The following is a 57,671-nucleotide window of genomic DNA, read 5'->3' on the forward strand; positions in this document are numbered from 1 at the left end:
TGCTCGCTTCTCTTTTTAAGAGTATCTAGTTAGACGTTCAGCTCACCTTATTGCGCGACTTATCCTTTTAAGAATCGTTGTTCATCAAACACCGTTTTGTTCTTCAGCATGAAATAGACGCAGCGGCCAAGCTTATGTGCCAGTGCAGACAACGCTTTTGCTTTACTCATTCGTTTTTGTAATCGATTAAGGTAGTTACGTGCTTTGTCATTACCACGTAGGTAAAGCACCGCTGCTTCGGAGAATGCCCATTTCAAATGAGCATTACCGATTTTATTGCCATTTGTGCCGTAGGTTTTACCGGCTGACTCCGCTTTGCATTTGACCAATCGAGAGTATGACGCAAACTTTTGTACTGATTCAAATCGACTGATATCACCGATTTCATAGAGGATTGTCAGCGATAAAATCTTACCAATGCCAGGTACTGTTTTAAGTAGTTCTAAATAGACGGGGTTATGGTTTTTGGCTTGTTTTTCGATGAACCATTCAACCTGTGCGAGTTCCTTTGCATAACAATCAAGTAGTGCCATGTCTAAATCAATGTTGCGCTGCACGATAGGGTCTTGATATTGCTCGCGTAGTTTTTGTCTTGCTGAAATATTTTTTAGATTTAACTCAGTGGCAGGTAAGTTGTATTGGCTATTAGTGTTAACCACATGACCTTTGAGCATAGCGCCGTGACGGACAATCTTCATTCTACGACGTAGTAGGTCACGTGCTGCGCGCATTTCACTTGGATAATCATAAGCTATTGGAAAGTTACCACCACGCAGTAGTGTGGCAATTTTAAAGGAATCGATTTTATCATTTTTGGTTTTACCACCGTGAATCGCCTTCATATAAAGCGCATGACCTAAGATAAAATCAATCCCAAGTTCAGCACACCAGTCAGACACCCAATACCAGCAATGCATGCACTCAACCCCGACAATCACATTGCCGATATAGGGTTCTAGAATGAGTAATAAGTCATCTTTATCAGCACCAATCTTTTTATGGATGACAACTTCCCCTTTAGAATCAATGATACAAACGTAAAGTAAACGTGCATGTAAATCGATACCACAGTAGTATGGATGTGAGTTATTATAAAATCTCATTGAGCTTTCTCCTGTTGGTTTAGTCACCTTAAGCATACCGCTGATGCGGCTTGCTAGGGAGGGGGCTCAATGAGTATCAAGGGCAAGCAACGGACTCGTCAAACTGTCACTTTTTGTGCAAAGGGCCGCACAAAAACCGCCAGTTCAACTCACCGCTGTTGCCGGCGTTGAACTAAGCCGCTGCGCGGAGCCAAATGCTGACTCAATCGAGTGTATTAACCTCATCGAATCAGTTAGACTTAAAAAAGATGTGATGGAACACCATAATGACAAGGGAATTTCAATGAAATACGTACAAACCAAGCCATATTACTCGTTCAAAACTGCTCTACAGCTCAGAGCCAGCATCAAAAAAAGCAAATTCCTATAGCATAAAGCGTACCAATTAACCTGGACTCGGCAACGGCCAAGTCCAACAAGCGATTTATGCTTTGCAAACAGCGCAACGCATAAATACTAAAACATTATATGCAGGTGCTATGAATAAAGTTGAAGCAATCTCCAAAATAAAGTTATCCCTATTAAATGGTGCTCAAGTTATTGCTCCTAAAACTGTAGATAGTGATAAATTTATTGAAGAGCAAGCGGTTAAGTTGCTAAGTAATGTAATTGAGCCTGTGATTGTTAAAATTACTAGTGCATGCTTTCCAGAATACGATTACGAAAAGTATTTATCTTCTGAGGTTTGGGCAATCGCACATGATCGTGATAGCTGGTTACTTACGTTAGCAGATGAAAATGAATTTGCACTTGGCTTCGGTGATTCGACTAATGAAATAATGATGCATGGTTTTTCGTCATCCAATGCTTTGGGTGAATGGTGTACGTAAGCATATAACTAATAAGGATAGGCCGCGCGAAGCCGCGTCCTTATCCCAAGTGTTGAACAAGCCCGAACACCTGAGAGTGACTCTTTATTATGTAATTAACAGCTCGAGAAAACGCGCTGTTTGATGTGATAGTTATCGTGCTAATTTTCTGTAGTCAGCAAGCTCCCTTAGCCCCTCTGCTAATTTTTTAACGCCATACTTTCAGTATCTTAAATTAACTCCTTTGGAATTAGCATGGCCACCCAGGATTAGTGGCTAAAGGAATTAGCATGACCACCCAGGATTAGTGGCTAAATAATAAGCAATGAACTACGCTTTATTTGCCCTTTAAAAATGGTAATTGAAGATGGCCAGACCAAGACAAACTATCGTTAGCTTAGATGACACACCTTATTATCACTGTTGCTCGCGTGTGGTACGCAAGGCTTTTCTTTGCGGGATTGATAATTCGACAGGCGAAAACTTTGAACATCGTCGAGATTGGGTGGATTCTCGAATTCTTGAACTGGCTACCATCTTTGCTATTGATATCTGTGCTTATGCGGTGATGAGTAACCATTTACATGTAGTGATAAAAGTTGATGCTGACAAAGCTAAGCACTGGTCAGATAAAGAGGTGCTGTTACAGTGGCATAAAGGTTTTAAAGGCACCTTACTGACGCAAAAGTTTGTTAAGGGGGAAGACTTAAACGAATTTGAACTCAACACTGTGAATGATTGCATTACCCAATACCGACAGCGCTTGGTTGATATTAGTTGGTTTATGCGCTCCTTGAGTGAGCCGAATGGCCAATAAAGAAGATAAGTGCACTGGCAGATTCTGGGAAGGGCGGTTTAAATCCCAAGCATTATTAGACGAAGCTGCAGTGCTAAGTTGTATGGCTTATGTTGACTTGAATCCTATCCGCGCCAAGATGGCTGTAACTCCTGAAACTTCAGATTACACCAGTATTCAACGGCGAATAACCTCAGCGATAAAAGGTGAGCAACCAACAGCGTTATTGGCTTTTGTTGGTAATGAGCGTCAGGATATGCCTAATGGACTGATGTTCAGCGTTAAAGACTATATTGTGCTGGTGGAAGATACTGGGCGAATTATTCGAGAAGATAAACACGGTGCAATTAGCTCAACTAGCCAAGATATTCTCAATAGACTAAATATTCCTGCTGACAACTGGCTAAAAATCGCTACTGAGTTTGGTTCATTATTCAAAGGTGCAGTAGGGTCTTTACCTGCATTAACGGAATATTGCGAACATCTAGAGCGAAAGCGAAGACAAGGTGCATCAAACTGTCAACGCTGGTTGTGTGCTTAAGGCTTAACTTCAAAACTAGAACTAACACTAAAAAAATAACCTGATTGCCAGCTTGATATCAATCAAGCGACTAGTGCTGTGTTGGATTTGCCGCATTGTTCACTATTTTCCATTTAGCGCTCAGTTTGTTGATAATTCCCATTCAATTTATACATTTGAATCGTGCAGAATATTATCGCTATCAAACCTAAAAGCAGTTATGTTAATTATCATAAAAATGGGTGACATGATTAATCTGGGTGGCATGATTAATCGTGATTAATCTGATTAATCTCAATTAAATTTGGCTGCGAGATTTATTTTACAGTCTCGTTATATGCAAAGGGGCTTATGCGCGGTAACCTAATCAAATCACTTATCATTGGTTCAATTCTCGGGATTGTAATTGGAGTATCTAAAATAGATTCATCAAACATCGGACTTATGATTTCGTTGTGTTCATGCATCGTTTTAGGTTTAGTGACGGTAATGACTATCGACAACAAGCCTCATTTATATACACTGCCAGCTATATTCGTTTCAAGTTTATTCTTATGTGCATTTTATGGTTTTAAGTATGGGCTTGTTTATACCGCTGGGGTAGCAGGCATTTACGGTATATTCTCAGTGCAATTATTTCAGGCTATTTTTATTGCATCTGATAATGTAAGGTATTTAGTCGAAAAACTCTTTAAAAAGAAGTAGTTTTCATATAACAAACGCCTAAACTCCGACAATGATTAGTTGCCATGGTATTGGCAAAACAACGCAAAAAACCACGCCAACACATTGCGTGTTAGGCTGGCGTTAGTGTTACTTAAGATTGAGTTTTCAAATTTAAGATGAATGAAGAGAACGAAAATTACTTTATAGCAAAGTATGTGGCTGGTGCTTGTGATACTGATGATTTGGTCAATTATGCAAATTATAAGTTAAACAGTGGCATCTATTCTGACGGGTTACTGGGTATCATTGATGCAGAACCTAAATGTTGGGATATCGTTTCACCTCTTTTTGAAAAACTGATTGCTCAACTTCCTTCATTTGATGATTCAATTCATTTAATAATCAAACATCACTTAAAGTTAATTGCTAGTGAAAAAATCGACCCATTCATTCAATTTAGGCAGCTGCTCAATGATATTGATAATTTTGATCTACATGAAAATGTGACTAAATATGTTGGTGATAATGTAGGCATCGAGCATCTATATGGGTTGTATTACGCTAGAGATGATTTGGAAGTAAATGACAATTATGGTGTTGTTGAAATAGGAGCCCTAATGCAAGAAGAATCTATCAAGTGGCTATCGGAACATTAACAAACGACTAAACCCCGAAAAATTAACATAGCCATATATGGACCTTCCGGTGATTGGCGGCTGGGCCAATTCTTTTATGAATAGAAAGAGGGAACAACCGTTGGTTTCCTCTTGGTCTGGTGTGGGCGAAGCGCCATGACGTTAGTGGCCGCAGGCCATAAGTACATAAGTACAAATCAAAATAACCACCTGGATCCCGGTTCAAAAGCATTACCGGGACGACGAGAAGATTGTTAATGATTAATCTTGTTGTAATCCCGTCGATACATGTAATGTTTGTTGATTGTCGATAATGATGGCTTCGTATTCTGGTAATTGATTAATCAGCGCCATGCCTTGTTGTAATCCCATGACAAAGATGGCGGTGGACAGGGCATCCACAAAAGTTGGATTTTTACCGATAATCGACACGCTGACAACATTGCGTGCTGAGTCGCCAGTTTTGGGATTAATAATGTGATGATAGCGCACGCCGTCTTCGATAAAGTAGCGTTCGTAATCGCCCGAGGTTGAAATTGACTCATTACTAAGTGGTAATTGCACCGCGGTTTTGTCGTCTGCCCTAGGGTGTTTTATACCAACAAACCAAGGGCGTCCGATGCGATCGCCGAGTAATGTGGTGTCGCCGCCAGCGCTGATAAGAGCATGTTCTATGCCTGAATCTTTCAATATAGCAATGCAATTTTTAACCGCATGCCCTTTGGCTATGCCGCCTAAATCAATTTTGACATCAGCATTAGCAAAACGAACTGAAGAGGTGGACTTATCGAGTATTACTGCTTGGTAGTTTATTGCTTTTAATGCGGTGTTAATGGCTGCTTGGTCGGGCTTTTGATGCTTACGATAATCGTATTGGTAACCTACTGAGGCGTAGGTGATATCAAACATGCCATTGGTTAATTTGGCAATGTCTTGCGCGTCGGCGAGTAAATCAAATAGCTCTGGGCTGATGGTCACGGGTTTTTTGGCTGCATCGCGGTTAATGATACTGAGTTCGCTAGTGGCGATATAAGGACTCATTGTTTGATCAATGCGCTGCATTTCTCGCTCTACCGCGGCAATTAAGCCATCTGCCGTTGATGCTTCGGCATTGTCAGGTAGCCAAAACTCAACATGTGCCAGCGTTCCCATGACATCAAAACTCTTTTGGTGCCATTGAGCAAACGCAGCATTTGAACTGAGTACCGATAACAATAATATAATGACTAGGCTGACTGTGCGCATGAATGTATAAGCTTTCTATGTTGTGGTGATAGCGGTGATTGTTGATGAATTAGTGCCAATCATCAACAGTAAAAGCGAAAATAACTTTTTTGATGCTGAAAATGCTTATTTGCATCACTCGCTACATGGGTAATATTTGACAAAATTCTCGCGGCATCGAGCTTATTGAGGTAGTTTAGCCGTATTATCGTTTAACAGAGTGTTATGTGTTTTTTATGTCGGTCATGTCTTCAATAACTCAACTCACTAATCATTCAGCTACTCGACCAGACACTCGGTCAACCACTCGATCAACTGGGCTTTCTCAGCCTTATGTTTATTTTGTGCCACTTAATGGGGCGTTATCACCTGCTGATTATGAAGCGGGTTTAGCCTTAGGTTGGTTAAGTGATGATGAACTGGCCAAGGTTGGTCGTTATAAAAGCGTGTCGGCGCGTCATAATGCGTTGCAAGTTCGTATTGCGCTTCGGGCTGTATTATCGCTGCACAGTGCATTAAAGCCTCAACAATGGCGTTTTATTTACGGCGCTAAAGGTAAGCCTGCACTGACACAAGATTTGTTGGCGCAAACTGGGCTGCATTTCAATTTAAGCCACAGTGGTCAATGGCTAATGATTGGAGTATTGATAGCACCCAATGCTGAAGAAAAAAATGAGCCAACGATTGATGGAGCGATTAACGAGTGGGTATACAATCCTGAGCAAGATATTTGCTTTGGTGTCGATATTGAACGACAGCGAAGCAGTACCGACATAGTGCCCATTTTGAATCACTATTTTACTCAAACAGAAACCAACACCTTATTGCAATTGCCCGAGGCATTACAACGACAACGATTTTTTGATTTATGGGCTGTAAAAGAATCCTACATAAAAGCACGCGGACTGGGATTAGCGTTATCACTCAAGTCATTTAGTGTTGATTTTAGCCAGGCAGAGCAATGCAATACCCCGTTGCAACGGGCTGATAATCACAGTCAGTCAATTGAGTTACTTAAGCCGGTAAAACTGAATTTTACCGATAGCAAACAGCCTGTCGCAACCGATTTTAGTTGGCAAACGGTGATGGGAAGACTCGATAATGAATACCGTTTTGCGGTGACTTTGGGGTTGGCTAACTCAGCTGTTTCTAACGTGGTAATTGAGCCTTACTCCATTTACAACACCTTATCGTGTGCCCAATTAAGCTTTGATGATTTGTTGGGTTGATGGAACCGTTGATGACTTAGCCGAAGCAATGCTTCGGCTAAGACTAAAGCCAAGATAAAGACCAAGACCAAGAAGATTGTACGATTTGGTAATTATTTTAACGGTACAATTTCAAATTTGTCATTGAATTGTACTAAGGTCGAGGCAATTTTCCCAAAGGCTTGTTTGTCGCCAGTCATACTGGCATCACCTTGTTCAATTAATTGCGTTAACGTGGTTTGACCTAATAAAATACTGACAACATCCGCTTTGGCAATGGTTAACGTTGCATCAGCTTTTTGAAGTTTATTAACAACAATATTGTTCAAATTACCATGACTAAGCTCTACAAATATGGTGCTTTCAACTTCCGTCTTATCGGCTTTAGTCACCACATTTAAACTAATATCGCCCAGTTTATCTGCGGCAATGCTATCTATTTTTACGGCTAAAAAGTCAAATAAAGTCGGCATATCCATTTCGCTCAATACATCTGCAGAGGCTGATTTAGGTGTGCCTGGCTGAATTCCTATTCTTAACTCTTGAGTACCGGTTAAATAGATGTTTCTCCAACCAGCCCCTTCAGCTTGATAACCTAGTTGCTCGTAGGTGTCGGCTAGTAGATCTCGAGCACTTTGGTTACTTGGATCTGCCATAACCACTTTGTTAAGCGCTGTAGCTACAAAACGGTATTCACCTTGGCTAAAGTCTGCTTTGGCCTTTGCGACAACGTTGTTGGCGCCGCCCATGTACTCGACAAATTTTGTCGCTTCTTGTTGCGTTGGCAATGGGTTTAAGTTAGCTGGGTTCATGTCAAAGTAGCCTAAATACATGTTATAAACAGCTTTAGCATTATGACTGTAAGTGCCATGATAACCATTGGTGTACCATTGATCTTTTACTTGCTGTGGAATGGTGTCCATAATGGCGTCACCAATATCTTGTAATACTACGCCTTGATTAGCTAATCGCAGTGATTGGTTATGAACTAAACCATAATTGTCGCGTTGCATTTTAAGGTATTGATTTACTTCATTGTTACCCCATACTGGTGCTGAATGCGATGCGAATAGCACTTCAACATCTTGACCAAATGAATTGATCATCTGGTTAATGTCTTTTGACCATTTTAATGCATCGCGTACTTTTGCGCCGCGTAAAGTATAGATATTGTGCATACCATCGTAGGTTAATTCCCCGCTCCATAAGGCTTTCATTGAAGGAATATAAGTGACCATTTCGCTGGCAGCTTCTGTTCCTGAGGCATCCATAAACACCATTTCAAGTCCATCGACAGTTAAGGTTTCCCATTTATCTTTTTGATTAAGTTCGTAGTCGGGTTTTACGTAGGTAATTTCACCTTTGGATAAACCTTTAGCAAGCGCAGCGTCAACAATACCATGATCATGTTTGCCCAAAGTTGCTCCATATTGGTAGCTGGCTCGACGGCTCATAGCGTTGCCTGCGAGTACGTTTTCGGCAACCACTTCGGTTGTAATATTGTTTGACCCGTACACTTTTACATCAGGATATAGCTCTTGAATCCCCCTGGCTCCGCCAAAGTGGTCAGCATGGCTATGTGAATAAATCATTGCAACAATCGGTAATGTATTCCCTTCAGGAAGGTGTTCAAAAGCAAATTTGATAGATTGCTGCGCCGCTTCTTTGGTTAATAACACATCATAAACAATCCAACCTGTTTTACCGCGAATTAAGGTCATATTTGACAAGTCAGTACCACGAATTTGATATATGCCATCGGTGACTTTATATAATCCGTTCGAGACCATATTAAGCTGTGCTTGGCGGTATAGCGACGGGTTAACTGAATCAGGATATTTATCACTGATAAAGCTAAATTCTGCACGCAGAATATCTGCGGTGGCTTGATCAAACTCGGCAATTCTATTTTGGTTGAAACGGGTGAACGCATTTTTGTCATTAAAGTTAAGCGTTTTGGCTACCTCGGTATTGTGGGCTGCCGTTGCTGGAGTCGCTTCTTTTCCCTGGTAATCGACACTTAAGTGGTCGTGTTCATGCTGAGCGGCTAAAGCATTGAGTGACAGGGTCGAAATCATTGATAGTGCGATGATAGATTTTTTCATGGTAAGTCCTCATATAGTTAAAGATAAATGTTTTAACGTTGATAAAACTATCTTAGTGGTTAAATACCAAAAAATAACTATAGTGAAATGGTGATAAAACATTTTTCCTATGAATGTATTTGGCCTAAAAAGGAATGAGTATGAGCGATGCGTTTGCCAATAAATTGCCAGCATTGGATTTAAATTTACTGCGAGTTTTTTGTACTGTATGCCAGCAATCATCAATCACCCGCGCAGCAGAACAGTTAGGGTTGACGCAGTCGTCTGTGAGCAATGCGATTAGCCGTCTTAAAAACACACTGGGTTGTGAATTATTTATTCGTGTTGGTCGTGGTATTGAACCTACAGCAACAGGGTTACATATATTTAATACTGTTCAGCCAATGCTAGATACCATTGAACAAACTTTGATGGGAGTTAAAGCGTTCGATCCCAGTACCTCTAGAAGAGTTTTTACCATTTATGCCAATGAAGCTGTTATCGATTTATTACAACCGCAATTAGATAGAGCATTAGCTAATTTGTCTGTCAGGGTGGTGCTACGTAATTCACCAGTATTAGAGGCGGAACAGTTTCAAGACTTACAAATGCAAAAAGTAGATTTGGTAGTGGATATTATGCCGCCAAAACTAAAAATGTTTAGTTTTAAAAAGGTCGCCCAAGAGCGGATTATTTGTGTGGTACGTCAACATCATCCAGTGATAAAAAACCATGTCAGCAGCGATGATTTTTTTGCCGCCGAGCACGTTATGTATCGTCTACATCGCGATAATATGCGTGTTGCAGATATCATTTCTAATGATCCATTACCGCAGCGCACTTTATACAGTGAGCAGTCGTCTATTTTGAGTATGTTGTCGTTAATCAGTAAGTCGAATGCCATAGGCATAGCGCCTTATACTTTTACCCAAAGCTATGCGCAACTGTTTAAACTAACCTTGCTTGAATTACCTTTTAAGACTCGGCCAATAAATTTATACAGCATTTGGCCGACAAAACATGCATTAGATAAGTCATGTATTTGGTTAAGGGAAATAATTGAAAAACTGATGCATGATGCATATGGCTCTTCATAATGCAGACAGCATTAATCAAAAAGCCAATCTTAGAGAGATTGGCTTTTTGTTAATATCGCTATATGTGATGGCGATTATTGTCTCGCGAGGCGATTTGATTCCGGTGGGTTTTCAAAGTCGCTGCGGTACGGGTTGATGTCTAAGCCACCACGACGCGTATAACGTGCGTAAACGGTTAACTTAGTGCACTGGCAGTATTTTTTTAAGTCGACAAAAATACGCTCAACGCACTGTTCGTGAAACTCGTTATGCTGGCGGAATGAGATTAAATAGCGCAGCAGTTTTTCACGATCAATTTTAGGGCCTTGATAACGGATCATCACGCTGCCCCAGTCTGGCTGAGAGGTGATTAAACAATTAGACTTCAATAAATTTGAATTCAGTGTTTCAGCCACGTTTTTGTCAGGATCTGTACCACCGATTAAATGATCGGGATTAAATGCGTATTCGTCGACTTCAATATCCAAGTCATCAATACAAGTACCCGGTAAATCAATAATACGTTCAAGATTAAAATGCTTTGGTTCGATGACTTTGACGGTCAAGTCACCTTGGGCACAAGCGATTAAATCGCGGCTTAACGTTTCTTGTACGGCTTCGACACTGTCAAACTTAGTTTGGTTAAAACTATTTAAGTACAGTTTAAAAGATTTAGATTCAATCAAATTGACACTGTTGATATCTAACTGAACTTCCAAAATGGCAACAACAGGCTTGCCTTTAGCATTAAGCCAAGACAATTCATATCCGGTCCAAATATCGGTACCGTGAAAAGGGAGTTGACCACTTAATTCAATAGCATCTCGGTTAAGTTTACGTGGAACCCCTTGCAGCAGTGACGCGTCATACTCAGCTTGATAAGCAGTTGCTTGGCCTAATGTTAGGCCTTTTAATGCTGCTGCATCACTATAAGGGTCGTGATTGTGTGTCATCTAATCGGTTTCCGTGTCAAAATATGGTTTTATTATAAACTACGAGTGGCTTAAGTGTCTTGTTCATCTGCATTAGATTGCTTTATAAAAAACTATCTTAAATCTTATCAAGATACGCTATCTGAATTTCCGCGCTATTATCCTTTGGGCGAAGACTCAATATGTATTCAAGGCACCTTTAATGCGGACACTGATGATACTGTGTTCTGGCAGCCCATTAAACGTGACAATGTTGCTGACTTTAGTAACGTGGAGCATGCATTAAATATTCAATTACACCAAGATATTCATGCATTTTATGGCCAGTATTTTTCCGCGCCATTACCGTTTACTGCATCATTTGGCGACGGTGAATTACTCCAAGCATGGAATCAAGATGACTTCGAAAATTTGCAACAAAATGTAATTGGTCATTTGATCATGAAGAAAAAGCTCAAACAACCAGCAACTTGGTTTATCGGTGTGCTAGGTGATGACGACGAAATGCTAACGGTAAACAATGATGATGGCAGCGTGTGGATTGAAATTCCAGGTGAAAAACAGCGCACTAAATTAGCCGAATCATTAACGGCGTTTTTAGAGCAAATATCGCCGATGATCAAACCGCCATCAAAACCCGTCGAGGAATTACCTCATACGGTAGATCATCCAGGAATTTGGCAACGCATTAAAACCATGTGGGATTATTTGTTACGCAAAAAGTAACCGCATCAAGCATTGAAGTGCCATTTTATGGTGCTTTAATGCGTTCATTGCATGCAAACACGAGCATTCAAACACGAACATTCAAACACTCATCTTCCTCCTTTACGCTTCGCTTAGGTTATTTTCTCCACACTTTAGTGTCTGAGTTATTTTGTCTATGCACGCTTGTTTATCAACAATCCACAATCCGTAGCTTATGGGCAATACTTCAACGCCAGCCCGTTTAAATAATTTGTAGGTTGTTAGCTCAAAAAAGTTAGCCCAAGGCCCAGGAAAACCAATAAGATCAACAGCAAGGTATTTGTCTGCATAACGACACAATAGGTCTATTTCGGTACCGGCAATGGTATACCCAGGCCAAGTATCAATATTGTACTGTGTTAACGCCTCAATAAGCTCTTGCTGAAATGTGTCTATCTCTGAGGTCACGCTGTGTTTGGCATTAAAGGTTGTTATAGAAGTAACATATTGGCGTAACAGGTTGTGTTCTGGTAATAACGAGTCGTCCATAGACAAATATATCAACTGCTTTTGACGTGCCCTGGTAATGGTGACGTTAAACACATCCGCTTTATTTAAATAAGCAGCCGCACGTTTACTGTCGTTATCAATCGCAAACGAAATCAGCATGATATCCCGCTCTTCGCCTTGAAACCCAAACGGCGTGGCTACACGTATGCTGTGTTTAATGACATCTGTTTGAGGGATCTTCTGCTCAATCAATGTGGCAATATATTCAGCCTGCGCGCTAAAAGGCGAGATAACTCCAATACTATGAGTGATGCCAGTTTGGGTATCTTGTATTATTTGATGTTGGATCTCTGCTAATAAACTCTGTGCTTCTTGTGGGTTAACGCCCGATGTATCACGAGTACCGGCGATACGATGAAGGTGCAAATGGCCTGAACTGGTGCAGGGTCGGTGTTGCATGATTTTTAATTTAGATTGATAAAAAGACTGGTTACTAAAATGAATCAGCTCAGGCTTACTTCTAAAGTGTTCATCTAAAAAGGCCAACTCTTGCCCGCTAGCTAATGTTTTTAACGCTAAATCTAAGATGGAGTTATCTCGATAACTGATGGCTCCTGGGCTGTTTTCGGGCACATTATTTTTGGCAAGCAATTGAGTTTGTTTGCTTCTGGCTAAAAAGGAATAATGTTTTAATTGCTTCGTGTCGCCAACAATCAATACACGTTTTGCACGGTATAGCGCAGGTAAGCAACTGCTAATGTTACATTGTGTTGCCTCGTCAATAATCACTAAATCAAACATTTCACGATTAAGTGGCAATACCCTGTGTAGGCTGTTTAAGCTTGCTAGCCAGATGGGAAATGCGGCAAATAATGTGGCGTATTCTATTTTTTCAAATAGCGCGAGTTGTTTACTGGACGTTCTACTGCGAATCGCTTGGTTAAAAGCCTGTAGCGATTTACGGTGCTGATTAACTAATGTGTTTAAGTTATTCTTTTTTAGTGCATTAAGATATTCAGCTGCCAGTGTTTCCCGCGTAACAGTGTGTTTATTAATGGTGTTTAACGCATCCCATTGATGATGCCATTGGTTTATTGACCCTTGGGTAAAAAACAAATAAACCCGTTTTAGCCATGTTGATTGTTGTGCTTGAAGTTTATGTAGGTGCAAACCACGGCGAATAGACCTGCGACTGAACGCCAGGAAACGTTTTTCCAGTTTTATCAGTAATCGTTGCAGCTTATTCAGTTCGTCTTCACATGCTTGTGGGTTTTGGCTTAAGTCATCGCTAAAGTATCCTGCGAGTAAGTCGGCGGTATAGTCTTTTAATTGTTTTAAAAATGCTTTTTGTCCTGCGCGAATAGACACGTCGCCCAAGTTAAAATTACTCGCCAATTTATCTGCAATCACATCAAGGGCTACGTCATTATTTGCCACAATAAGCACCGACTCACCGCGCGCCATATGTTCGGCAGCAACAGCAGCAATGGTGTAGCTCTTGCCCGTTCCTGGCGGACCAGATACGCAGCCTAAATCGGCATTGGCAGAGATATGAATAACTTTCTTTTGTGGCGTCGATAATAACCCCGGTAAAAAGTCATATTTAAGTGTTGGGGCTCTGAGTCTTACAGCACGTTTTTCAAACGTTTGGTTAAACAGTTTACAAATAGGAGCTGATTGTTCGTTAGCGCTAATGATACTTTCTAATTCGTGAAGTACACCGCGACTGCTCGATGACCTCTCGACAAAAAGTAGCATCGAAATAGGTAATAAGCGGGGTGTTTCTTGGGTTAATGCTTTTTTAATATCTTGGTGCCCAGCAAGCTTGGGATATTGCAATAACTCTAGTGAGTTTATGTCAATTTGATTACTGCTAAAGTATGAGGTCCAAAAAGATGGTGAATGTATATCTTCATTGATGAGATCTTCTGAAAGCTCATTATCTTCTGGTAGCAATTGTTGCAGCAGGGCTTCATTGATTTCAGTGTCTTCTGTTTGGGCTGAAAAATAGAAATTATTGTTTTGTTGTTCAATGGTGGCTTCATTAAACAGCAGCGGTGAGACAACCGTTTTGAGCTCACCTTTTATAGTGACTTTACCGACAAATAGATATCGTGCGTACAGCAGTATTCTTTCCCTTTGGTACATTGCCACTCGCTTAATCATTGGCTCAGCAAATTCTTGCGGGATAGGCAAACGAGGTAAAAAACCAGTGCCTAGTTCATCTAGCCCTTCAAGAATGAGACGATCTTCTTGTTTAAACTTGTTCACATTCCAAAGATTGATGGAGGCGCTATCTTCCTTATAACAATCTTTGTAGTAGGAAATAATCTGCTGATAACTCAATGGCACAATTCCATTTATTGATGATCCCAAGACAAATTAGACACAATACGGCAAGGCTCGCAGCGAAAGTGAAACATGTCTAAAAGTGGCTCATCTAGCTTCCAACCTTTAGATCCACAGCGTGGGCAGGGGCGAGCTAGCTCTGCTTGCAATGATTCGCCGCCCACACGGTATAAGTAATAATAGGTGGGGATATTAGTTAAATATTCTATCCGGCCACGTAAATCCCAACCGCGTCTAAATAAGTCACTGTCCGCTCGAGTGATCTCATCCAAAGCTGCAAACTCTGCTTTAGTGGCTGCGGCCATTTGCAGTTCATCGCATGCTTGCCACTCTGTTTGCCATTTTATGATGCGTTTGTGATCGCCATTAAAAGTAGCAGGCAGCTGATAAAGAGGTATTGGTAACAGGTTATCGCCATTACGCAGTGGCGAACACATATGCACATAACTGGTATACAGCAGTTGCCATGAAGGCGTATCGGTATTGCTGGCTTCGGAGTTAATGTCTTGGCCGATGAATTTCTCTCTAGGAGCCAATAGCTTAGCTGCAGTTAGGCCTGCTAAGGCCACTTTTACCCATGGGCTACTGTGGCGGTTAGCTAAGCTGGTTTTTTCAGGTAACAGCAAACGAACTCTAAATTCACCGTCATTAAAGGCGACCGCAAATTCACGTCCTAAAATTTGTCCATTAGCTCGTAAGGCTTCAAGAAAAGCGTTAATGGCTTTCTCTACCGTCTCAATAGTCGTATCGGCAAAACATTCAAAGCGTAGTTCGGTGACAAACATCTATTGGTCAGCCTTATTATTGATTATGTTGCTTTGAGCCATATTATTTTGTAATTGGTTTTCTAACTCAGTAACTCGTTGGGTTAGCTGACTAATATGTTGTTGTAGGGTCATAACCTGTTGAATCACTTGAGTAAGATCGGGTTGATCATGTGATGGGACATCGGCTATTGATGGAATGTCTGCTAATTCCGGTAAATGTTGCCACTCAGATTTAGGCAGCGCCTTAAATTGTTGTAAACCTTGGATAAGGGTAGGCATCGGAATGCTATTGCCTAAACGACTTTTTATCAGCGCCAAGCTGGGCGTATGCCCATTGTTAGCAATTGATTTTGCTGCGGCAAGTACTTGTTCAATTGGACTCATTGTTGGTTTAATTCCTTAATTCCATATAGTGAGATTAACTAATTTCTTGTTGAGTTAAAACATAAAGCTATATAAATCAGTATATTATTTTATGGCACGATTTTGGCTTAAAGGATCTGTAAATACAATGCGGATTTTATTTTAACAAAAAGGATGCAACATGAAATTAAAACTTATCGCAGCGGCATTAATTGGCGCTACATCACTAGGATTAAGTGGTTGTGTTATTAGTGTCGGAGACCATGAATCGGGTAAAAGTGCTGATTATTGGCAAGTGCAACAAGATAAAAATCGTGATCTGTTGAGCAAATTGTCTATGGGAATGAGCAGTGATCAAGTCACAACCTTAATGGGAACGGCTGATTTTAGTGAAGCTTATACCAAGTCGGCTCAAAATAATGCAGAGCAATCCATCAAAGTGTTGTTTTATCGTACCCAATGGGCAGAAGGCGATGGTAAAACAACCAAAGATGAATGCACGCCAATTGTGTTCAAAGATGACGTTTTAGTGGGCTGGGGTGATACCGCCTACAGACAGCACTAATTGCCGAGTGAGGTTATCCGACATTAAGTGTTAATTACAATTTAGCTCGCATCATCACGTCCAATTGGTCAATCACTTCTGACCATTGGGCGTCTTGTAATAATGCCTCTTTTAAAAATGCTTTTTGACCTGAATTCCAGCAATCGGCATCAGTAATTAATGTGTGTTTATCCAGTTTGTTTTGGATAACAAAGTCGTCGATTCCCTCTTGATCGTGAGGCAAACCTAATTGCTTAAATAAGTGACTTAAATCATTTGATGTAGTGTCCATTTGGCGCATTCCTTATGATGGTTAGATAAACAATTTTAGTATCCGTCTTGATGAGATAAATTGCAAACAACTGACACTCACAATCGCTAACAGGCAAAATGGGTAAACAAAACTTGTACAATGTTTCAAACTTGTTAAGTTAAGTTTAGCGAGTTAACCAACAAGGAATAATAATGGACAATAACACCTTGGAAACTTTACGTGCAGTATATTTGACGGCAGAAGACTTACGAGTCGCAGCTTCTATTCTTTATAACGCTTATCATGATGATCCCTATTTTATCGAGGTACTTGGGCAAGATGACAATCAACAATACGAACAGAAACTTCGCGCGGCGATTCGTGAAGAGTTAAATGAACTGTGGCAACAAGAACAACCTTTAATTGGCTTATTTGACGGTGACCGTTTAATTGGAGTTGCCTGTGTGATTACGCAACAAGTACCTTTGGGTGAGGGGCGTTATTGGCATTGGCGTTTTAAAATGATGTTGGGTACAGGATGGAAATCAACTCAAGGGTTAATGCAAAAAGAGACCTGCATTTTAGAACATCTTCCTTCGCAAAAATGCGGGGTTTTGCAATTTATTGCCTTATCCCCCAATGAGCAGCAAAAAGGTTATGGTGCCAAGTTAATTCAAGCGGTATTGAGTTGGTGTGATGAGCAACCTGGGCTTGATGGCATTGGGGTATTTGTGAGTAACTCTTCGCACCATCAAGCATTCGTGAAACAAGAATTTGTCAGCATTGCCACTGTGAGTATTGGCAATATTGAAGGTGAAATATTGTTTTACAGTAAGGCATAGTGTCTAAAATGAAAATAATCTAATACTAACAGAGCATACCATTAGCGAGTTGTTAATAAGGAGTGAGTAATGGAACCTAAGCGTTATTCTTCATTTGCAGAGTTTTATCCATTTTATCTGTCGCAACATCAAGATCCCGTTTGTCGAAGACTGCATTACATTGGCAGTAGCATTATTTTAGTGATCATTATTAACACTTTGATTAACCAACATTGGTGGCAGTTATTGTGGTTGCCGGTAGTCGGTTATGGTTTTGCATGGTTAGGGCATTTTATATTTGAAAAAAATCGCCCCGCAACATTCACTTATCCGCTATACAGCTTATGGGCAGATTGGGTCATGTTTGGTCAAATGATAAGGCGTTTATGGCGCAAATAACCCTGGAAGTATTAACTTGCTCACGCTTTTGTAAGCAATATCCTACAAGTGTGTAAGGGATCTTATCTAAAGTTGTCAGTGTTTAACGTTATAAATTATTGTTAATCTTTTAAAATCAGGTAATTACATTTTTCTAACGATTTACTGACATGTGGGATGTGTATTTAAATGGAGTTGAGTGACTTTTATCGGCGTTTATTTTGGCTAGAATGTAGTTATCGAAAGCGGGTCATCAGTTGGTTTTCTTAGGATGAGAAATAAGACTAATGATGCTTAAGAATATTAAGGATGATACTAGGACACGCTCACGGATTAGGGCATAAGCTCGGCAAATGGATAGCCGAATCAAGGATGGGTGAAGACAGTAAATAGTCGACACAAGGAAAAAAAGGATAGGGCTGCAGGATGCAGCTGGGATAATTCAACGGATTGAATAGATTTACCGCTCAGTCAACGGATAGGCTGTTCAACGGAATGAAACTCATGCGTTTGTTTGTGTTACACAAATAGACAAGGAAATGAGAACAGGGAAAAGGACTGCAGGAAGCATGTTTACATGGATGGTGCAGGGAGCAAATTTCAGCCGGATTGCTGACAAAAGTGTTAACGGGCACAACCTTATAACTTAAGGTTGTGCCTTTTTGCTTTCTGGCGGAAATTATCCAGCCTTAGAATAATGTATTGGTTACGATGATGTATGCTTCGTTACCCTTAAAGCACAGTGCTTAAAGTTATGCAGATGCCAATTTATGATCATTTTTCTGTTTAGTTAGCATTAATGGTGAATATATATAGACCGTTTAAATCTTTGCAAACCTAGCCTTTATTATCTACATTTCATAATCAATCCAAAAGTATACAAAAATAAATTCCCCTATATTATTGTTTGTAAAGTAATAATTGTTAAATCTAATGATGTTCTTTCGGATATTCTTTTAGATGTTCTTATATTGCTAAGGATGTAACTACTCTATGAACAGTGAAATTGATATTAATCGGTTAATTGTTCGGTAAATAGTGAGTAAATTGTGTGACAATAGCCTCATTTTTTTCAGTCTTAACACTGCTCTGATGTATGCTTTGTATTTCGTTCTGCATGTTGTTGCTTAATGGTTTATTCATCTGTGCGAGTCGCTTGAAGAGGGATTTATTTGATGTGGTTACAACGAGAGATGACACTTAACTCTAAAAGACGAGGATTTCATTTAATTACTGATGAAGTGATAGCACGGCTGCCAGAGCTAGGAGGTATCAATGTTGGCTTATTGCATGTGTTTATTCAGCATACTTCAGCATCGCTGGCGATAAACGAAAATGCTGATCCTACTGTTCGTGGCGATTTGGAACGGCATTTTAATGTACTCGCACCAGAAGGTGCGCCATACTTCCAGCATACTTATGAAGGTGCCGATGATATGCCTGCGCATATCAAGTCGACCCTGATTGGTTCTAGTCAGTCAATTCCGATTACCCATGGGCGTTTGAACTTGGGTATTTGGCAAGGTTTATATTTATGTGAGCATCGGGACCATGCTTCGGCGCGCACAATTATTATCACCTTGCAGGGTGAATGATTTAAAAAGGTTAAATTGCAATACTAAGGTAACAAAATTGCCTATTTTACATTCATTTCTCACGTTAATAATTGACTTTGCTTGTGTCAGTAAATGTAAAGATGCTAAATTCAAGCAGATAAATGAGATGTGTAAAATATGCAATGTTACTGGTGTTTTTTTACGATAAGATTTTACATATAAATGTTTTATATATAAAAACGGCCCTAAAATTCAAAAATGAATTACGCATAATAATAGGTGGGTTTACGTGATATCTGTATATTTGGTTGACGACCATGAACTCGTGAGAACGGGTATTCGTCGCATTTTGGAAGATGAACGCGGTATTAAAGTCATCGGTGAAGCACCTGATGGAGAAACAGCCGTACAGTGGTCTCGACAAAATGAAGCGGATGTCATTTTAATGGACATGAATATGCCTGGTATGGGGGGATTAGAAGCCACCCGTAAGATTTTACGCTATCAGCCAGACGCTAAAATTATTGTGTTAACCGTACAAACAGAAGACCCTTTTCCGACCAAAGTGATGCAGGCTGGTGCTTCTGGCTACTTGACTAAAGGTTCCACATCGCCAGAAGTATTGCGTGCCATTACTCAAGTGGCTCGTGGTCAACGTTATCTGTCACCAGAAATTGCCCAGCAAATGGCACTAAGCCAATTCAACCACTCTGACGAGAATCCATTTAGCAGTTTGTCTGAGCGAGAATTGCAAATTATGATGATGATAACCAATGGTGAAAAGGTTAATGATATTTCTGAAAAATTAAATTTAAGCCCTAAAACTGTCAATAGCTATCGTTATCGACTATTTGCCAAACTGGGGATCGGCGGTGACGTTGAGTTGACCCGTTTAGCTATCCGTTACAAAATGCTCGATACAGGTTCATTCTAGTCAGGAATAATGTATTCCTCGCAACGCATTAAGTAGCTTTAATCATGCCAAGTGGTTTTAACGCCAAATCTTTTTTAAAACATGTCACCTCAGCGCCTGGTGTTTATCGAATGTACGATAAACACCAACAGGTTATTTATGTTGGTAAAGCCAAAGATCTCAAAAAACGCTTAAGCTCGTATTTTAGAGTCAATATCGCCAATGTTAAAACTCAGGCGCTGGTTTCGCATATCGATCATATTGACGTGACCGTTACGCACAGCGAAACAGATGCGCTATTGCTCGAAAACGATTACATCAAACAGTACATGCCCAAATACAACGTGCTGCTGCGTGATGATAAATCTTATCCGTATATTCTGTTGAGCGGCCATAAGCACCCTCGACTTGCTTATCATCGTGGTCCAAAACGTGAAAAAGGTCATTATTTTGGCCCATACCCTAATGGTGGTGCAGTCCGTGAGAGTTTGCATTTAATGCAAAAGCTGTTTCCAATCCGCCAATGCGATGACTTATATTATAAATCCAGATCTCGGCCTTGTTTACAGTATCAATTAGATCGTTGTAGTGCGCCTTGTGTGGGGATTGTCAGTGATGAGGAATACAGCGAACAGGTCAAATTAGCCGGTTTATTTTTACGCGGCAAAGACAAACAAGTCATATCACAGCTGGTGGCCAAAATGGAGACCGCTGCAATTGATATGGAATACGAGCGTGCGGCACAGTATCGTGACCAAATTACCGCATTAAGGCGCGTGGCAGAACAGCAAGAAGTGTCAAATCATAAAGGCGATATGGATGTCATCGGCGTCGATTACGCCTCTGGTATTGCCTGTTTTCATCTATTGTTTATTCGCGATGGTAAAATTTTTGGTAGTCGCAGCTATTATCCTTCAGTACCCGCAGAAACTGAAATTGAAGAAGTGTTGTCATCATTCTTGGGCCAGTTTTACCTTAATGCCGATATTCAGCGCACCATTCCAAAAGAAGTCATTCTCAGCCATCACTTTGACGGTATAAAAGAATTAGAAGCGTCGATAGAACACGCATTAGATAAAAAGTTTGAGTTAAAAACGCAAGTAAGAGGCGACAGAGCTAATTTTTTACGTCTTGCCATGACTAACGCCAGTAATGCCGTCGCGACCAGACTGTCACATAAGAATACTGTTGAACAACGTTTTCAATTACTTGAAGAAGCACTTGAACTTAATGAACCGATTAAGCGGATGGAATGTTTTGATATCAGTCACACTATGGGCGAAAGCACTGTGGCATCGTGTGTGGTGTTTAATCGAGAAGGGCCGCATAAAGCCGATTATCGCCGTTACAATATTACCGGTATTACCGGTGGTGATGATTATGCCGCGATGGAACAGGCAATAAGCCGTCGATTTGATAAAATCGACAACAATGGCAAAGTGCCTGATTTAGTCTTCATTGATGGTGGTATTGGCCAGTTAAGAGTGGCGCAAACGATTGTCGATGAAAAGTGTGTCAATATTGATAATCCACCATTACTCATTTGCGTGACTAAAGGTGAGGGTCGCAAAGCAGGCCTTGAAACCTTTATTGTTGGTGGCAGTGAACAAGCTTTCGATATTCCCAGTGATTCGCCTGCATTTCACTTAATGTTGCACATTCGCGATGAGTCACATCGCTTTGCGATTACCGGACACCGTAATAAACGTCAGAAAACTCGCAATACTTCTACCTTAGAATCCATCGTAGGTGTGGGCCCTAAAAGGCGTAAAGCTTTGTTGCAACATTTAGGCGGAATTCAAGAAGTGAAGGGCGCTAGCGTGGCTGAATTGACAAAAGTACCCGGAATTAGCTTAGAAATGGCACAAACAATTCATGATGCATTGCGAGGGGGCTAAAATTAAGGCAAGATTGGCGCTGCTTCTGACAAATTGGTCTTTTTATGCCGTTTAACTTACCTATTGCACTGACATTATTCCGTATTGCTTTGTTACCCGTATTTATAGCGGTATTTTATTTACCATATCCATGGGCACCATTTGTTTCGGCATTTATTTTTTGGTTGGCAGCTTTGACCGATTGGTTAGACGGTTATGCTGCGCGTAAACTTGGTCAACTAACCCGATTTGGCGCTTTTTTGGATCCAGTTGCAGATAAAGTCATGGTGTCGACTGCATTAGTGCTGTTGGTTCAACAAAATGACAATGTGTACTTAACCTTAGCAGCGTTATTTATGATTGGTCGCGAAATTGTTATTTCAGCCTTGCGTGAATGGATGGCCGAAATAGGCAAACGTGGCGTAGTTGCCGTGTCTTGGATTGGTAAATATAAAACTGCCACGCAAATGATCGCGATTATTGGATTGATTTGGAAACCCACACCTTGGCTAACTGATGTCGCTTACGGCTTGTTTTATATTGCAGCTGCACTGACGTTCTGGTCGATGATGAGTTACATTTCAGCAGCTTGGAAAGATTTAACGGCAGAATAGCGTAATAATAGTTCAATAAGATTATTTAGTGCGCAAACAGTCAAAATTGCGTAAATCAATAATTGACACACGAGGTTAATTCGGTAGAATGCCTCCCCGTAGACAAGTGATGAGTCAACAACAAGCCTTAGGGTTTTATGTTAACCAACACAATTAATGCGACATTAGTTTAGTTTGATAGGTTGAAAGACGATACCTTTCTTGCTGATATAATAAAGCATTAAAATGATTGAATACGCGACATTAGCTCAGTTGGATAGGTTGAAAGACGATACCTTTCTCGCAGATTTAATAAAGCGTTGAAACGATTGAATAAGCGACATTAGCTCAGTTGGATAGGTTGAAAGACGATACCTTTCTCGCAGATTTAATAAAGCGTTGAAACGATTGAATAAGCGACATTAGCTCAGTTGGTAGAGCGATACCTTGCCAAGGTATAGGTCATCGGTTCGAACCCGATATGTCGCTCCAATTTCTTATCTTATCCGATGGATTCGAATTTGGTTAAAGATGGCGCGATGGCAGAATGGCTATGCTACGGATTGCAAATCCGTCTATCTCGGTTCGACTCCGGGTCGCGCCTCCACAAAATTGCGTTTAATGGTTACGTTAAGTAACGGTTAAAACAACACTTTGCCCGAGTGGTGGAATCGGTAGACACAAGGGATTTAAAATCCCTCGCTGAATAAGCGTGCCGGTTCAAGTCCGGCCTCGGGTACCATTATTTACATACGTAAGTATGGTGTAAAAAAGCCTCAACATTAGTTGGGGCTTTTTTATATCTGAAATTTAATGATAAAGAATAAAGATGAAATCCCTGACGCTGTTGTTGAACATCAGACGTGGCATTTTTGTGGATATGGCCTACGGCCATGAGTACAAAAGTACAAAGAAAACACCTGGATCCCGGCTTAAAAACACTGCCGGGATGACGAGAAGGTAGCTAACAAGCTATAAACATCGAAGTTATTGATGAGTCTGTGCTCTACAACGCCAACAGCTGCGGTAAATATTCGCTGTCTAAAGCTGCAATTTCGACTTGTTCTGTGAGCACATCATGCAATATTTGATGACTGGTCAACGGGTTGGCGAGTACCACGCGAAATACAGTCGTTTGTTGGCGTAAGTATTTTGCTGGCTTAATACGTGTGCGTGACACAAACGATTTGCCTTGTTCGCGTTGATGCTTTTGAATAAATTGCGTCAGTCCATCGAGTAGTTCATTGATTGATGCAACTAAAACGCTATCTTGGTTGGCTAGAGCTGTAGTAAGTATGGCTTGCACCGTTTTTGGTACATAACGATAGGTCAGCAAACATAACTCAGGCTCAGTGACTAACTCAAAATCAGGGTTTTGGTCGATGATTGAGGCAAAATAACGGGCTTTTTCTAGGCTGTTATTAATGAGGATTTCATAGCCATCACGGCCAATAATTTGAAGACAAGCATGCACGAGCATTGCCATTCCAGGTCGCGAACCTTCCAGCGTTTGACTGCCTAGGTCTTTTGAACCTACCCGGAGAATATATTCAGCATGATGCACTATGGCTTGCGCCAGTTCAGGGTCTTTAAATAGCACCATACCGGCGCCCATTGGAACATACATTTGCTTATGGGCATCGATAGTAACGGAGTCAGCTAACTCGATGCCTTTTAGTAAATGGCTATATTTTTTGGACAATAAACTTGCGCCGCCCCATGCCGCATCTACATGGAAATGACAATTTAGCTCGCTGGCTAACACTGCTAATTCAGTTAAGGGATCCACATTGCCTGTTTCAGTTGTACCCGCGATACCAACAATGGCCATGACTTTTATATTTTGTTGTGCCAGCTTTTCTGCTGCATCACGCATGGCAGCAACATCGACTTTATGATGCTCATCTGTTGGGATGCTAATGATGTTATCTCGGCCAATACCCAACAAGTCGGCGGTTTTGCCCAAAGAGTAATGACCGCGATCGGACACTAAAATAGCAAGGTCATCATAGCCATAAAAACGCAATGCTTTCGTCATTCCTTCGCGGCTGACGCCTTTAAAATCGTCGCGTGGTTGTAACAGCCGGTTTCGAGCAATCCACAGTGCGGTGATATTGGCAACGGTGCCGCCTGAGCAAAATGCCCCAAGTGAATGGTTAGCACTGTGCATCCATTGGTGATAGAAATTATCAGATTGCTGATACACCAAATGATGCATCATGCCTAACACTTGGCGCTCTAATGGGGTAAAGGCTTTCGATGTTTCAATTTTGACTAAATTTTGATTTAGACCCACCATCATTTTTGACAGTGGTAACACGAAATAAGGCAATGCCGAAGTCATGTGTCCAATAAAGCTGGGTGCTGAAGTATGGACTGAATGAGCGACTAGGTTTTGCATGATTTCGTCGGCATAATCAGAAACGAACTTGGGATCGGTCGGAATCTGATAGGCGCTAAAGTCAGTTTCTATTTCTGACAGCGGTTTTTCCAGTGCGGCGATGCTGTTACCTAAAAAACCTGCGAGGTCTTGAGATAGCTTTTGCTCAATAATGCTCAACGTCGAGGTTGAATCTTCAGGGGCGGTAAAAATTCGCAGTAAGCTGTCTTCTGAAGCGTTTGCTTGACGGGTGATTTTCGAGGTCATTTTGCTTGCCGTAATGATGAAAACTTCATCCTGATAGCATTGACGGGTGCTTTACGATTAACGCTACACCTTCAGGATGAAATGAGGGTGCTAACTTTACTGTATGGCTGGTTTCGCTTCAAGTATTTATCGTGTTATTACTGCGGATTAGCTGCGTTAATTCAGAATATGAATGATGTTGATATGAATAATCCAGCACAAATGCGGTAAGGCATTTGTGCTGGATTAGATTACTTGTCTGCAAATGAAAGTGACATCATTGCCGCAATGTTGCGCGCGGTATTGGTTAGATTAACCTGGGCTTCAGACAATACTTGCTCTAAGGGCTGCAACGCAGGAATGATAGGGAAAATAGCATGCATGCCTTCGGCTAGAATAGCATCTGCATTCTCACCAAGGCATCCTGAAATACCGATAACCGGAATATTAAGTTGTTTGGCGACATTCAATACTCCCATAGGGGTTTTACCAAACACGGTTTGACCGTCTATTCGACCTTCACCGGTAATAACCAGATCAGCATTGAGACAATGTTGTGCCAACTTAACGCTTTTAGTGACAATATCGACCCCAGGTTTTAAGGTTGCATTTAACATTGTCATTACGCCAAATCCCATACCGCCAGCAGCCCCAGCACCAGGGTGTAATTGCCAGTGTCCATCAATTGACTGGTTAAGGTGTTGGTTAATGATATGAGCAAAATGCCCCAAAGCGAGGTCAAGTTGCTCAACCATCTCGGTTGTAGCCCCTTTTTGTGGACCAAAAATAGCACTGGCGCCTCGTGGCCCGCATAATGGATTATCGACATCGCACGCAACTTCAATTACGCACTCCTTAATGGCTGGATGGCATGATTGTATGTCGATGTAATGTAATTCGGCGAGGGCAGCTCCACCAAAAGGTAATGGAGTATTGCTTATATCACTGAGTTGGACTCCTAAGGCCTGCATCATGCCTGCGCCTGCATCGTTAGTTGCACTGCCACCTAGGCCTAAAATGATGTGTCTTATGCCTCTGTCTAATGCGTCGGCAATCAACTCACCAGTACCAAAACTGGTGGTTAATAATGGATTACGTTGAGTGGATGGCACCAGATGTAAACCTGATGCGGCAGCCATTTCGATTATTGCAGTTTGGTTTCCATCCTCATCAAGTTGTCCTAGCACGCCATAAAATGCGTTAACAGGTAAACCTAAAGGCCCTGTGACAGTGAGATTAATAATCTGTCCTTGGGTGGCATCGACCATAGCTTGTACTGTACCTTCACCGCCGTCGGCCATTGGCACCTTACAATATTGCGCGTTTGGGAATACCTGTTTAAATCCATTCTCAATGGCATTAGCCACTTCTAGGGCGCTTAGGCTTTCTTTAAATGAATCGGGTGCAATAACAATTTTCATATAAGACTCTGATTAATAATTTACAGTAAAAATAAGCTTAGTAGATAAACGGTAATCATCGCCGTGATTCCCTGGATTAAGGTGGCCATTGTTTGGGCCCGATACGCTTGTTTGACACTCATGCGGCTAAATTGAGTCACCACCCAGAAGAAGCTATCGTTTGCATGTGAGACGGTCATCGCACCCGCACCAATTGCCATTACGGTTAACACTCGGCCCATTTCTGAGGCTAAACCAATATCGCCTAGTAATGGTGCCACTAATGCTGAGGTAGCGACTAATGCCACCGTAGATGAACCTTGTGCTGATTTGAGTGCCGCGGCCACGATAAACGGCATAAAAATACCCACACCTAAAGCGGACAAGCTGCTACCCAGAAATGCACCAATCTCAGTGGCTTTTAATACCGCGCCAAATGCACCGCCAGCACCGGTGATCAATAAAATTGGCGCTGATACCACTAAACCTTGGCTGATACGATCGCTAAACTCTTTGATTTTTTGGTTGCTTTTTAACAGCGATAACGACAGAAATAGGCCGATCATTAAGGCGTTAACAGGTTGGCCCAAGAACACTAATAAATCGAATAAGCCTTGTTCACCTAATGGTTTTGAAGGGAAGTTAGCCACCGAGCCTAAGCAGATTAAAATGATAGGTACAAAAATAGGCGCAAATGCTTTGGTAGGGCTAGGTAATTCGCCATAGGTTTTCTTTAGATCATCAAAATCTTCTTGCTGCAGATTCAGTTCTTCGGCGCCTTCGCCGTCTGGCTGCTCATTGGCAAAACGATTGGCCCACAACATACCGGCAAAAGCGGCAATGGCAGCAACAAACACACCGACAGCTATCACGAGTCCAAGTTGTGATTCAAGACCAAGATTACCCGCTGCAGCTATAGGACCTGGGGTTGGCGGCACAAAGGTATGAGTAGCGTATAACCCTGTTGCCAGCGCAACGCTCATGGCAACTTGAGACACTTTCATCCGGTTTGCCATTGACTGTTTTAATGAATTTAAAATCACAAAACCTGAATCACAAAAAACAGGGATCGACACTAAGTAGCCAATCATTGACATAGTTAACGTTGGGAATCGTTGGCCAAACAGTTTAATGACCACATCTGCCATAGTTATGGCTGCACCACTTTTTTCGAGAATGGTGCCAATAATCGTACCGAGCACAATGACTAAGCCGATGTAACCTAAAATACCACCGAAACCGCCAGTGATGGTTTTGGCAATTTCATTGCTGGGTAAACCATAGGCAAATGCGGTGAGAAATGAGGCTAAAATGAGGGTTAAAAAAGGGTGCAGTTTAAATTTAGAGGTGGCGATGACGATAAAGGCTATCACGCCGATTAAGATCAATATTAGTCCCATAGAGTACTCGTTATTTATTATTGTAGGGGGTGGTTTAGTATTCATCATAGTAAACCATTACCTATAAATTGCTTTGTGCGCTTGCACTAATAAATCTACGAGTTAATACTATTTTTGTGCTGACGCACAATTAAGTGCTAGGTTGGTGGATTAACTGACCTAAATATAAACTCAGTAATCCATTAAAACTGTGTAAATCAATATTGGTGATAGTTTGAATTTTATCTAATCGGTAACGCAGTGTGTTTCGATGGATAAACAAACTGTTAGCACAGGCTTGGATGTCTCCCATGTGTTCTAGATAAGCGGCAAGTGTTTTTTGCAATTGTTGGTTATTGTCAACTGCAATGAGTTTCATGTAAGGCCCAGCAAGCGCATTACCTCGCCAGTGGTGCCGTAACCCTGATAACAGTACTTGTAAGCTGTAGTCTTGGTATAAATATTTGGTTTTTGTTGGATGTAATCTTTTTCCAATATCTAACGTTTCTTTGGCGGTGCGATAGGAGTAACTAATGCCTAATTCACCACTGAAATAATGCCCCAATGAAATATGCAGGCTAAGTTGCATATTGGCGGGTAAGCGTTTGAGTAATTTGTTGATGCGTTGGTTTTCAAGCTCAGGGTCAAATTGCTTACCATCTAAAAAAGCCGGCTTTAAAATAACTAATTGAGTGAGTGATGTCATCGCAATTAAGTTATCGCGTACAGGATTTTGTAATAAATACAGTACTTGTTTTAATGCTTGATTGTCTTGTTGATATAATGGGTTTTTGTTATCAAGTTCGATAATGGCGGCCACTCGCGGTACGCTTAAATCGACACCTAATTGCAATGCCCATTGTTGTAAAGAAGGCAAGTCTTGCTCATTGGCATGAATGAGTTGCGAAATAAACTCCTCTTTTTGACGATTCTTCCACTCTAATTGCTCTTGCAAATTTGCTTGCTCGACAATCATCTCTGCTGTCATCTTAAGCAGTTCACCATAGTGGCTTAATGTGTCTGGCTCGCCAGTGATACCGATAACGCCAACCACTTGACCTTGGTAATGCAATGGCAAATTTAGCCCAGGTTTGACGCCATGTAAGTTTGAAGCGATGGCTTGGCTTATTTCAACATTGCGATTTTGGCTGATAGCTAATAGTGCCCCCTCATGTACAGTGCCAATCCGATCGATATCGCCTGAACCTAATATCACTGCTTGAGCATTCATAACATTGATATTATGACCAATAATTTTCATGGTTCGGTCGACAATTTTAGTGGCAATTAGTGTATCAATTTGAAACATGAATTTCTCTGGGCAATCAATATCGGTACTGAATGATACCTGATGTTCGCTAAGTATTGGGAGGAGGTTGGTGCTTAAATGCATTGGAAATTTAAAAAACAAGCAATGGTCTTTAACAAGCAATAGGGGAGGAAAGATGAGCAACATAAAATGGGGGGCACATCCATTTGCCCAAACTTCAATCACAAGCTATTCACCTTGTTAATATAATGTTAAATCTGGTGTAATTGCAAGTTTTTTATACAATAGGATGCTAGCGACCGTTTTTGTGTCTAAAGGTCATTAAATCAAATGATATAAAAACGCCAACCTAGATAAGGTTGGCGTCATTTTTAATGTGATCGACTTGGTTATATTACCGTGATATCACTTACAGACTATAACTCACGTTGAGCATGATCATGTGTGCAGTGTAGTCATGCTGTAAATTACCTAAACTCATGACATTCCAAATGGTATCTGGCTCAATATCATTGGCGTCATCATTATCAAGGTATTTTTCCATTTTGTAGTCTATACGCAAGGCCATTTTTTCGGTGGCTTGATATTGTGCGTACACATTAATGTTATGTACTTTTGCAAAATAGTCACCGTAATCGCCACTAATTCCCTGTCTTACTTGGGTAGTACTGTCTGAGTCTGAGTAGGTATAATCTAAGCCTAAGCGTAAACGACTGTCCATTAAATTGTTGTAGCTTAAGCCTGCACCAACAACATCGACAGTGTCTTCAATATCGGCTTGCCAAGTCGCTATACTTAAATTGGCGCTGCCAGATTGAGCAGATTTGATGATTTGATGGTTATAAAATGTATTAACATTCATATCGTCATTAATCATGTAGCTCAAATTAATATCGTAGTTTGTGTCTTTTGATTCAGTTAAACCTATTTGTGTATTTGTATAGTCATCATATGCATAGCGAACCCCAAAATCGACGTTCAAGTTATCAATAGGGCTATGATTAACACGCGCCTCTATTTGAGTGCGGTCACGGTCGGCCAAATAGTATCGACGTAGCAACGGATTTTGTTCTGCAGATGACGATTCTGATGCTTTATATTCTGAACCATCTCTCTTGCTCAAACTACCTTTAAGCCACATATCCCACATGTCAAAACTATTGACGCGTAAACGTGCCCAGACGTTATTATCGTCAGTGGTTTCTCTGCCTTGATTACTGCGTTCATCTCGTTTGAAATCATAACCCGCATCGAGTTTTAAACCATGGTTGATACGATAGTCAGTGGATAATTTAGCGCTATGGGTAGTGAGATCGTATGGCGTGTTATACCGCACTTTGCCGGTAACATCGTTAATGCTAATTTGAGTCCATTGTTCGATTTGGGTGTTGTTTTCTCTGTCGTTATAATCATAACTGCCAGTGAGACGCCATGCTCGGCTGAGCTTAGTCACCGCTTTAAGTGTCATGCCGGTGATATCAACTTTTGCATCAATAGAATCTGCCGGTAATGAATAGCCATAACCTATGCTAGTTAATTGCTGATCTTGGGTCATTTGGCCCATGAGTAAACGGCCACTTAAGCTGGTAATGGAATCGTTATATTGGCCCATTAACGAAATAGTATGGGCCTCGTTATCTGGGTCTAGCGCCATATAACCACGACTTTGTGCCCCAAACGTAGGGTTAAAGGCGCTGTCAAAACCAAGCTGCTGGTGGTTATTGCTAAACACTGAACCATTGTAGTTTATGCTGGTAAACCAGTGATCACCACGGAGTTTAATCCCAGCGTTTAAGATGTCGGTGGTGTAATCAACCGGCTCCGCTAACATCATTGACTGGTTGAAAAAACTGCCAGAGGCAACTTTGGTTCCGGTTTTCTCTTCACGCTGAAAATTAACGTAGGTTGTGAACAGTGATTCTGTTTGATATTCAAATCCTAGACCGGCACGTTCACGTTTAAGCGACAATTCAAATGGGGTTAAACTGCTATAAAGCATTGGCATGTCTGAGCTTGAACCTGCCGTTACCCAATTATCCGCTAAAGTAAGATTATCGCTGCCGATATTCTGGTAAGGACTTAAGGCATTATTGCTTTGATACGTAGCGATGGAGCGATAACCTAGATTGAGGCGATACAATCCAAGTTTACCGACATCTATTTCCATACGGCCATTGTCCATGCCCATGTTATTTGCGACGACTTTTGCTTGGTAGCCATTGTCACCGCGATACTTTATATCGGCATCAATTTTGCCAGCAGTTTGATTACTGCTATTAAAGGCGTTAGCTGAGTTAATATCGTCTTCGCTGTTGTAACCAATACCGACACCGACATTTCCAGTGGTACCAGTTTCGACAGCACAAGCCTTACAATTCCAAGCATCATATTTAATATTGTCGGTTTTAGCATTGGCTAGGCCATAACCATCAGCCATCAGGCTAAAGCTGGTACTAGTGAGTAACGCTAAGGTAATGAGGTTCAATTTGGTATTCATAATATAATCTCCTTAGCGCTGCAGTAACTTACCAGACGGATGGTTTGAACCATGCACCTGACTATGACAATTTAAGCAGCTGCGACCACCAGTAAAGGCATTACCATTTACTGTTGAACCCATATCAGTGTTACCTAGATAAGCGTTGCTGGTGTGATTGTCACTCGCATGACATTGCTGACACAGTTGTGGCGCACGAGTTTTGAGCATTGCATCGTTCACAGAACCGTGTGGATTATGGCAATTGACGCAATTTTCGGTTACGGGTGCATGCTCCCACAGCTTTGGGCCGCGTTTCTCAGCGTGACATGAATAACACGTTTCATTGACTGTTGGCTGAACAAGATCTGAATCGCTCAAACTGCCATGTGGATTATGACAGTCGCTACAGGTCATTTGATTCCATTTCATTGGATGACTGGTGCGCTTGTTCATGTCAGCTTTTTGTCTGGTGTGACAAGTGGTACATACTTCGACTTCTGTTTGTTTTGACAGTACTGGGTCATGTTCAGCATGTATGCTATGACAAGATGCACATGCCACATCGGCATTGGCGTGATGACTACTGTCCCATGCCACGCGTTTGTCGTCGAGATGACAGCTCATGCACACACTGTTTTGCTTGTCTGCAGCGAGTGTTGAAGTTGGGCCAAAGGTAATCATTGGCTCTTTACCACCACGATTATGTGAACCTAGTGGGCCGTGACACGCTTCGCACTGTAATCCAGCCATTGGACTTTTTGATGAATCAATTGCGCCATGAGCACCTTTGAATAAATCCATGACCTTTTCTGATTTTTTATGACACATCAAACAAGTGTCGGCACCCTTTGGTGAGTATTTTCCTTCGGCGAATTTTTTATCGAGTGTTGCTTCAACTTCTGCCGGTGTCATGCTGGCATCCCACTTTGCCGCCTGTACATGACTCGACATAAACAGCGTCGATGCAGTAAGGCAGAGCAGGGCTAAAAATAAGGTATTTATTGAATGTGTGGTCTTCATAAGTAGACTTCCTAATTTGTCCATTTTGATGATCAACAAGTTGATTACGTAAGCCATAGCATGAGAGAGAAGCAGGGCTTCTCTCTCAATGGACAAATTAAAGCTTCACTTGTGTGTGGTTTTCAATGGTGGGTGCATGGCAGAAGAAACAGGTTTCTAACTGCGCAGCATCATTGGCTTCTTGATAGCTACCATTAACAACCGCACCTTGACTTTGTGCATGCTGCGAAATCGTGTCAAAGCCATGACAAGATGCGCACGTTGCAGTGATAGGTGTTGTATAAAGGCCTTGCGACGTAGCAAGTGCACCTTTAACTTTGAATGCATCAAGATTAAAGTCGTTGTGACACTGAGTACAGTCTTTGATAATGCCTTGCTCACCATGAACACTGTGCAATTTCATTTCAATGGCACCTTGATTAGCACCAGAAGCATAAGTGCCATCTGGCGTATGACAAGCCACACAACCATCCAAACCTATGGTGACTTCGCCATTAAGTTCACGGGCTAACTGTTCTGACATCACAAAACCAGCATGGTGGCCTTTATGTAACTCAAAAGTATCTCCATGGCAATTATCACATGAACCAAAATTGACCGAGTCAGTGTGACGATAGCTAGGCGCATTACCAGAGAAAGTGCCTACTGTGAGCTCGGCTTTCATACTGGTAGTTGCTACGCCGTCGGCACAATCAATGGCTTGAATACCATCGTTACACATTTCAAGACCAATAAAACTAAAGGCGGTATCTGTGTCGCCTGCGCCAAATGGCAGTGATGCAATGTTATAGACTAAGTTACCTGATTCAATGACTACATCGGCTTGTAACAGACCCGCTTTGATAAAGTCTTTACTGATTTTGGCTAAACCGCTTCCTGGGCTAGGGTTATATCCCATAATTGGAAAGTTAGGTCCGACGTTAGTGATGGTTTCAATTCGTTGAATTTTGCTGACTAAGCTTGCAGCATCAATGGCCGTACCATTAGCATCTAAAATCGTTACCGATAGGGTAGCTGACTTGTCTTCGGTGCTTGATTTATTAGCCGTTAGTGTTGCTGTCATGCCGTATAAATCGATAAATGCTTTTTTCTGAGTATACGAAGTTGTGTGTAATTCTTCTGTCCAACTTGCATTATGACAAGCTATACAATTTGAATTATCCACTTGTTGCGGATGACCTTGACCCGTTTTAAAGTCAATATCGGTATGGCAACTTGAACAGGCTTCCATGGTTGGAATTCGAGACCAGTTGTTCGATTCGCTCAGTTGTTCAGAATCAACATGACAAGTGGTGCAATTATCTTGCACTATCGCATGCGCTGCTTCTGCACTCTTGTCCAAGTTGCGGCCATACATTTTGGCATTGTTATGAACATTATGAATTAAGTGACTGAACTCAACTTGAACCTTGTCTTTTTCAATGGCCATTTCGTTGGTATGGCAAGATGTACAGGTTTCTAAATCAGTGTAGCTATGATAAATACTTTCACCCTTTGCATGGCAGGTATTACAAGTAGCGCCACTGACGATGTTTTTAGTGTATTTAGCTTCAAATCCTTCGCCGTCAAAATCTTTGGTAATTTCAGTACGCGGCACTCCGGTAACGCCGTCTTGCAAGGTTGATGCACTTGCAATCACATTATAACGTTGGGTTAGCTCTGGGTTAAAGCCTTCAACATTGACGGTAAAACTGTAATTACCGTTACCATGGTCGGTAAAGGCTTTTTCGGAACCAATAAATTGCCATTGGGCTGAATTACCTGCACCACTTGCGCCAGCTGGAATGAGTTGGACGACTTTTTTAATTTCAAAGTCTTTAAGACCCGCTACAGGGAGATCTTTTTCATTGGTCGCAAATACTTCAATAGTCGGTTTGCTATCTTGATAAGTGACTTTAGTGATATCTAAGTTTAGCGTTTTAATTGCTTCAGCAGGCTCGCCACCAGGGTTTCCTGGATTACCAGCTTCACCATCATCGCCTCCGCCACAACCGACCAGTGTCATTGATGCTGACATAGCAAGTAACAATGCCATTTTTGTGTATTTTTTATTCATCATATTTTCCCTGCAAAGGTCATCCATCTAACTCACTGGCAGTATGTTCTGCAATTATCTTATTCAGTTAAGTTGATGTTGGAATTAATTTTCCCAACACTAAGATTACGTTACAAACAGCAACTCGTCTTTAAAACGAACGTAATTGTGTGATGATGATCAGCCTATTAATAAAGAGGTATGTAAAATGCGCAGTTTAACGGGGGAGGATTGTTCGGATAACAAAAAGACCTTAGTTATAAACTAAGGTCTTTGATGGATAAAACGCCAAGGTTGTTTCTTTTTACTGTTTAAAAACCATGTGTTTTAGTGACGCGGTCTACGGTATGACAGGTAGAACATATTTCTGATGCACGATTACGAGCATCGTCCTCACTGATCCCATCAACAATACCGCCATTAGATTCAATATGCGACACGGTGGCATCAGTACGATACTTTTGATGACAGCTTAAACATGCTCCAGTATCTGATGACATCCATACATCGGCTCCAGTATCGATATCGCCATAACGCCATACTCTGTCAGTGGCTCTACCAAGTTGGATCCCATCAGCGGTATGACAGGTTTTACAATCGGTTTTCAACACGGTTCCAGATTCAACACCGGCATATTTGAGGTAATGACCTTCAGCGCTGTGTGCTTTAAAGGCAAAGCTAGTCGATTTTTTGCCACCAGGGTAAGTATCGTCATTTTTAAGTGTCTTATCAGCGGTATGACAGGTTTGGCAATTGACACCATTGTCATAGTGATACACTTCTTGGTTATGGCAACCTTGACAGCTTTCTGTGTTGATAATGTTTCTACGTGTAGCAGTGGTTTGGCTAGTGTCTATTGCACTTGCAGCCATAACAAAATGGTATGGACTACTTTTAATTTCCACTTTCTGGACATCATCAGTACTACAAGCCGTTAGTTTAACTTCCGGTCTGCCGTAGCCACCATGATTAAAACAGGCTGTGACTGCTGACCATAGTTCAAATGTTTTACCCACATAATCTGTTGGTAAGGTGATCTTATCCCAAACTAAGGTCCAGCTATTATCTGCGTTGGCGGTACCTTCACTTAATTTAAGACGACGATTACTGTAACTGGCATCTTGATACGTTGGGTAGTTTTTGTCGCTGTCCCATGCCATAACGATACGGCTACCTTGGTCGATAAATTCTGCTGCAATAACATTAGCTGAAGCATCAGTAAATTTAATCGTAGTACTGAATTTCCCATCAGCAGTAACTATTACGTCGCTGAATACGGCGTTCATCGCTTGGGTTTCGTTATAGGCTTTCATCACATCGCCATGCGCTTCTTTTGCACTGCGACCATAGCCTTCTTCAACATGGCATGACGTACAATTTGTGCCGACACCAACATGTTGTTGAGACGCTAACTCTGTGTGACACGCAATACAAGCGGTATCACTTTTATTGGCATTAAACAGCGCGGCATCTTTGGGAGCGTTTGTGCCCTCGACGTGACATGCACTACAATCGGCAGCAGGTTTTTGCGGATACATCACGTTACCGTAATTATGTACTCCACCACCATAGCCAATCACTTTATAAGGTGCGGCTACATCGCCATCAACAGTGCTGGTTACGCGGTCTTGGCCTTTATGGATGGCATGGATCATGTAGGTGAAATCAACACTGTTACCGGTTTCAGGATCGCCAGATGTTGCGGTATGACATGATGCACAGTTTTCAAGATCGATTCGACGACCGCCGTGCAATGCTAAGCTTTCTGGTTGATGGCAGGTATAACAAGCATTAATCGAGACAACGTCGCGTGATGCAATATCTTCGGTTAAGCCAGTAGACGGTTGAAAATCGTAATGAGCATTAGCTGTAATTAACGGCTGTTTTAATTCCAATGTAATGCGCTGGGTGTCATCAGCTTGGTAAGTGATGCTTAACGGCTCTATGACTTGAGCAATATTGGTTTGAAATGTGTATGAGTATGAGCCATCTAAATTATCAACTAAGCAATCGGTACATTTTGAAGCAGCCTCAACGTCAGCCTGAAATTGTGCTGAAGGAGCAATATTTGTTTCATCAGCAGGGATCCAACTTGCATTAGGTTGCTTGGTTGTATTGATATAAGACTGCCATTGATAACCACGGTCGACTTCGACTTTAGCGCCATCGGCACCGACCATTTCAGTAACCGGGGTTAATTGAGCGATACCAAAACGAAGGTCATGATCTTTTGTTAGTCCCAATACCGCAACACCATTGGCATTTTTAAGAATAAAGTCAACACTGACTTTTCCATCGACTACGGTTGCATCGGTAAAGGTCGCTTTTAGGGTTGATGTCGCATCTATGTTTACACCAATAATACCATCTGGCCCATCTTCGCCATTAGTACCATCACTGCCTCCACAACCCGATAGCGCTAGAGCAATAAGCCCTGCACTCAATACCGCTTTTGCAGCGGGACTAACTGTTATTGTCTTCATCATGTATTCCCTGCATTTTTTGTTATCTCGCATTCACTACTGGTTATAAGTGTGCGGATTTTATTCAAATCTAATGTTAGCTAACCTTGGCCACTTACTCATTGAATTATGTCTAGAGTTGTGACTGAGATCTGACTATTCCTTTATGGGTAACGTTGTTTGATGAAGATTTGCCGGTATTACTGAAATAAATAGGATAGTTCCAAAGTGTTAATACCGTTATTAGCATATTCTTGAATACGCTAAGTGATGTGAACCTGCATCAGTGACTTGTGCTCGACGTCATAAACGATTATCTCACCACTGTTTTTCTATTTCATCTGGCTATGTATTTATGTTCAATAGATTAATGATTCACGTCTGAATTCGTATTATGGGCAACATAAATAGTGTGTTTGGCATACTTGGCTTGTGAATAGATCGATTTATGTCGGTTAACCCATCCCTTATCCCATCTAGTATTCCCTGTTAAGGTTAAGTATTGCGCAGTTAGGTAGAGGATTGAAAACTTATTAGGATAAAGGCTTGATCCAGCCAATGGGTTAGGGGATAATCGCCCCGTTCTGAGACATAAGCTTTGTATTATATGGTTCAGAAGTCAATGGTGACCCTAGGGTCCCCCCGCAACGATAACTTGTGAACTCGGCCAGGCCTGGAAGGGAGCAACCGCAGCAAGTGACTCGTGTGCCGGGGTGTGGCTCTAGGGGAACCTCCAATATTCCCCGTATGATTTTCACCGCATTAATTCCAACAAAGTATTGCAACCAAAATATTTTAACCAAAAAATTCCAATCAAAAAACAGCCGTATTGTATGAATAAATTATTCATGGAATTACCATAACCAGTGCTTACTAGAATATATTCATTCAATATCCGGCAAAATATCAGTTAATGGCAAGCATCAGCTAATGCCGGTGAAATTACTGTTGTTGTTCTGCTGCGATTTCAGCTTCTTCTTTTAAGCGTTTTTGCAAATTTGCTTTGAGGAATTGTCTCGAACGTTCTAGTGCTTCGCTTATCTCTGTTTTCATCTGTTTTAATTCTTGATAATTTTCGAAGAAATACGTATCAACTAAATGGCGAATGTACCTGACGGGTAACTGATTCAGCGTGACGCAGCATAAATCCGCTAAGTATTCTTCTGGCAACTCTTCCATTAGACCTTCATCTCGCAGCATTTCCATTAATAGAACTTCATAATAGTTTCGGATCTCTAATTGCATTATTACGCTCCATTGAGACAGTTTGTTTTATCGACATATGCTTCAATGTCGAGATGTTTGTTTAATTTAGTGACGCAGTGTTATTGGTTTTGCATTGCCTGACACTGTGGTGACCAGATTTCATTGGCAGCAATTAACAATTGGCTATGTCGAATGGTTAATTCTGCTTCATTACGACTATAGCCTCCCCCTATTACTGCTGCAAGTGGGATGCTATGCATTTGTGCTATCGATATTACCTGTTTATCTCTAGCGAGAATACCTTGATTCGAAATGGCGAAATATCCAAGGTCATCATGTTGATGAATATCGACCCCAGCATCATAGATGATCAGATCTGGCTGATGGATGCGTATCAAGTAAGGTAATATTTGTTGTATGTGTTCAAGATATTGTTTATCGGTACACCCTTTTTCCAGAGCGATATCGTGATCAGATTGTTGCTTTCTGGACGGGAAATTCTGTGCACAGTGGATCGAGCAACTAATAATATCTGGGCTGCCTTGAGTGAGTGTCGCGGTTCCATCACCTTGATGAACATCACAATCAAAAATGAGTACCTTATCCGCTTTACCTGAGTCAATGGCTGATCTCGCCGCGATAACTAAATCATTGAAAATGCAAAAACCACTGCCAAAATCATAGTGCGCATGATGATAACCACCGGTTAAGTGAACTGCAATTCCATGTTTAAGCGCTAATTCAGCACATAAACGGGTACCATTTACGGCGTGTAAGGTGCGGGTGACTAGCGCTGTGCTCCATGGGAAACCAATACGTCTTTGGGCTTTATGGTCTAAGGTGCCATTGATAAATTGCTCGACATACTGCGGGCAATGCACTGTATAGAGCGAATCTTTCGATATTGGCGTAGGCGAATGGCGATATTGCTCAAACAACAATTGTTGTTTGAGCGCGTGCTGGTATAAGTTGTGATATTTAGTGGTTGGAAAACGATGGGTGCTAGGTAACGCCAGCAGTGAATAGCTGGCGTGGTAAACAAAAGGGATCGACACGGACATTAAAGTTGCTTGATTGCCCAACCCATAAATTCTTTACGCGTTTTGTCATCGGCTTGTAACCACCAATATTGCAGCATTTGTTCTGCTTGTGCTGGAGTCGGTTTTTGCGCCGTTGTTGCTGGCACCGTTACTGGTACAGTTGCAATAACTGGTGCACTCATCGTAGCAGATTCAATATCTGATTTGACTGCTAATGCTTGTATTGGTTGACTGCCGTTACCTGTAGCTGAAGCCGATAAGGTTTCAATATCATGTTGGTTTTTATTGTTAAACAGGCTAGTAATAAATGACTCTTCAGTAAAATTAGTTTGTTCTACACTGTAAGTTACCGCTGCATTATCTTGGCGTTTAATGTTGATTTGTGGTTTTTTAGCAAATGCTTTTGGATTCTTGATAACGTCACCGTCAGCGGGTTGTAATAGATATTGATGATCGCCATCAACCGTTAACGTCACAATTAAAGGTGTCGATTTTACAAAAGATTGACTGTCACTAAAGGAATCATCAACCACATCATGATAACGGACTGCAATTTTATGGGTGCCATTGGTTAACGCTAAATCCGATTGATGATTGAACATACTGGTTTCAACTTCTGCACCATCAAGCGCTAGGTACTCAAAAGACATTGGAATGGTTAAATTCGCTGCTAAGACGGATGATGATGTTAAAAATGCCAAAAGCGCACTTGTGGTAAATAAAGATTTCATTGTTGCTCCTTAACGTGGGTAACTTTGGCGAGGTCTTTCAAAAAGTTGAATACGCTCTTCAATATAACTGGTTGCTTGTTTGCACTTTCCTAAACGGCGATGCATAGACAGAATATCATTTTGCAGTTTTATTTTGTCATCACTATGACAGAATTCAAGAGTTGCTTCCATTTGTTGTATTTTTTGCTCTATTTTTTTTGCCCAATTTAAATGTTTATTGAGTTCAGCGTAGAGTTGATGGCTATTTTGCATCACATTACTGGCTATCCAACCAAATCCGCTGTCTTGTATTGCTTGTTGTTGTTTTTTTGCATATCGGGCTCGATTACTGGCTTTGCGCTGTTGTTCGGATTTAAGGTTGATGTGAGTGGTTAGCAATGCTCTGCGTAATGCACTAAATCGGTCTTGAATACGATCGCAACTGAGTTGGATAACATTACTGCCCAACTTAAGGTAAAGTTGTTTTTCGAGTTGTTTAATATCTTGACGTAACTGAGTGATACAAGGGCTTAGTTGGGCTCCTTGTTGGGCAAATAGCTGACTGTTAAATCGTTCAATTTCTTGTAAAGACTGTCGTTGCGAAGGCGCCAAATTCTGGTCGTGTATTAATGCGTCTTGCTCAAGTTTAGCGAGCTGTTGTTTTAACATTGATAGCAATTGTTGGGTGTTCATACCCATGCACTCCACGTAAGATGGACTGCAATCGACAATACCATAATAATGAATATTGGTTTAATAAAAGGTATCCCAAATCGAATCGCACTTCTGGCGCCGATAAATGAACCTGCCATCATGCATACCCCCATCCACAAGCCGAGCATCCATTGTACTTGCCCCATGGATGCAAAGATAATGAGTGCTGTGATGTTACTCACCGCGGTCATGACTCTCGCTAATCCACAGCTGTGCAACAGAGGGAGTTTATACAGCGAGATAGACGATACCGTCCAAAAAGCACCAATACCTGGTCCTGCAAAACCATCGTATCCACCTAAAACAAATCCTTGGCTAATTTGTTTGTATTTTGGTGAACGATATTTTGGGGCCATTATATTTTTGTCACCCATCGCTTTGGGGCTAAATAAGGTATAAACAGCGATACTAATTATGAGTAGTGGTAATATTTTGTCTAACCATTGTGGGTCTATCAGAAATACTAAACCACAACCTGCAATCGACCCAACCAACGTGGCAAAAAAACACGTTTTCCATAATGCAGGGTTAAATAAATGCTGTTTATAAAAGGTGTAACTCGAAGTAAGAGAACCAAAACAAGCGGCTAATTTATTGGTTCCTAATGCTAAATGTGGCGGAATACCAACGGTGAGTAATGCTGGAATAGACAGAAGCCCACCACCGCCAACTATGGCATCAATAAAACCCGCAAATATACCTATGACCGCTAATATAGCCCAATGGCTAGGGTCTAATAATAAATCCAACTCAATACCTATTCAATAACACGTCTAAAAGGAGGAAGGGCATCAATTAATGATTTGCCATAACGTTTAGTGACCAAACGACGGTCTAAAATGGTCACTCGGCCATAATCTTGCTCTTTTCGTAACAGTCGGCCACAACTTTGGACTAATTTACGTGAAGCATCAGGAATTGTCAGCTGTAAAAATGGATTACCGCCTTTTACTTTTAAGTATTCCGCGTGAGCTTGTTCTACTGGTGAGGTCGGGACCGCAAACGGAAGTTTGGTAATGATTAAGTTTGTTAAGTAATCGCCCGGTAAATCGAGGCCTTCAGAAAAGCTGCCAGTACCGAAAATGACACTGGGTAGACCTTCATCACAGCGTTTTTTGTGCTGTTCTAATATTTGTTGACGTGGAATAGCGCCTTGAACAAAAAGCTGGTCTTTGGGGATTTTACCTTCGACGAGCTCAACCACTTTATCCATTTGCCAATAGGATGCAAACAGCACTAATGTGGCCATTTCGCCATCGATAAGTGTCACAATATGTTGTGCAAGTTCGGTGGTGTAATTTTCGTCCGTAGGTTCGCAAACCATTTGAGGTATAAATAAAGTCGCATTATTTTCGTAATCGAAAGGGGATAATAATGCTAAAAATCGGCTGCCATCATTCATTGACAGGCCTACTTGATGAGCAAAATGGTTGAAGCTGTTTAAGGCTCGAAGCGTTGCACTGCACAACACCACGCCAGCGGCTTTTTGCCACAACATAGATTCAAGCATAAAGCCAACTTCTATAGGCGATGAGCAAAATAAATAATCTTGTTGTTTACCGGTAATTAATTCAGCCCAACGCGCCATTGGTGCGCCTTTTTTACTGTCTTCTTTGGCCATCATCTTCCATAACTTATGTAAGTTATCTAGCCGCTGTAAAATAAAACCTGTTTCTGATAACAACCCTTCCGACTGATGTTTAGGCACTTCACCATCTTTTATTGCTTCATTTAACACTGATACCACTTTATTAAATTGCTTTACCGCGGAACCTGATGCAGTGGCCAGATTTTCTGCCTGTATTAATAACGATTGTGGTAATTGGCCATGTTCAAAACGAAGCCTGGATTCAGGGTTAGCGAATAACTGTGGTTGGGTATCACAAAAGTGAGCAACCTGGGTCAGTAAATTGGTTAACTCTGTGGTGTGGTCAAGCATGGCCTGTACAGGGGCAATAATATGAGTGGTTTTGAGTTGATTTTGTAACTTAGAACAGGTTTTCGATGCTTTTTCTAACCAATCACATGCTCCTCGAAGTGTGGCTTGAGCACTGGAGAAATCTCTGGCAACTATCGGTAAGTGATGAGCTTCGTCGATAACATAAAACATGTCTTCTGGTTCTGGTAAAATGACGCCGCCGCCAAGTTCTAAATCGGCAAATAACAGACTGTGGTTAACAATGAGTACATCCCAAGTGTCCACATCTTCACGAGCTTTATGAAACGGGCAATTATGGTGTGCCGATACTTGACGATGACAGCTGTGTTTATCACAGCAAATTTGTTGCCACAAGAAATCAGGAATAGGGTGTTTTAAAGTATCAATTTCACCATTCCAGCGTTTTTGATGAAAATCTTGATGCAATTTTTGTAATTCGTTAATTTGACTTTGGTCGGGTTTAGTTTGCCATATGGCTATTTGTGAGCTGTCTTGTGCCCCTATCATGGCTTCAAGTTTGGCTAAACATACGTAACGCTGACGACCTTTTACCAAACCAAATTTAAAATCAATACCAGACTGTTGTAAAAAATGAGGTAGATCTTTGTGGAGTAATTGTTCTTGAAGTGCCACGGTTGCGGTGGCAATACAGACTTTCTTTTTACTCGAGATGGCTAAAGGGATTGCCCCTAAGATATAAGACAAAGATTTACCAATGCCGGTACCCGCTTCAACCACAATGATACGACGGTCTTTGTCATACTCGCCTGCTAAGGTTTTTGATATTTCCGCTACCATATAGTTTTGTTCGCGACGAGAACGAAATTGCGGCATAGATGCGGCAATTTCTTTATAAATGGTGCGAATTTGACTTTTTATGTTATCCGGTAGCATAGGAAGTATGATTTCTACATAGACTGAATTATGCTGTACATAATAACAGTGAATTAGCATGCCACGAAGTAATAAATCAAATTGAGTAAACTTGTGCCGGAATTCAAACCCGTTGTGACGCCGACAGATAATCTAACGACCAATAATCATGTGAAGGGACGAGTATTAACTCGTCATGCTATTTATCGGCATGGACAATTAGTGCTTCAATATTATATTAAAACCGCTCAAGGACCTGTATTAGCAGAGCTGTATCACAGTGAAGTGATCTGTTTCTGCCGTCAGCAAGATGTTAATCAATTAAGTCAAAAAGTCGGCTTTGCCCTTAAGGCTGAGTCGATATCATTGATGAGCTTTGCACATGAACCTATCAGTGCCTTGTATCTTAAATCAAATACCCAATTGAAATTACTCAGTCGCATAGCTAATGATAGCGGTATTACTTTATTTGAAGCCGATATTAGGTCTGAGCAACGCTACCTTATAGAACGATTTATTGCCTTAGATATTGAGTGTTCAGGACATTATCAACCGAGTAATTCAACTTCAACGATTCCTTTGTTATCGATTAATCGGGCTAGAAAAATGCCCGCCAACGAACTTGTTGATATCTCTTTGAAGATGGTTTCACTGGATTTTGAGTGCAGTTTTACGGGTGAACTTTATTCGGTTGGTTTATATGGTGCCAATTATCAATGTGTGTATATGGTGGGCGAACCGCAAGCAGAATGTCATGACTTCATTGTTTGGGTAAAAAATGAGATTGAACTGATACATCATTTAATAGCGTGGTTTAGCGACTATGACCCCGATATTATTATTGGCTGGGCAGTAGTGACCTTTGATTTAGCCTTGTTGTTCAAACGCTGTGTTTTACATCAAATTCCATTATTAATTGGTAGAGGTAATAGCGAACTGAGCTGGAAAGTGGCTGACAAATATCGGCCGGAAACATTATCTTTACCTGGGCGTGTGGTTTTGGATGGTATTGATTGGCTTAAAGCGGCGTTTTATCAGTTTGATAGTTTTTCGTTAGAATCGGTATCGAGGCAGTTATTAGCCGAAGGTAAAGCCATTGATCATGTTGAAAATCGTGGCCAAGAAATTACTCATTTATTTGAACAAGATAAAAATGCATTGGCTTTTTATAATATTACCGACTGCCGACTAGTGTGGGATATTTTTGAAAAAACACAGTTGTTAGATTTTGCTCTTGAACGCGCCAAGTTAACGGGCTTGGAGTTCGGCCGCGTGGGTGCATCGATTGCGGCATTTTATCATTTGTATTTACCTCACTTACATCGAAGTGGCTTTGTCGCCCCCGCACAACCCGCGAGCCAAGGTTTAGAAAGCCCAGGCGGATATGTTATGTCCTCTATACCGGGTTATTATAAAGATGTTTTAGTATTAGATTTTAAAAGTCTATATCCGTCGATTATTAGGACATTTCTTATCGATCCTAAAGGCTTAGTTGAAGGACTCTACGCGAGTGAAGTAAAAGGTGATGCAACGACAGTGGCTGGATATTTAGGTGCTCAATTTAGTCGGCAATCGCCTATTCTACCTGCATTAGTTGCCAGCCTTGCAGAGCAAAGAGAACTGGCCAAACGAGATAAAAATGCGCCGTTATCGCAAGCGATAAAAATTATTATGAACTCATTGTATGGCGTATTAGGCTCTCGAGGTTGTGTATTTCATGATGCTAAGTTAGCCAGTTCGATTACCATGCGCGGTCATCAAATTATGAAACTCACTAAGCAATGGATAGAAGAGTGCGGTTATCAAGTGATTTATGGTGACACCGATTCTACCTTTGTCTGGTTAGGAGATAATCATGGGATTAAAGATATTCAAGCGGTTGGTAAACACCTATCAGTATCAATAACCGAACGTTGGCTTGCATGGTGCGCAGAAGAATATCAATTAGACAGTTATCTTGAGCTGGAGTTTGAAACCCACTTTGAACAATTTATTATGCCTACCTTAAGGGGTTCGGATGAAGGCAGTAAAAAGCGTTATGTCGGCGCGGTGTCAAATGATCAGCAACAATTAACTCTAACCTTTAAAGGTATGGAGCAGGTGAGGAGTGACTGGAGCCCTATTGCAAGAAGGATGCAGTACCATTTATATGAATTGTTTTTCAAGGGCGAGGATGTTATTGATTATTTGAGTAACGAGCTGGCGGCAATTAAGTGCGGTGCTCGAGACAATGAACTTATTTTTAAAAAGCGATTAAGACGCAATGTTGAAGATTATACCGCAAAGTCGTCACCCCATGTTAAAGCCGCAAAACAGCTTGCCGAACTACTCGGTGACGTAAGTGTTACCCGAAAAGGACAACAGATTCGATATATAATGACACTCACTGGTGCACAAGCCATAGAAGCAAAACCACAAAATATTGATTATGAATACTATATTTGTAAACAAATTCAACCTATCGCGGAGCCCATTCTACAACTGTGTGGCCATAGCTTTGACTCACTGGTGAATAATCAACTTCTATTGCTATAAGTTAACTTACCAACACCCCAATCTTATGTTTTCAATGTTAATTAACATTGCTTGTTTTTCTTCGTGTCCTTACGTTCTTAATTCAGTAAAGGCAATCAAGCATTATTTGATGACGCACAAACCTCGCAAACCCAATCTACGAAGATTTATCTAGACGATTAATGTTAAGCAATTACTTACATAGCCTTATTTATTAACACTTAACATTTTTATGTTTACCAGAAGTAGTAAAAATGTACCCTAATCAGATTAATAGTTATTTAAAACAATAGGTTAATTTTTTTGCTTTGGACTTGGTATGTTATTTCGACAATAACTAAACAACTTTAACTTATTGTTTATAAAGTTAAAAAATTTTTCCTGTTCATATTTCTTAACAGTTAAAGTTGTTACATTTGATTAACTTTTGCGCTTACGACACTTCAAATGTTGATTAGTTGTTTCAAATGTGATTTTATTGCACCTGTAGTTGAGAGGTTGTGATTGTTTTTTGTTGCATCCCCTCATTGAACTAACACCTAAAAAGGTTGTTAGCATTATAAGAAAGACATAAAAAAGTCCAGGGAGATAGACAATGCATAAGAACGTATTAGCTAAGTCGGTGCGTTTAGCACTGATCAGTGGTGCAGCAGCAGCTGCATTTGCTTCGCCAGCAGTTTTTGCTGCTGATGAAGATGGCGCAAAAGTAGAACGTATTGAGGTTACTGGTTCGCGTATTAAGCGTTCTGACCTTGAAGGCGCTTCACCTGTTACGACTATTACTACTGAAGACATGAAGATGGAAGGTAACTTTACAGTTGCTGACGCACTTCGTAACAGTAACTTGAACTCTTTTGGTTCATTCTCTGAGCGTTCAGGTAGTTCTGCACAATCTCAAGCGACTATCAATTTACGTGGTGCAGGCTCAAGCCGAACTTTAGTACTTATTGATGGTAAGCGTTTCCCAGGTTCACCAACACTAGGTGGTGCATCTGCTAACTTGAACGCTATTCCTATGGCTGCAGTAGAACGTATCGACATTCTTACTGACGGCGCATCTTCTACTTATGGTTCTGATGCAATTGCTGGTGTTGTTAACATCATCATGAAGAAGAACTATCAAGGTATTCAATTTAACGTTGGTGGTGGTTCTCGCGACCGTGATGGCGGTTTAACAAGTAAAGAATTCTCGGTTGTCGCTGGTTATCAAATGGACAAAGGTAACATCACCTTCGCATTTGACCACCAAGACCGCAAAGGTATTTCTGATGCAGATAGAGATTATACTGCAGCTAGTTTAAATGACCAAAATGGTGATGGCGAGATCCAGTTCGAAGAGGCTATTGGTTGGAGTCAATATGGCGCAACAATTCGTAGCCCAGACAAAACAACAAAAATGGCATCATTGTTGTGTGATGATTTAGAAGCTGAATATGGATCAGATGTTTTTCAAACAATCAAAGCTGATAACGTATCTGGTGCAGGGCATACATATTGTGGTTATGCATATGCTAACGTTTCATACAACAAAGCTTCAGTAGATCGAAATACTGTCTATGTTGACGCTAACTATGAAATTGCTGAAGATTTAGTATGGTTTGGCCGTACAATGATTACACAAAACAATTCATTCGGTCGTTATGCACCTCCTGCTGCTGCTTGGTCAAATATGAGCGCGGACAACCCACATAATCCATATGGTGAAGATGGCGCGACAGGCTTTATGCGTTGGGTTGGTATTGGTACCCGTGACGGCAACGTTGATGACTACAACCAAGATTACTTAACTGGTTTACGCGGTAATATTAGCGCGCTGAACGATGCTGAGTGGGAAGTTTACTACCATCACAATATCGCCGATAACAAGTCTATCGGTGAGTACTACCTAAGCTATTCTGGTCTTGCTTATAACCAAGCAAATGGTATTGATTTAGGCTCTGAAGCCGGTATCAATAACATGAAAGCCACAACCTTAACTCAAGGTCGTGCAACATTTGATCAATATAGTGCAGGTATTGGTTTTGATGCATTCGAATTACCAGGTGGTGCAGTTGCGCATTACGTAGGTATGGAATATTTCGACCAACAGTTTAGCGAAGTGTATGACGCACAATCAGAAGCTGGTTTAGTTGGTGGTAGTGCCGGTAACTCTGCAGCTGGTGATCGTCAAGTATGGGCAATGTTCTATGAAGCGGTTTTACCGTTAACAGATGACATTGAATTAAACCTTGCGGCTCGTTACGATGATTACAGTGATTTTGGTGACAACGTAGCGCCAAAAGCTTCTATTCGCTGGCAAGCACTTGAGAACGTAGTAGTACGTGCATCATACTCAGAAGCATTCCGCGCACCTTCTTTAGACCAGTTATACGCAGCAACAACATTTAGTGCCGACGATGGTACTGACTATGCTTACTGTGCATCAAATGGAATTGATGAAGTTAGCTGTTTAGAAACTCAATATGATACATATATCACTGCTAACAAAGATTTAGGTCCAGAAACTTCCGAGTATCTTAACTTTGGTGTTGCATGGGATATTACTGATGATTTCGGTGTTAAAGTTGATTACTTTAACTTAAACATTGACAATGTAATTTCTCGTAGGACTATTAGCAACGTAATGGAAGGTATTGCTTCTGGCAGCTTAGCCACTTCGAATACTTTCTATGTCAAGCGTGCTCCTGGTACTGGTGGTTCTTTAGGTCAAGCGTACGAAGTAGGTACCGGCTATGGTAACGGTGATAAACTTGAAATTACTGGTATTGACGTTGCTTTAAACGCTAAGTTTGAAACTTCAATTGGTGATTTTGGTATAAACTGGAATAACAGTTTCGTATTGGATTATATTGAAGAAGTTGAAGGTGGTGGAAATGGTGTTGATACTTCAGGTTGGAATGGTCAACCTGAATTGAAATCAGTCCTAACAACAACTTATCGTGTTTCAGACCACTCACTTTCTTGGAACATGAACTACACTGACTCTACATATGAAGACAAAGAAACTGGTAATTTAGATTCTTGGTTAATTCATAACTTAAGTTATGTTTATGATGCAGGTGATTTCGGTTCAATATTACTAGGCATTAACAATTTGACAGATGAAGACCCAGTGTTAACATCTTCTGGTGACTATACGAATCCAGAGTTGTATAACAACTACGGTCGTGAATATCGTGCAAGTTATACACTTAAGTTCTAAATTCTGATTAGTTATTAATTAGATATAAGAAAGGCTCCCTCGGGAGCCTTTTTACTTGGTATATTATGTAGCAATATGTTGTGGTTAAGAGGGGAGTGTAAATGAATAGTCACTGGAGTGAATATTGGCAGCAAGGACACACAACTTCATTCGGTGAGGCATTATCAGGTAATTACGAAGGTGTATTAAAAAGTGTATGGGAGCCGGTATTTAGCGCTCTTACAGAAGGCTTTTTGGTAGTTGATGTTGGCACGGGTAATGGTTCGTTACCGCTGTTATTACGAGATGGGTTATCAAAAGGTGAGCTAACGGGTAAGGTTATTGGTGTTGATTTAGCAGAGGTTACTTTAGCCAACTCAGTAAGTAACAACAATCAAAATATAGACATAGCCTTAATGTCTAATACTCGCTGCGAACAACTTCCTTTTGAACCCAACTCCGTTGACCTTTATATATCTCAATTTGGTTTTGAGTATTCAAATGTCGAGCAGTCACTTGAAGAAGCGGCTAGAGTATTAAAGGACGATGGACAATTTGTTATTGTTTGTCATCATAATCGTTCAATGATCCTTAACCGTAATAGAAGGATTTTGACGTTAATTGATAAAGCAGAAGTCAATTTATTAATTAATTGTTTAGCTAAAATGGCAAATGCCATGGGCAATATCAGCAATCAAGAAGATGTTGAGCGAATTAAGAAAGACCTTCAATGTGAGCAAATTAGAGCAGAAATCAATCACTTGATTAAATTATTAGTCATGTTTGATGAGTCGGCCGCTCAGGATTGTGATTTAATGCGTTTCGTGGCTCAGTTTTTCAAAGCTGGATTATTTTGGCCTGTTGCAAAAAAGTTAGAATTTATTGAATTTATTACAATACAAATGGATACGTTAAGACTACGGTTAGCTGAGTTAGTGAACGCTTCATTTGATGAAACTAAATTGGCAACATTTATAGCTAAATTTCACCAAAATAATATGATATTAAATGAACTCAAAGTATTAAATAATGAACAAAATGAAGTCTTAGGCTGGTATTTACATGGTTCAAAATTTATTTAGTAATGAGGAAAAGGCTAAATACATTGTATTATTGAATTGACAGCGTTTTATAACTAATTGAATAAAAACAAGTAATATTTTTCTCTTAGCATTAAATTACGACACATTTATGTTGAAGACGTTTATTTATTAACCTTTCGACAACATTAACGCCTCTAACAGCTCTTTCCACAAGTTTTTAAACTTTGCAAATGTTGACATAGGTCAACATTTTGTGAAATGATGCCAACGGGTCTACGCTTTAATAGGTGTAGAAAAGGGAAGAAAAACTAACAATCACAAGAAAAAGACGTGCTTAGTTGAAGTAACATTGATTAACAATTTTAGATCATCGTTATTTTGCAAAGTTGAACTTTTTAATTCACTTCAAATTGGTTGGGAACTATGTCCAAGGTAAGCAATAGAACAAAAATCGCTACTGCACTTGTTGGCGCTCTGGCTTTAGCTGGTAGCAACTTCGTTGTTGCAGATCCTCTAGCTGACGTTCAAAAAGCAGATAGCAGCCTTAATGCTGCTTCAGCTGCGTCACAACAGAAAGTCGACAAATATTTTGACCAAGCACAAGACATGCTTTTTGAGTATGGCAGCGTAGCTGATGAGCGTGAGTCATTGAAAGCATATAATGATTACGTTGCAGGCTTGGTAGCTGATCAACAAAATTCACTTGATTTAATTCAAACTGATATCAACGGCGTGGATAAACTTCGTCAGGGTGTTGTGCCATTAATGTTTAAAATGGTTGACGCTTTAGAGCAGTTCGTAAATTTAGATTTACCATTTAACATTGAGACTCGTCAGAATCGTGTTAAGAATTTAAAAGATATCCTTGATACTGCTGAAGTTACATTGGCAGAAAAATACCGTCTAATCCTTGATGCTTATAGCATTGAGCGTGAGTATGGTAGCTTTGTAGCAGTTCATACCGGTAAGTTAGATCTAGACGGTAAAGAAGTGCTAGTTGATTTCTTCAATTTAGGCCGCGTTGCACTTTATGCACAGAGCTTGGATCAGAAAATAGCATGGATGTACGACGCAGATGCGAAGTCTTGGAATAAGTTAGACGATAGCTACCTACGTGATATTACTAAAGGTATCCGCATTGCTCGTAAGCAAGGCGCTCTAGACCTATTCGCATTACCAATTCCTGCTGCGGAGACTGCACAATAATGAAGAAGTTAATTACATCAGTGCTAGTAGCTGCAACTTTCTCTTTAACAGCTGGTATGGTTTCTGCTGCAGATGCACCAAAAACTATCGGTCAACTGTTACAGCAAGTTAAAGCCGACCGAGCTAACGAAGGTAAGACAAACGCTAAGCGTGAAAGAGAGTTTCAAGCGGAACGTGGCGATAAAGCTGAATTACTTAAGCGTGAAAAAAATGCCCTGTCTGCTGAAAAGCAACGTGGCAAAGATTTGAACCAAGCATTCTTGGACAACGAGCGTAAAATTGCTCAGTTAGAAGAAGACTTAAAAACTGCTCAAGGTGACTTGGGTGAAATGTTTGGTGTTGTTAAAGGTGAAGCCGGTGATTTCGCTGGTAAGTTAGCTGCGTCTAACATCAGTGCTCAGTTTCCTGGTCGTGACACCTTTATTGCTGAATTGGGTGCACGTAAATCACTGCCTAAAATTGAAGAGTTAGAACAATTTTGGGAAGCACAGTTATTTGAAATGGTTGAGTCAGGTAAAGTTGTTAAATTTGATGGTGATGTTACTGCTATCGATGGCAATGTAGTAAATACTGCAATTCACCGTGTAGGTCCTTTCAACTTAACTGCTGAAGGTAAATATGTTGTTTACAAACCTGAACTTGGTTTAATTCAACAATTATCACAGCAACCAGAAGGCTACCAGGTTAGTGCCGTTGATACGTGGGAAAATACTACTTCAGGTGTTGCTCCTTTCTATATCGATCCAGCTCGTGGCGTGTTACTAAACATCTTTACTAACAAAGCTAGTTTAGAAGATCGTTTAGAAGCCGGTGGAACGATTGGTTACATCATTCTTGCATTGTTAGCATTAGGTATGTTGATTGCGGTTGAGCGTTTAGTGACTCTGACTATCATTGGTACTAAAGTTAATAGCCAACGTAAAAACATCGAAAACCCTGGTAACAACGCTTTAGGTCGTATTCTAAAAGTATACCAGTCAAATAAAGATGTTGATGTTGAAACGCTTGAGCTAAAACTTGATGAAGCTATCTTAAAAGAAACACCAGCTCTAGAAGCTCGTATTTCAATCATCAAAGTTATTGCAGCTATCGCTCCTATGATGGGTCTACTGGGTACGGTTACCGGTATGATCGCAACCTTCCAATCTATTCAATTATTCGGTACTGGTGACCCTAAATTGATGGCTGGCGGTATTTCTATGGCGCTTATTACGACTGTTCAAGGTCTTATCGCTGCATTGCCTCTAATGTTATTACATGCAATCGTAGTTGCTCGTAGTAAGTCTATTGTTCAAGTTCTTGAAGAACAAAGTGCCGGTATCATTGCAGAACATGCTGAGAAGAGGGCTGACTAATGATGCTAATCCTGATGGACGTATGGGATTCCGTCAGGGGCTTCATGGCCTCCGGAGGCGATGTCCTCTGGCTGGTTGCAGCAGTGCTATTCCTAATGTGGGTGTTAATGCTTGAACGTTATTGGTATCTAAATTGGATATCTCCAAAACAACATCAAGCCGTTATCGCCTCATGGGAAGCAAGAGAAGAAACAACTTCTTGGCATGCTCACCGTATCCGTGAAGCTTGGGTATCCCAAGCGAAGCAAGATTTGAATGCACGTATGCTGTTAATCAAAACCCTAGTAGCCATTTGTCCAATGATTGGTCTATTAGGTACTGTAACCGGTATGATTTCAGTATTCGATGTGATGGCAGTTCAGGGGACGAGTAATGCTCGTTTAATGGCCGCTGGTATCTCTATGGCCACAATGCCGACAATGGCAGGAATGGTTGCAGCTCTATCGGGTGTTTTCTTTAGCACACGTTTAGACTCAAAAATGAGAATCAGTTTAGAAAAGCTAAAAGACAGCATGCCTCACCACTAGAGAGAGATTGAACATGGCACGTAAGAAGCATTCCACTATGGAAGAGGAAGCGCAAATTGATATGACCCCGATGCTAGACATCGTGTTTATCATGCTGATCTTCTTTATTGTAACAACATCGTTTGTTAAGCCATCAGGCTTAGACTATAACAAGCCTAAAGCGTCACAGGCTACGTCTAAACCTTCGGCGAACATCTTTATTGGTATCAGTAAAACTGGTGTCATTATGATGGAAAACCGTCAGGTTGATATCGAACGTGTAACTGCAAACGTAGAACGTATGTTGGCGGAAGCACCTGAAGCAGCCGTACTGATTCAAGCAGACAAAGACGCTTTACATGGTTTAGTCGTTAAAGTGCTTGATAACGTTAAAGCTGCAGGTATCGATAAAATTTCAGTATCAGCGGGGAATGAGTAATATGCTAAGAGCACTCGTATCAATAATCATTGGTGCTGCAGTGACTTTTGGGCTGTTTGCTTTCATGGCTTTCCTGGTCGGCGGCGGCGCACAACGCAACGGCGACTCAGTGGAATCCCCTGTTATTGAAATTACGATGGATAAACAGGATTCGAAGGCACAGAAAAAACCAAGGGTTACACCTAAGCCACCTCCACCACCGGAGCAGCCACCGAAGCCGGATACTACTCCGCCTGATTCATCATCTAATATTGACACTAATATGGCGTTCAATATGGGTGGAATCGAATCTGGTGGACCAAGTACTGGTTTCAAGCTTGGTAACATGATGACCCGTGATGGTGATGCTACCCCTATCGTTCGTATTGAGCCCCAGTATCCAATTGCTGCTGCTCGTGATGGTAAAGAGGGTTGGGTTCAACTTACCTTTACAATTAACGAACTAGGTGGTGTTGATGACGTTTCTGTTATCAAAGCTGAACCTAAGCGTTTATTCGATCGTGAAGCGATTCGCGCATTGAAAAAATGGAAATACAAACCAAAGATTGTCGATGGCAAGCCATTAAGACAAAGTGGTATGACAGTACAACTGGACTTCACACTAGAGAAGGGAGGTAGATAATGCGTAAAGTTACTAGTATCGCTACAGCGTTATTACTTTCAGTCTGCGGAAGTGCATTATTGTCTAGCTCTGTAGTTGCTGCGGAAAAGTGTGAGATTGACAAACGCCAATCTCGTGCTGTTGGCGAAAGCGCTGCAAAAAAAGTTCAAAAATCTTTTGAAGCATATACCGAAGGGAATTTAGACCAAGCGATTGCAATTTTGCTTGAGGCTAATGCTAAAAACGATTTCGACAAAGCGTATGTCGATCGTATGTTAGGTAACTTCTATGCTGAAAAAGGTCAGATGAAGACAGCAATCAAATATTTAAAGACTGCTGTTGATGCTGACATTCTTGGTGGTACAGATCATGCTGCAACAATGCGTTTGTATGCTGATTTGTTATTACAAGAGAAACAGTTTAAAGAAGCGATTCCATATTATTACAAGTGGATGGATTTTACCTGTAAGGCTGATGCGCAAATGTATCGTCGAATTGGTATTGCCTACACTGAGTTAAAAGATTGGAATAAAGTACTGCAAGTTGCTGACAAAGGTTTAACTTTAGCTGAATCGCCTGATAAAGGCTTGTATCAAATGAAGTTAACCGCTTTCTTCAACCAGAAAAAGTACAAAGAAGCCGTAAAAGTGTTAGAAACTATGGTTCCTTTGTTCCAAGACGATAAACGTCTCTGGGTTCAGTTAGCTCAGTTTTACTTGATGACTGAAGACTATGATAAATCACTAGCAACATATGATTTAGCATATAAAAATGGCTTTTTAGAGACGGACAGTAATATTACTCGTTTGGCTCAATTGTTAGCGCAAAAAGGTTCGCCTTATAAAGCTGCTACCATTTTTGAAAAGCACATGAAGTCTGGTTTAGTTGTTGAAAGCGAGAAGAGTTTAACTACACTCGCTGGTTTTTATCATAATGCTAAAGAGCTAAAAGAAGCTGCTTACTATTATGGCAAAGCTGCTGCAGTTAGTAATAAGGGTGAACTGTATTTAAAACAAGGTCGTATTCTTGCTTTAGAACAAAAATACAATGAAGCTATTCCGGTGCTTAAAAAAGCACTTGATGCTGGTATTGATAACCCGGGTGAAGCTCAATTTGAGCTAGCTTTAGCATACTTGAGCCTTAAAAAGTATAAGTCTGCTTATAACCGTGCAGTTCTTGCCGCTAATGATAAAAAGACTGAACGCAGTGCTAAGAGCTATATTTCTTATATCAAAGAAAAAGCTCGGATTCACAACGTAACGCTTTAATCTAAGCTTGATTTAAAAAGCCCCTTTTTAGGGGCTTTTTTATTTTCTCATGAAAATGCTCTCATCATTCTTATTGTATTTAGGCTATTAATTTTGCTGTATTAATGGCTCGAATCTTGTTCAATTAACGTATTGACTGATATTCGAAATCAATAAATTGTTAGATAGTGTGTATTTGATGAAGTTTAGTTTCATGTACCGCCATGCAAAGATACAATAAGTGAAATGATGATGTCTGCTTAGTCATGTATGGCATATAGTAACGATATTACATATTAGAAATACGTTATCCAGAACGAGTAAGCCTGATTGTAAGTGTATTTTATACACTTAAGTAGACAAGGTCGTGCATTGTTAGTGAGAGCTTATGTTGTGCTATCTAATAATATTCTCAGGTGTAGAGTAGTGGTGATTGGGCGTGAGATAAATTCACTTCTAATTAGGATACTCATACGTGGTAATGAAATCCCCATACCCTGGTTTTTTTAAGCGTAATAACTAAATCATATTTTTATCGAGATTAAATAGTTAACCTCGACTCGGGTTAAGAGATTGGATAAGTAAGGCAAAATGACAACATTTGTCCTATGTCATATCAAACTGGTCATTTGTTTTGCTAACAAGGCGTATTGACGCGTCAATAGCTAGCCTATTGCAAGTCGATATAAAACAGTTAGCCAGACAAGGAGCGTTTGATAACTGTTTTTTATCCTGAGTTCAGGTGTGTTACATCGAGATAAATCGACACGCTAATAAGGCGTGAGTTAAATTGTGTTAAGGAATAATAAAAATGAATAAAACATTGCTGGCATTGACTGTGTCCTTATTATTGGTCGCTCAAGGTTGTTCTGAAGCGACTACTGTCTCATCTACGCCTGAAACCCCCGCCGAACCTAGTGCTGCCGTTATGCCTCAATCTGCCTCAGAGCAGTATTTGACAATGGTTGATAATTTTTTTAATGATCAATTAAAGCTTGAGCCGATTTACGCCACCTTTGTGGGAGTTAATGACTATAACGACCAATTCGGTGGAGCATTAACTGAAGAGTATTTAAAGGCTCGTCATAATTTAAATAGCCGTTACTTTAGTCAAGCTAAAACGATTGATGTTGATAAGCTTCCTGCATCACTTAAGTTGAGTTACGACATGTTTATTTATGATCGTAATATGGAGCTTATTGGCGAAACTTATCCAGAGTACTTCTTACCTATTAATCAGTTTTATAGCACAGTATTTACTATGGTCCAGTTGGGCAGTGGTGAAAGTGCTCAACCATTTAAGACTGTTGAAGATTATCAAAATTGGTTAGGCCGCTTACGTGGGTTTATTAACTGGACTAAACTTGCACAGCAACGTATGGATGAAGGTATAGCAAGTAAAGTTGTACTACCTCGAGTGCTTGTCGAGCGGATTATTCCTCAGTTAGACGCTCAACTTGTTACAGATGCACAGAGTAGTTTGTTTTATTCCCCAATTAATTTACTGCCAGAAAGCTTTACTGTTGAGCAAAAAACACAATTAACCACTGAATACTCGCAACTTATTGATTCTGAACTATTACCTGCATTGACTCAGTTACGAGACTATGTAAAAGATGTATATTTACCCAATTCTCGTGCTTCAGATGGTTGGTGGGGACTGCCAAATGGTAAAGATTGGTATCAACATTTAGCTAATAGCCATACAACAACAACTTTGTCAGTGGATGAAATTCATCAAATTGGTCTTTCTGAGGTTGCA

At 40.8% G+C, this 57,671-nt stretch carries 45 protein-coding genes, 3 tRNA genes, 1 other RNA gene and 1 pseudogene (1 of these 50 running past the window's edge); 28 read left to right on the forward strand and 22 right to left on the reverse strand.

Annotation, left to right across the window (positions count from 1 at the left end; genetic code table 11):
* Window positions 1–59 precede the first annotated feature (59 nt).
* Entirely contained in the window at window positions 60–1,103 is a 1,044-nt protein-coding gene (locus tag H5125_RS05135; protein ID WP_182743714.1) for an IS110-like element ISShfr7 family transposase, read from the reverse strand.
* A 479-nt stretch (window positions 1,104–1,582) separates the two neighbouring features.
* On the opposite strand from H5125_RS05135, the gene H5125_RS05140 reads away from it, so the two are divergent.
* From H5125_RS05140 to H5125_RS05155, 4 genes and pseudogenes are all read left to right on the forward strand, one after another.
* Window positions 1,583–1,933 carry a hypothetical protein gene (locus H5125_RS05140; protein ID WP_220487234.1) on the forward strand — a complete coding sequence of 117 codons (351 nt, stop codon included), beginning with the start codon at window positions 1,583–1,585 and terminating at the stop codon, window positions 1,931–1,933.
* Between the two features lie 346 nt (window positions 1,934–2,279).
* A pseudogene (locus H5125_RS05145) lies at window positions 2,280–3,249 on the forward strand (transposase).
* A 330-nt stretch (window positions 3,250–3,579) separates the two neighbouring features.
* Entirely contained in the window at window positions 3,580–3,933 is a 354-nt protein-coding gene (locus H5125_RS05150; protein ID WP_123777029.1) for a hypothetical protein, read from the forward strand.
* A 137-nt stretch (window positions 3,934–4,070) separates the two neighbouring features.
* Window positions 4,071–4,550 carry a hypothetical protein gene (locus H5125_RS05155; RefSeq protein WP_123777028.1) on the forward strand — a complete coding sequence of 160 codons (480 nt, stop codon included), beginning with the start codon at window positions 4,071–4,073 and terminating at the stop codon, window positions 4,548–4,550.
* A 240-nt stretch (window positions 4,551–4,790) separates the two neighbouring features.
* Here the strand turns inward: H5125_RS05155 and H5125_RS05160 are convergent, their stop codons facing one another.
* A complete protein-coding gene (locus H5125_RS05160) occupies window positions 4,791–5,774 on the reverse strand; it encodes an FAD:protein FMN transferase (RefSeq protein WP_182743715.1) in 984 nt (327 codons plus the stop codon).
* Between the two features lie 215 nt (window positions 5,775–5,989).
* Between H5125_RS05160 and H5125_RS22345 the strand changes: the two genes are divergently transcribed.
* A complete protein-coding gene (locus H5125_RS22345; protein ID WP_310734178.1) occupies window positions 5,990–6,982 on the forward strand; it encodes a 4'-phosphopantetheinyl transferase superfamily protein in 993 nt (330 codons plus the stop codon).
* Between the two features lie 92 nt (window positions 6,983–7,074).
* On the opposite strand, the gene H5125_RS05170 is transcribed toward H5125_RS22345, so the two are convergent.
* Entirely contained in the window at window positions 7,075–9,066 is a 1,992-nt protein-coding gene (locus H5125_RS05170; RefSeq protein WP_101087764.1) for an alkyl/aryl-sulfatase, read from the reverse strand.
* 140 nt (window positions 9,067–9,206) lie between these two features.
* Here H5125_RS05170 and H5125_RS05175 point away from each other — a divergent pair, with 140 nt between their 5' ends.
* A complete protein-coding gene (locus H5125_RS05175) occupies window positions 9,207–10,142 on the forward strand; it encodes a LysR family transcriptional regulator (RefSeq protein WP_182743716.1) in 936 nt (311 codons plus the stop codon).
* Window positions 10,143–10,216: 74 nt separating this feature from the next.
* On the opposite strand, the gene queF is transcribed toward H5125_RS05175, so the two are convergent.
* Window positions 10,217–11,074, reverse strand: coding sequence for an NADPH-dependent 7-cyano-7-deazaguanine reductase QueF (gene queF / locus H5125_RS05180; RefSeq protein WP_162022696.1), 858 nt, complete (start codon window positions 11,072–11,074; stop codon window positions 10,217–10,219).
* Between the two features lie 54 nt (window positions 11,075–11,128).
* Here queF and syd point away from each other — a divergent pair, with 54 nt between their 5' ends.
* The gene (gene syd, locus H5125_RS05185) at window positions 11,129–11,779 is read left to right on the forward strand and encodes a SecY-interacting protein (protein WP_101087767.1); all 651 of its coding nucleotides are present in this window, start codon (window positions 11,129–11,131) and stop codon (window positions 11,777–11,779) included.
* 102 nt (window positions 11,780–11,881) lie between these two features.
* Here the strand turns inward: syd and H5125_RS05190 are convergent, their stop codons facing one another.
* The 3 genes from H5125_RS05190 to H5125_RS05200 all read right to left on the reverse strand — a co-directional run bounded on the left by H5125_RS05190 (window position 11,882) and on the right by H5125_RS05200 (window position 15,750).
* Complete coding sequence (locus H5125_RS05190; RefSeq protein WP_310734179.1) at window positions 11,882–14,521, reverse strand: AAA domain-containing protein; 2,640 nt, start codon at window positions 14,519–14,521, stop codon at window positions 11,882–11,884.
* An 89-nt stretch (window positions 14,522–14,610) separates the two neighbouring features.
* Window positions 14,611–15,384, reverse strand: a complete 774-nt coding sequence (locus tag H5125_RS05195; RefSeq protein WP_182743718.1) for a Zn-ribbon-containing protein — start codon at window positions 15,382–15,384, stop codon at window positions 14,611–14,613.
* Window positions 15,385–15,750: a hypothetical protein gene (locus H5125_RS05200; protein ID WP_162022699.1), complete on the reverse strand. Its 366-nt coding sequence runs from the start codon at window positions 15,748–15,750 to the stop codon at window positions 15,385–15,387.
* 160 nt (window positions 15,751–15,910) lie between these two features.
* Here H5125_RS05200 and H5125_RS05205 point away from each other — a divergent pair, with 160 nt between their 5' ends.
* On the forward strand, window positions 15,911–16,294 hold the full coding sequence (locus H5125_RS05205) for a DUF3192 domain-containing protein (protein ID WP_162022700.1): 384 nt from the start codon (window positions 15,911–15,913) through the stop codon (window positions 16,292–16,294).
* A 34-nt stretch (window positions 16,295–16,328) separates the two neighbouring features.
* On the opposite strand, the gene H5125_RS05210 is transcribed toward H5125_RS05205, so the two are convergent.
* The gene (locus tag H5125_RS05210) at window positions 16,329–16,565 is read right to left on the reverse strand and encodes a DUF2789 domain-containing protein (protein WP_101087772.1); all 237 of its coding nucleotides are present in this window, start codon (window positions 16,563–16,565) and stop codon (window positions 16,329–16,331) included.
* A 173-nt stretch (window positions 16,566–16,738) separates the two neighbouring features.
* On the opposite strand from H5125_RS05210, the gene H5125_RS05215 reads away from it, so the two are divergent.
* The 9 genes from H5125_RS05215 to H5125_RS05255 all read left to right on the forward strand — a co-directional run bounded on the left by H5125_RS05215 (window position 16,739) and on the right by H5125_RS05255 (window position 23,406).
* Window positions 16,739–17,368 carry a GNAT family N-acetyltransferase gene (locus H5125_RS05215; RefSeq protein WP_101087773.1) on the forward strand — a complete coding sequence of 210 codons (630 nt, stop codon included), beginning with the start codon at window positions 16,739–16,741 and terminating at the stop codon, window positions 17,366–17,368.
* Window positions 17,369–17,437: 69 nt separating this feature from the next.
* Window positions 17,438–17,746 (forward strand): DUF962 domain-containing protein, encoded by a 309-nt coding sequence (locus H5125_RS05220; protein WP_059747951.1) that lies wholly within the window; start codon window positions 17,438–17,440, stop codon window positions 17,744–17,746.
* A gap of 1,154 nt (window positions 17,747–18,900) precedes the next feature.
* On the forward strand, window positions 18,901–19,320 hold the full coding sequence (locus tag H5125_RS05225; protein ID WP_162022701.1) for a secondary thiamine-phosphate synthase enzyme YjbQ: 420 nt from the start codon (window positions 18,901–18,903) through the stop codon (window positions 19,318–19,320).
* Window positions 19,321–19,570: 250 nt separating this feature from the next.
* On the forward strand, window positions 19,571–20,215 hold the full coding sequence (gene uvrY / locus H5125_RS05230; protein WP_011638098.1) for a UvrY/SirA/GacA family response regulator transcription factor: 645 nt from the start codon (window positions 19,571–19,573) through the stop codon (window positions 20,213–20,215).
* A gap of 44 nt (window positions 20,216–20,259) precedes the next feature.
* Window positions 20,260–22,092, forward strand: coding sequence for an excinuclease ABC subunit UvrC (gene uvrC / locus H5125_RS05235; protein WP_182743719.1), 1,833 nt, complete (start codon window positions 20,260–20,262; stop codon window positions 22,090–22,092).
* 44 nt (window positions 22,093–22,136) lie between these two features.
* Window positions 22,137–22,685: a CDP-diacylglycerol--glycerol-3-phosphate 3-phosphatidyltransferase gene (gene pgsA, locus H5125_RS05240; protein WP_011638096.1), complete on the forward strand. Its 549-nt coding sequence runs from the start codon at window positions 22,137–22,139 to the stop codon at window positions 22,683–22,685.
* Window positions 22,686–23,080: 395 nt separating this feature from the next.
* Window positions 23,081–23,156: transfer RNA gene (locus tag H5125_RS05245), tRNA-Gly, on the forward strand.
* Between the two features lie 41 nt (window positions 23,157–23,197).
* Window positions 23,198–23,271, forward strand: a tRNA-Cys gene (locus H5125_RS05250).
* A gap of 49 nt (window positions 23,272–23,320) precedes the next feature.
* Window positions 23,321–23,406, forward strand: a tRNA-Leu gene (locus H5125_RS05255).
* Between the two features lie 264 nt (window positions 23,407–23,670).
* Here the strand turns inward: H5125_RS05255 and panP are convergent.
* The 8 genes from panP to H5125_RS05295 all read right to left on the reverse strand — a co-directional run bounded on the left by panP (window position 23,671) and on the right by H5125_RS05295 (window position 37,359).
* On the reverse strand, window positions 23,671–25,311 hold the full coding sequence (gene panP, locus H5125_RS05260; RefSeq protein WP_182743720.1) for a pyridoxal-dependent aspartate 1-decarboxylase PanP: 1,641 nt from the start codon (window positions 25,309–25,311) through the stop codon (window positions 23,671–23,673).
* 230 nt (window positions 25,312–25,541) lie between these two features.
* Complete coding sequence (locus H5125_RS05265) at window positions 25,542–26,711, reverse strand: glycerate kinase (protein WP_182743721.1); 1,170 nt, start codon at window positions 26,709–26,711, stop codon at window positions 25,542–25,544.
* Window positions 26,712–26,731: 20 nt separating this feature from the next.
* The gene (locus H5125_RS05270; RefSeq protein WP_182743722.1) at window positions 26,732–28,090 is read right to left on the reverse strand and encodes a GntP family permease; all 1,359 of its coding nucleotides are present in this window, start codon (window positions 28,088–28,090) and stop codon (window positions 26,732–26,734) included.
* Between the two features lie 130 nt (window positions 28,091–28,220).
* Window positions 28,221–29,378, reverse strand: coding sequence for a sugar diacid recognition domain-containing protein (locus H5125_RS05275; protein WP_182743723.1), 1,158 nt, complete (start codon window positions 29,376–29,378; stop codon window positions 28,221–28,223).
* A gap of 370 nt (window positions 29,379–29,748) precedes the next feature.
* Window positions 29,749–31,836 (reverse strand): MtrB/PioB family decaheme-associated outer membrane protein, encoded by a 2,088-nt coding sequence (locus tag H5125_RS05280; protein ID WP_182743724.1) that lies wholly within the window; start codon window positions 31,834–31,836, stop codon window positions 29,749–29,751.
* Window positions 31,837–31,848: 12 nt separating this feature from the next.
* Window positions 31,849–32,838: a DmsE family decaheme c-type cytochrome gene (locus tag H5125_RS05285; RefSeq protein WP_011638088.1), complete on the reverse strand. Its 990-nt coding sequence runs from the start codon at window positions 32,836–32,838 to the stop codon at window positions 31,849–31,851.
* A 97-nt stretch (window positions 32,839–32,935) separates the two neighbouring features.
* Window positions 32,936–34,897 (reverse strand): OmcA/MtrC family decaheme c-type cytochrome, encoded by a 1,962-nt coding sequence (locus H5125_RS05290; protein ID WP_182743725.1) that lies wholly within the window; start codon window positions 34,895–34,897, stop codon window positions 32,936–32,938.
* 287 nt (window positions 34,898–35,184) lie between these two features.
* Window positions 35,185–37,359, reverse strand: coding sequence for an OmcA/MtrC family decaheme c-type cytochrome (locus H5125_RS05295; RefSeq protein WP_162022708.1), 2,175 nt, complete (start codon window positions 37,357–37,359; stop codon window positions 35,185–35,187).
* A gap of 607 nt (window positions 37,360–37,966) precedes the next feature.
* Here H5125_RS05295 and ffs point away from each other — a divergent pair.
* Window positions 37,967–38,063: signal recognition particle sRNA small type (gene ffs / locus H5125_RS05300), an RNA gene on the forward strand.
* A gap of 214 nt (window positions 38,064–38,277) precedes the next feature.
* Here ffs and H5125_RS05305 read toward each other — a convergent pair.
* From H5125_RS05305 to dinG, 6 genes are all read right to left on the reverse strand, one after another.
* The gene (locus H5125_RS05305) at window positions 38,278–38,580 is read right to left on the reverse strand and encodes a late competence development ComFB family protein (protein ID WP_101087795.1); all 303 of its coding nucleotides are present in this window, start codon (window positions 38,578–38,580) and stop codon (window positions 38,278–38,280) included.
* Between the two features lie 80 nt (window positions 38,581–38,660).
* A complete protein-coding gene (locus tag H5125_RS05310; protein ID WP_182743726.1) occupies window positions 38,661–39,602 on the reverse strand; it encodes a histone deacetylase in 942 nt (313 codons plus the stop codon).
* Window positions 39,602–40,312, reverse strand: coding sequence for a DUF2057 domain-containing protein (locus H5125_RS05315; protein ID WP_101087798.1), 711 nt, complete (start codon window positions 40,310–40,312; stop codon window positions 39,602–39,604). The genes H5125_RS05310 and H5125_RS05315 overlap by 1 nt, the downstream gene beginning before the upstream one ends.
* 9 nt (window positions 40,313–40,321) lie before the next feature.
* Window positions 40,322–40,984, reverse strand: coding sequence for a primosomal replication protein (locus H5125_RS05320; protein ID WP_101087800.1), 663 nt, complete (start codon window positions 40,982–40,984; stop codon window positions 40,322–40,324).
* Window positions 40,981–41,754, reverse strand: a complete 774-nt coding sequence (locus tag H5125_RS05325) for a TSUP family transporter (protein WP_162022710.1) — start codon at window positions 41,752–41,754, stop codon at window positions 40,981–40,983. Before H5125_RS05325 ends, H5125_RS05320 begins: the two co-directional genes overlap by 4 nt.
* A gap of 8 nt (window positions 41,755–41,762) precedes the next feature.
* The gene (dinG, locus tag H5125_RS05330) at window positions 41,763–43,838 is read right to left on the reverse strand and encodes an ATP-dependent DNA helicase DinG (RefSeq protein ID WP_101087805.1); all 2,076 of its coding nucleotides are present in this window, start codon (window positions 43,836–43,838) and stop codon (window positions 41,763–41,765) included.
* Window positions 43,839–43,952: 114 nt separating this feature from the next.
* Here dinG and H5125_RS05335 point away from each other — a divergent pair, with 114 nt between their 5' ends.
* From H5125_RS05335 to H5125_RS05380, 10 genes are all read left to right on the forward strand, one after another.
* Window positions 43,953–46,352: a DNA polymerase II gene (locus tag H5125_RS05335; protein WP_182743747.1), complete on the forward strand. Its 2,400-nt coding sequence runs from the start codon at window positions 43,953–43,955 to the stop codon at window positions 46,350–46,352.
* Between the two features lie 574 nt (window positions 46,353–46,926).
* Window positions 46,927–49,533 (forward strand): TonB-dependent receptor, encoded by a 2,607-nt coding sequence (locus H5125_RS05340; protein WP_162022712.1) that lies wholly within the window; start codon window positions 46,927–46,929, stop codon window positions 49,531–49,533.
* A 101-nt stretch (window positions 49,534–49,634) separates the two neighbouring features.
* Complete coding sequence (locus H5125_RS05345; RefSeq protein WP_182743727.1) at window positions 49,635–50,594, forward strand: class I SAM-dependent methyltransferase; 960 nt, start codon at window positions 49,635–49,637, stop codon at window positions 50,592–50,594.
* 384 nt (window positions 50,595–50,978) lie between these two features.
* The gene (locus H5125_RS05350) at window positions 50,979–51,761 is read left to right on the forward strand and encodes a DUF3450 domain-containing protein (protein ID WP_101087810.1); all 783 of its coding nucleotides are present in this window, start codon (window positions 50,979–50,981) and stop codon (window positions 51,759–51,761) included.
* Window positions 51,761–53,116 carry a MotA/TolQ/ExbB proton channel family protein gene (locus H5125_RS05355; RefSeq protein WP_101087812.1) on the forward strand — a complete coding sequence of 452 codons (1,356 nt, stop codon included), beginning with the start codon at window positions 51,761–51,763 and terminating at the stop codon, window positions 53,114–53,116. The genes H5125_RS05350 and H5125_RS05355 overlap by 1 nt, the downstream gene beginning before the upstream one ends.
* Complete coding sequence (locus H5125_RS05360; protein WP_011638074.1) at window positions 53,116–53,643, forward strand: MotA/TolQ/ExbB proton channel family protein; 528 nt, start codon at window positions 53,116–53,118, stop codon at window positions 53,641–53,643. Before H5125_RS05355 ends, H5125_RS05360 begins: the two co-directional genes overlap by 1 nt.
* 13 nt (window positions 53,644–53,656) lie before the next feature.
* Complete coding sequence (locus H5125_RS05365) at window positions 53,657–54,061, forward strand: biopolymer transporter ExbD (protein WP_011638073.1); 405 nt, start codon at window positions 53,657–53,659, stop codon at window positions 54,059–54,061.
* Window position 54,062: 1 nt separating this feature from the next.
* Window positions 54,063–54,683, forward strand: coding sequence for an energy transducer TonB (locus H5125_RS05370; RefSeq protein ID WP_101087814.1), 621 nt, complete (start codon window positions 54,063–54,065; stop codon window positions 54,681–54,683).
* Window positions 54,683–55,930: a lipopolysaccharide assembly protein LapB gene (locus H5125_RS05375; protein ID WP_162022715.1), complete on the forward strand. Its 1,248-nt coding sequence runs from the start codon at window positions 54,683–54,685 to the stop codon at window positions 55,928–55,930. Before H5125_RS05370 ends, H5125_RS05375 begins: the two co-directional genes overlap by 1 nt.
* Window positions 55,931–56,720: 790 nt before the next feature.
* Window positions 56,721–57,671 carry the 5' portion of a DUF885 family protein gene (locus H5125_RS05380; protein ID WP_182743728.1) on the forward strand. Its footprint extends 879 nt past the window's final position, so only the first 951 of its 1,830 coding nucleotides appear in the window; the start codon lies at window positions 56,721–56,723; its stop codon lies beyond the right edge, outside the window.

It is taken from the genome of Shewanella sp. SR44-4 (assembly GCF_014163715.1).
GTDB lineage: Bacteria > Pseudomonadota > Gammaproteobacteria > Enterobacterales > Shewanellaceae > Shewanella.

Coding starts and splice junctions, on each gene's coding strand:
- H5125_RS05135 (WP_182743714.1), bottom strand. CDS start 1,103: ATGAGATTTTATAATAACTCACATCCATACTACTGTGGTATCGATTTA.
- H5125_RS05140 (WP_220487234.1), top strand. CDS start 1,583: ATGAATAAAGTTGAAGCAATCTCCAAAATAAAGTTATCCCTATTAAAT.
- H5125_RS05150 (WP_123777029.1), top strand. CDS start 3,580: ATGCGCGGTAACCTAATCAAATCACTTATCATTGGTTCAATTCTCGGG.
- H5125_RS05155 (WP_123777028.1), top strand. CDS start 4,071: ATGAATGAAGAGAACGAAAATTACTTTATAGCAAAGTATGTGGCTGGT.
- H5125_RS05160 (WP_182743715.1), bottom strand. CDS start 5,774: ATGCGCACAGTCAGCCTAGTCATTATATTATTGTTATCGGTACTCAGT.
- H5125_RS22345 (WP_310734178.1), top strand. CDS start 5,990: ATGTCGGTCATGTCTTCAATAACTCAACTCACTAATCATTCAGCTACT.
- H5125_RS05170 (WP_101087764.1), bottom strand. CDS start 9,066: ATGAAAAAATCTATCATCGCACTATCAATGATTTCGACCCTGTCACTC.
- H5125_RS05175 (WP_182743716.1), top strand. CDS start 9,207: ATGAGCGATGCGTTTGCCAATAAATTGCCAGCATTGGATTTAAATTTA.
- queF (WP_162022696.1), bottom strand. CDS start 11,074: ATGACACACAATCACGACCCTTATAGTGATGCAGCAGCATTAAAAGGC.
- H5125_RS05195 (WP_182743718.1), bottom strand. CDS start 15,384: ATGTTTGTCACCGAACTACGCTTTGAATGTTTTGCCGATACGACTATT.
- H5125_RS05200 (WP_162022699.1), bottom strand. CDS start 15,750: ATGAGTCCAATTGAACAAGTACTTGCCGCAGCAAAATCAATTGCTAAC.
- H5125_RS05205 (WP_162022700.1), top strand. CDS start 15,911: ATGAAATTAAAACTTATCGCAGCGGCATTAATTGGCGCTACATCACTA.
- H5125_RS05210 (WP_101087772.1), bottom strand. CDS start 16,565: ATGGACACTACATCAAATGATTTAAGTCACTTATTTAAGCAATTAGGT.
- H5125_RS05215 (WP_101087773.1), top strand. CDS start 16,739: ATGGACAATAACACCTTGGAAACTTTACGTGCAGTATATTTGACGGCA.
- H5125_RS05220 (WP_059747951.1), top strand. CDS start 17,438: ATGGAACCTAAGCGTTATTCTTCATTTGCAGAGTTTTATCCATTTTAT.
- H5125_RS05225 (WP_162022701.1), top strand. CDS start 18,901: ATGTGGTTACAACGAGAGATGACACTTAACTCTAAAAGACGAGGATTT.
- uvrC (WP_182743719.1), top strand. CDS start 20,260: ATGCCAAGTGGTTTTAACGCCAAATCTTTTTTAAAACATGTCACCTCA.
- pgsA (WP_011638096.1), top strand. CDS start 22,137: ATGCCGTTTAACTTACCTATTGCACTGACATTATTCCGTATTGCTTTG.
- panP (WP_182743720.1), bottom strand. CDS start 25,311: ATGACCTCGAAAATCACCCGTCAAGCAAACGCTTCAGAAGACAGCTTA.
- H5125_RS05265 (WP_182743721.1), bottom strand. CDS start 26,711: ATGAAAATTGTTATTGCACCCGATTCATTTAAAGAAAGCCTAAGCGCC.
- H5125_RS05270 (WP_182743722.1), bottom strand. CDS start 28,090: ATGGGACTAATATTGATCTTAATCGGCGTGATAGCCTTTATCGTCATC.
- H5125_RS05275 (WP_182743723.1), bottom strand. CDS start 29,378: ATGTTTCAAATTGATACACTAATTGCCACTAAAATTGTCGACCGAACC.
- H5125_RS05280 (WP_182743724.1), bottom strand. CDS start 31,836: ATGAATACCAAATTGAACCTCATTACCTTAGCGTTACTCACTAGTACC.
- H5125_RS05285 (WP_011638088.1), bottom strand. CDS start 32,838: ATGAAGACCACACATTCAATAAATACCTTATTTTTAGCCCTGCTCTGC.
- H5125_RS05290 (WP_182743725.1), bottom strand. CDS start 34,897: ATGATGAATAAAAAATACACAAAAATGGCATTGTTACTTGCTATGTCA.
- H5125_RS05295 (WP_162022708.1), bottom strand. CDS start 37,359: ATGATGAAGACAATAACAGTTAGTCCCGCTGCAAAAGCGGTATTGAGT.
- H5125_RS05305 (WP_101087795.1), bottom strand. CDS start 38,580: ATGCAATTAGAGATCCGAAACTATTATGAAGTTCTATTAATGGAAATG.
- H5125_RS05310 (WP_182743726.1), bottom strand. CDS start 39,602: ATGTCCGTGTCGATCCCTTTTGTTTACCACGCCAGCTATTCACTGCTG.
- H5125_RS05315 (WP_101087798.1), bottom strand. CDS start 40,312: ATGAAATCTTTATTTACCACAAGTGCGCTTTTGGCATTTTTAACATCA.
- H5125_RS05320 (WP_101087800.1), bottom strand. CDS start 40,984: ATGAACACCCAACAATTGCTATCAATGTTAAAACAACAGCTCGCTAAA.
- dinG (WP_101087805.1), bottom strand. CDS start 43,838: ATGCTACCGGATAACATAAAAAGTCAAATTCGCACCATTTATAAAGAA.
- H5125_RS05340 (WP_162022712.1), top strand. CDS start 46,927: ATGCATAAGAACGTATTAGCTAAGTCGGTGCGTTTAGCACTGATCAGT.
- H5125_RS05345 (WP_182743727.1), top strand. CDS start 49,635: ATGAATAGTCACTGGAGTGAATATTGGCAGCAAGGACACACAACTTCA.
- H5125_RS05350 (WP_101087810.1), top strand. CDS start 50,979: ATGTCCAAGGTAAGCAATAGAACAAAAATCGCTACTGCACTTGTTGGC.
- H5125_RS05355 (WP_101087812.1), top strand. CDS start 51,761: ATGAAGAAGTTAATTACATCAGTGCTAGTAGCTGCAACTTTCTCTTTA.
- H5125_RS05360 (WP_011638074.1), top strand. CDS start 53,116: ATGATGCTAATCCTGATGGACGTATGGGATTCCGTCAGGGGCTTCATG.
- H5125_RS05365 (WP_011638073.1), top strand. CDS start 53,657: ATGGCACGTAAGAAGCATTCCACTATGGAAGAGGAAGCGCAAATTGAT.
- H5125_RS05370 (WP_101087814.1), top strand. CDS start 54,063: ATGCTAAGAGCACTCGTATCAATAATCATTGGTGCTGCAGTGACTTTT.
- H5125_RS05375 (WP_162022715.1), top strand. CDS start 54,683: ATGCGTAAAGTTACTAGTATCGCTACAGCGTTATTACTTTCAGTCTGC.